Below are 57,671 nucleotides of genomic sequence, written 5' to 3'. Positions count from 1 at the left end.
AATTGTGCCGTATCATTGAACAAAGCACAGGTGTACCCACCTATTATTTTCTAATGAATTACCGTGATTGGACACAGGCAGAAGATATGGAACAAAAATGTCCACTGACAGGGCAGGATTGGCTATTGCCTGCCAATACCTATCACTATATTGATTTTAAATGCGATGAGAGTCGTTTGGTGAGTGAGTTGAGTCAAAATTGGTCGGATGAAAGCGAGGACTGACCGAATGAAAAATTATTTGTGGTAAGCTCATAAAGCCTATCAAGCATAGAGATAAAAATAACACCCAAACTATCTGTAACCAACCGTGAATCGTCTCGATATTTTCGGAGAGTGTCGGTCTTGCAGGAAATCTGTGATCAACGCATAACTCAATCCCAAGCTGCTCAGCTACTTCATATTTCAGAACGTCAGATCAGACGCTTACCTTTCAAATAGAAAGGGCTTTTTTGCTTAAATATCCAACTTCGGTAAACTTCTCACAATATTCATTGTTTCTAAACTTACCGTTATCACACGTAAAAACAAATTCAATGGATATTTAGCATCACCCATCGTTTCAATCGCCCAATCATTCGCATCATTCACAATGCCACTGTCTTTGTGCGTAGAAACGCCTTGACGCTCCATAACCCATTCAAGTGCAGACTTACCATTCACCACGTAGTCATAAGCCTCTAACGGTATTTCACGGATAGTAATGGCATTGTTATAAATCACCGTATCCTTTTGGTCTTTTTTAGGGAATTTCATTTTGGTCACATAGAAGTCTTTATCTTCTAATTGCTTTAATGATTTACCGCCTAAATCCAATTTAGCTTTATACGGCTCTACCGTTTCATAGTTCAAATGCCAATGAGCCAAGTCACGACCCGCTTTTGAGAACTCCCAGAAATCTTCGGCTTTTTTCACGCATGGGATACGTGGTAACTCTTTAGTCAAGTTGTCTGCATAACGAGTACGATAGTCTTCACTATGTAATAAGCCATACACATAATAGAAAATATCTTCCTTGCTAATTATTTCAGTCGGGTAAGCATCTTGGAAATGCTTTAAACCTGCATCACTAATTGCATCTTTACGAGTATATTTTCCATCTGCTGTGTTGGTTTCAGCATGGCTAAATAGGTCATCAGCCTTATTTTCTGTTGATGTTTCTTCATAAAGGTAAAGTGGGAAACATTGAGCATCACCAATTAAATGTAAATCAGGAACTAGATCGCTGATTAATACAGAAAAACCTTTTGTACCTGATAGTGTTAAGCAAATTGTTAAATTTTCTGCTTCTGCTGTAGGAAAGATTTGGGGCATCTGACCAACACGGTGTGTTAATCCTCCGCCAAAATATAAGTTTTGTTTTTGAAAAGGTCGATATATAGACTGTCTAATATTTACTGGATCAAATTCTAATTTTCTTTTTCCTTCAAATCTTGAAACAAGACTACTTGACCAACCAATTTGAGTAACATCAATTTTTGGTTGCTCACTTTCAATTAAATTTATATTGTAAAATTTAATCGTTTTTTTAATGTTTGAAATTAATTTTTTCTTATTTCCTTGATACACCCAAGCATCACGATTAGTTCCTACACCTAATGAATAATTAGAAAATAGTACGAGACTATTTTTTTCTTTCTTATTACCAATACAAATAAACTCACCAAAACTGTCGTCACGCTGATTTAACCAATCGTTATGAGCATCAGGTGTAATTGTCGTCCAACCATCAATTGCGGTAATAGCATCGATACTGACTAGATCAGAAATTTTCTCTAATTTTTCTTCACGACTTAGGTAGTCACCGATGTCATGGAAATAGATTTGACCATTTTGTTTAGCATCTGGATTTTTGACCAATACTGCAATCACAATTGGCGCACGACTACCGCCACCAAAGATTTTGCCACCTTCTTGTCGTGATCGTTCTCCTGATGTTCGTTGATTTCCTCGCAAATGGAAAAAATACAATGAGCTAAATTCATCAGCCAAACATTTGCGTAGACCATCAGCAGAGTTTGAATCAATATATCCCGCATTCGTCGCGAAGCCAATCACACCACAGTCTTTGATACGATCACTCGCCCAACGAATTGCACGAATGTATGAATCCATTAAATTTTTTGTTGAAGTAGCTTTTGAGTTTACGGCATAGGTTGTTCTAATGCGTTCATCTAAATGCGGATAAGCAACATTGGCATTATTATCATTTGCTGATTCTTGCCCTGCTGAATACGGTGGATTTCCAATAATTACCCGAATATCAAGGTTCTTTTGGCGTTTACGTCTTGCGCTGTTATCAATTAAAACTTTGCTGACTAAATCCTCTTTTTCGTACATTTCAAAGGTGTCAGTTAAACAAATACCTTCAAATGGTGCATATTCAAGATCGGGATTAACTGTTTTCATCTGATCGTGATATACGGTTTCAATGTTGATTGAGGCAATGTAATACGCCAATAAAACGATCTCATTGGCGTGGATTTCATTTTTGTATTTGTAGGTCAAACGATCCGCAGGAATTAAACCTGATTGAAGCAAACGGTTGATGAATGTACCTGTGCCCGTAAATGGATCAAGTACATGGACGTTATCATCCGCAAAGGTTTTACCAAATTCGCTTTTGAGTACGTCATTTACACTATGAATAATAAAATCTACGACTTCAACAGGGGTATAAACAATCCCATCTTGACTTTATTGCATGATAAAAAAGCCAATCTTCATACTATAGATTGGCTTTTTTTTATTTAAACGGATTCCAGTATAAAGCGGTCAAATACCAATGGTGCTCTACAAACTAAATTTAGAAAAAGTTTGAATAACCTCTATTTTTATAACCCCGTTGAGATTTTTCAGGCAAGATGGTTTGTTCTAAATCCAAAAGTAATGCTAAAAATTGCTGCACCGTCTTTTCGTCCAAACGATGTGGTAGAAAAACATCAAAGCCGAGCTTTTTAAATAAACTCGAAATTTGACTATGTTTATGCACATATTTCATAGACCATTCTGAAAAAAGGATATGCTCAAGTATTTGGTCAGGGAAGCGAAATACATCACGATGGCGCGGGTCTTGTTGAATACGCTCAAATAATTTCTCGACCTGCTGTTGTTCACCTTCTAAACACTGAAAAAAATGACCTTCAGCATAATAAAGTACCCCATAAATGTGTTGTGCAGCATTAAATTGGCGAGCTGTTGTCAAAATATCACTGAAGTCTTGGAGCAAATCATTTTGATATTCTATTCGGGTACTCGCATAACACAACCTGATTAACATATCACACTCAATAAATGTAAACTGGTCACAAAATTAAGATAAAAGACTCAAATAATCACTCATTATTTTATAGTTTTGATTATTTTTTAATCAATTGTAATTTATGGCTGACAATTCAACCCTACTTTTACCACTATGGTGTAGGTGTAGCATCTTTTAACATACATTCAATTTAAAGTGCGGTTTTGGTTTAGTTTTTGGAGAAAGTCATGCTCAAAGATGTGCTTACCACATCATTTTTATTAATCGCTTATTTGTGCATGCTGATTGGCTTTCACCGTCTAGGTCTGAATGAAGAAATAAATATACTAATTTCCTCATTTGTATTAGGGCTAAGTTTAAAGCAGTGGGTGAGCTTATTTTTTTTCCACTGGTTTTGTATTGCGCTTATCAGTGGTTTATGTATTGCACTGAATGATTGGGTGATGATGAAATTTTTCTTATTCAGCATGCTGATTGGGATGTATGTCATACCTTACCTTTTGATCTACTTAAAAAAAAATGTATGTAGAAAAACAGGTCAGCTCAACAATACTGATTAAAAAATAATGTTTTTAAGCCACGACATCGGCATATTGTGTATCCGTTTCAAAAACCGTCTCAACATAAGAGCAAACAGGCACAATTTTTAGCTGCTTTTCACGTGCAAAGGCGACCAAAATATCTAATAGTTGACGGGCAACCCCTTGGCCACGTAATGTCAAATCGACCCAAGTATGATCTGCTAAAATAGTGTGATCATCTTGATATTGATAAGTAATTTCAGCAATAGCAACACTTATTGAACGAAATACACGGCTCTGTATCTTGGCAACATTACCTGATGCAAAGGCAGAATCAGTGCGCAAGGCTTTAACTGAAGCTCTGAAATATTTACCTGCAGAACTGCGTAAAACGTTGACCTATGACCGTGGACGTGAGATGTCAGAACATAAAATACTCGAAGAAGATTTAGGCATAGATGTATATTTCTGTGACCCACATTCACCCTGGCAAAAAGGCACATGCGAAAATATGAATGGTTTAATTAGGCAATATTTACCTAAAGGGATTGATTTAAATCAGGCAGATCAGCATTATTTAAATCAAGTTGCCATGTCACTGAACACTCGTCCTAGAAAAGCGTTAGATTGGCTTACACCATTAGAGAAGTTTGCTCAGCTTGTTGATTATCATAAGGCTTTTGAAACTGTCGCACCTCATGTTTGAATTCGCCCTCTATTTACGTTCTCTGATATTAAGATATTCTAAAATTAACATAATACACCTTATACGCAATACTTTTTAAATTGTGTTATAATTCAATGTGTTGATTTCAGTTTTATAGCCCACTCACCCTCGAATGGGCTTTTTTTATGATTGTTCACGTTCCACGCCTATTCTTTGATCAATGTTCCACGGTTTTATTTAATGTTGCTGAACAATCAATGGATACCAGTAAAGCCCTTTAGGTCTTCTGTTGCTTCAAATATAAAGTCTATCGATGACATTTTCATTTTTCAAATAGCGATAGACAGCCTGTCTGCTAATACCAAAAGCTTTAGCTAAATCGACTTTCGATGGATATTTCCCTTCTTTCCAGGCGTGTCGTAAAGCTTCAGCCTGCTCTTGATTTAACTTATGGACTCGACCTTTATATTTACCTTGAGCCGCTGCAATCTTAATCCCTTCTTTTTGGCGCTCTAAAATAATCTCTCGTTCAAATTGGGCAAAAGCCCCCATAAGTTGCTGAGTATTCTTATGTAAACCTACCAGTTATTCTTATTCAAATCCTGCCACTCATTTTGGATAGTAGTAGGCCATTGATTTTCTATTCAAATAATTCAAAACAAAATATCCAAATTTGAATCTTGAAGCACAATCTTAATCTGCTATAATTTGTACATCAAATTGATGTACTTGTTGGGTGGGATATGACTAACTTAGCAACGGAACGAATTAATATTCGTTCAACAGTAGATGCAAAAAATGTAATTGAACAAGCTGCGAATTTATTGGGACTCAGTGTAAGTTCCTTTATGCTTCAATCCTCATTTGAAAGAGCAAAAGAATTACTTAAATCTAATTATGAGTTAAAAGTAAATAATGCTGATCGAGATATGTTAATGAACATACTTGAGAACCCACGCCCTGCAAATGATGAGATGAAAAAATTAATGAGTTTATTAGATGAAAATTGAGGTTTTACAAGCCCATCATCAGAAAAAATCATTTAATTGCGGGCAAGATGATTTAAATAAATTCATAAAACAGTATGCATCCCAACATCAGAAATCAGGAACAAGTAAAACGTATGTTGCTATTGATGATGATCTACAAGTGAGAGGGTTTTATTGTTTATCCAGCACATCCATAGGATTTGATGTAGTTGATACTGTGCTTACTAAACGATTACCTCGTTATCCGCTCCCTTGTGTAGTTGTAGGTCGCTTTGCCGTTGATCAAACCGTTCAGGGGCGAGGAATTGGGAAAGTGCTTTTAGCCCATGCTCTTAAACAAGTTTCAACAGTTGCTCAAATTATTGGTGTTAATTTTGTTGTAATACATGCTAAAGATAAAAAAGCGATGGAGTTTTATCAGCGTTTCGGCTTTATTTCATTAACATCAAATCCATTAACATTAATATACCCAGTGAGTGAAATACCTAGTTTCAATTGAAAGTGGTCTACTAGCAATAGGAGTGACTGGTAAACTGCTTACAGGAATTAGTGGCTGATTTATCCAATAATCTGCAAGTTGCAACATCAAATTATCCATCGGGGTGGCCTGAGCCGTAAATGTAATATTCTCTTTCACAAACTGAATAGCCACTCCCCTTTTTACAAGCTGATCAACCTCAGTCACTAAATCTTTAAGACTCCTAGCGAAGCGATCCATAGAGTGCACAACAATCATGTCACCTTCACGGACATAGCTGAGCATTTCCTGAAATTTAGGACGGGCTGTATTTTTTCCTGAAGCTTTATCGACAAATAATCGGTCTACTTCAATTCCCTCAAGTTGGCGTCCAATATTTTGGTCAATAGAGCTGACTCTGACATATCCAACTTTATGACCTTTCATATTGTTATCTACTAGATGACTATTTCTGCTTATTGTAACTAATGAATCTTAATCTTAAAAGTTACATGTAACGTATGTATGAATTTCATTTAAATGAGACATGTATTTTACAGCTTTCACAGTGTAACTTTAGGGTGTACTTTAAAGTTACACAAAACATCTATATGAAGACTAAAGTCCAAATTAGTGTTTATGTTGGTTCAATGTATTACATTTCGTATTTTCTATTTGTAACGTAATTTCAGTAATATTATGATTATGTTTTAGAACTTCTAAGGCCTTTTGATAGAGTTGATCTGTATTGCTATTCGGAGCAACCAAATGAGCAGTTAAATGAATATTTCTTGAGGATATAGCCCAGACTTTCAACTGATGAATCCCTTCAACGCCCTCTAGCTTCAATAAATCATTTCTTAACGACTCAATATCAATCTCATCAGGAACTCCTTCAAGCAGAATATGAATACTTTGTTTTAATAAAATCCAAGTTCGAGGTAAGACCCAGAAGCCAATTAACACAGCGATTACGGTATCAACCCACATCCACTGGGTAAAATAAATAACTATTCCTCCGATAATCACGCCTATCGATCCTAGAGCATCACTAAGAACTTCTAAATATGCACCTTTTATATTTAGACTTCCTTCAGCACTAGCAGAAAGGATTTTCATTGAAATCAAATTTATGACCAAACCAATGACCGCGACAATCATCATTCCAACACTTTGAATTTCAGCAGGATTCGTAAAACGTTGATAAGCTTCATATACAATATATATTGCTACCACAAAAAGCATCACCGCATTAAACAGAGCCGCTAAAATTTCAAATCGCTGATAGCCAAAAGTTCTTTTATCATCTGCGGCTTTTTTACCAATTTTGATAGCGGCAAGAGCAATAGCTAAAGCGGCTACATCAGTAAACATATGAGCTGCATCAGATAACAAAGCCAAACTTTGGGTAATAAAAGCAGCGACAACTTCTACTATTAAAAAAGTAGTCGTTAAACCTAAGGCAACCATTAACTTCTTACTATTTTCTTCAGTAACAACCGCATGGCTATGATCATGATGTTCTGACATAAAATATTTTCCTTATTCTATTTATGATGAGCAGAGATATTGGATAACAGCCAATATCTCTGCTGTAAATCGACTAATCTATTGGATTAAGAAACTTTCTTTTCATTTATCCAACGATAAAGCACGGGTAACAGCACCAAAGTTAGTAATGTTGAAGAGATAATCCCGCCAATCACTACGGTTGCCAGTGGCCGTTGAACCTCAGCCCCTGTTCCGGTTGCCAGCGCCATTGGTACAAAACCCAGTGAAGCCACACAAGCTGTCATCAACACTGGTCTTAAGCGCAAAATAGCCCCTTGCCACACGGCTTTATGCACTGGATATTTGTCCCTTAATTCCTTAATAAAGGTCAGCATTACCAGTCCATTGAGGACTGCAACACCAGATAAGGCAATAAAGCCAATTCCAGCTGACATCGATAATGGAATATCCCTTAGCCAAAGGAACAGCACACCACCGGTCAAGGCAAAGGGTACCCCGGTAAAGACCAATAGACTTTCTTTGACATTGTGAAAGACCGCCATCAGTAAAATAAAGATAGTGATTAAAGCCAGTGGAATCACGATTTGCATCCGTGCTTTGGCTGAAGCCAAATTTTCAAACTGACCGCCATATTCTATCCAATAACCACTTGGCAAAGTGTATGCTTTGAGCTGTGTCTGTACATCAGAAACAAAAGACCCTAAATCACGCCCTTCAACATTCGTTGTAACCACAACTCGGCGTTTACCATTTTCTCGACTGACTTGGTTGATTCCTTCAATGGTCGAGACTTGCGCGACATCCGACAATAAAATACTGCCACCATTTGGAAGCTGAATAGGTAACTGGGAAACAGATGCGACACTACGGTCTTGCTCTCCAAGACGGATAACAAAATCAAAACGACGATCGCCTTCTAAAATCTCTCCCACGCTTTGTCCACCAATACTGGTTGCCACAAGGTCTTGAATTGAACGCACACTCAAACCATATTGTGCAGCCAAAGTTTTATTTACCTCGACATTCAGTAATGGCAAACCTGAGGTCTGCTCAACTTTCACGGCACTGCTACCCGATATTTGCTGAATGATTTTGGAGATTTTAGTCGCCTCAGTATTGAGGACATTCATATCATCACCGAAGATTTTCACACCAACATCACTACGCACACCTGAGATCAATTCATTAAATCGGAGTTCAATCGGTTGTGAAAATTCACTATTATTGCCTGGAATCGTGGCTAAATACGTCACCATACGGCCACGTAATTCATCTAAACTTTCTTTAGGATTTGGCCATTCTGAACGAGGCTTTAACATGATATAGCCATCTGAAATATTGGGTGGCATGACATCTGTTGCAACCTCGGCTGTACCCGTTCTGGCAAATACTGCCTTAATTTCAGGGAAACTCTTTAAAAGAAGTTTTTCAGTATTCTCCTGAATACGTAAAGACTCTTCTAAGCCTGTACTTGGTGAACGTAACTGTTGTACCGCAAAGTCTCCTTCACTGAGCTGTGGTGCAAATTCACTGCCGAGTTTGGTACTGATAAATCCCGTAATCACTAATACACACAGTGCAAAAGTCAGCACAACTGCTTTGTATTGATACGAAATATCAAGAGTTTGCTGATATTTAGCTTTTAGCCATAACATCCAACGACTTTCTTTTTCTTGAATATCGCCTTTGACCCACAATGCCACAGCAGCAGGCACAAAGGTGATCGATAAAATAATGGCTGCAACAAGGGCGAGTACCACTGTCAATGCCATCGGATGGAACATTTTTGCTTCCACACCACTTAAAGCAAAAATCGGCAAATACACCACCAAAATAATAAGCTGACCAAAAATAAGAGGACGACGTGCTTGGCGGGCAGCCAGAAAAACTTCCTTAAAGCGTTCACTTTGTGTGAGAGGTCGTTTTAACAGTTGCTGTGTATGGGCTAAACGCCGGATACAGTTTTCGACAATCACCACAGCACCATCGACAATGATGCCGAAATCGAGTGCACCTAAACTCATCAGATTGGCACTGATATTTTTCTGTGCCATCCCGGTTAAGGTAAACAGCATAGAGAGTGGAATGACACAGGCAGTAATCAAGGCAGCACGGATATTCCCTAAAAACAGGAACAGAATGATGATGACCAGGATTGCTCCCTCTACCAAGTTTTTCTGAACGGTTTTAATCGCCTTCTCAACCAAGGTAGTACGGTCGTACACCGTTTCAATCACTACCCCTTTAGGCAAACTATTCTGAATATCTTGAAGCTTGGCATCCACAGCTTTAGAAACAGTCCGGCTATTTCCACCCATCGCCATCATGGCAACCCCTAAAACGGTTTCTTTGCCGTTATAGGTTGCCCCACCGGTTCTTAAATCATGCCCAATAGAGACTTGCGCAATATCACCAACCCGAATTGGGCTGCCATTTGGGCTACCCAGCATGGTGTTCTCAATATCAGAAAGCCCATTGAATGCACCCGGTACACGTACCGTCAGTTGCTGACCATTGTCTTCAATATAACCTGCACCTCGGTTCTCATTATTTTGCGCTAAAGCCTGTTGCAGTTGTTCTAATGAGATATTCAGTTGCTGCATCCGGTTTAAATCGGGAGAGACCACATAGGTTTTTTCAAAACCACCAATACTGTTGACCTCTGCAACTCCCTTAACACGTTGCAGTTGAGGACGCACAATCCAGTCCTGAATCTCACGCAAATCCATCGGCGTGTATGCAGTTCCATCCGGCTTTTTCGCATTCGGATCTGCCTTCAGTACCCATTGATAAATCTCACCGAGACCCGTAGAAACGGGGGACATCGTCGGTGCGATTTGTGCAGGCAACTCAGATTGCGCCTCCTGTATCCGTTGGTTAATCTGCTGACGGGCCCAATAAATATCAGTCCCATCTTTAAAGACAATGGTGACTTGAGAGAGTCCATAACGGGATATGGAACGGGTAAGCTCCAGATCCGGAATGCCAGCCATGGCATTTTCAATGGGATAGGTAATCCGCTGTTCGACTTCAAGCGCAGTAAAACCCTTGGCTTGAGTATTAATCTGGACTTGGGTATTGGTAATATCGGGTACAGCATCAATCGGGAGTTTCTGATAGCTATACACCCCGACCGCAATCCAGGTACAGACAAAGAGCAACACCCAAATCGCATTTTGTATGGAAAACTGAATGATTCGTTCGAATAAACCTTCTGGTTTTGGCAGATCAGAATTAATGTTCATGGCCTGCCTCGTCTTTTTCTAATTCAGATTTCAACAAGAAACTGCCTTGAGCGATATACTTCTGCCCTTCAGTCAGCCCAGAAATCACTTCAAGCCATTGTCCATCACTTGAAGCCTGCCCCAATTGCACTTTCTGTGCTTTTAAGTGGACTTGACCTTTTTGTTCTGAATCTACGATGAAAATACTGTCTTCACCTTCAATACTTTGCAGCGCAGACTTTTGAATCCGAAGGGCTGATTTTGCTGTAGCTTCCGGAATCAACACTCTCACTAACACATTAGAACGCAACTCAGTAGCTTGCGCATCGAGTTTTGCGCGCACCACCAGACGCCCTGTTTGTACATCTGCATGAGAGGTTAAGCTTTGTACAGTAGCTTTATAGATTTGATCTGAATCATTCACTTTAAAGTCAATTTTTTGCCCGGCTTGCAGTTGACCTGAGAATTGATTCGGCAAATTAAACTCAAGCCATAAATCTTTCAGCTGTTCAATGACAAAGAGCTGATTAGCCAGTTGCACATTTTCACCGACCACAATATCTTTTTGACTGATCACCCCAGAGATCGGTGCTTTAATCAGAAAACGCCCATTGTTATTGCCACTTGCACCTAATGCATTTAAACGTGCTTGTGAGGACTGGACAGTAATCTGCGCTTGACGGTAGGCATTTTCGGCACGCTGGTAATCCTGTTTGGCAGAAATCCCCTGTGACCAGAGTTGCTGTTCGCGCTGGTAATCTTTACGGGCCAAATCCAGATTCACCTGTGCCATACGCAGATTTGCCTGTTGGTCGATCAGTTCAGGCACGATTAGTACAGCCAGCGTTTGTCCTTTTTGCACGCTCTGTCCTAAAGCCACATTGACCTGCTCGACATGACCACTAAAATTAGGCGATATATGCGCTTGTTGATCGGTATTCACCACCAATTTACCTGGCAGGGTTGTCAGCTTTTCAACCAATCCTGTGGATGCAACAGCAACTTTTAAACCTTGTTCAACCATTTGTTGGCTGGTCAGTTGTATTTCGCCTTCTTCAGCATGTCCTTCTTCAGAACTATCTTCATCAGAATGTTCGGCATTTCCCTCATCATGACCATGCCCCTCAGATTCAGTTTTTTTTGAACTTAACCAAATAACCAGACTGACCAAGACCGTAATCAGAATCAAAATTGCAATCATGAGAGACTGGGATATTTTTCCGTTTTGCTTGGCGTTCATTTTATCGTGCTCCCCCATTGATTAAATTTTGCGATGCTTCGACTGCCTTTTTATTCAGTTGTGTATAGGCATCCGAACGGCTAATTTCTTCATAACTTGTGCCAATACTGAGTGCCTCAGCTGCGAGGGCAGTTTGCCAAGCTTGACGTAGAATTTGTAATTGACCCAATCGAAGATTCTGCAGTTGGGTGGTTGCTTGTTGAACGTCGGTAATGGACAGTTTCCCTGCCTGAAACCCTTGTAAAGTACGGCTCTGAACTTTGGTCGCCAAAGTAACTTGTGCTGTTGTGGCATCGAACTGGCTACGTAAACCTTTGAGCTGATGCATGCTGTTGGCAATATTGAGTATTTGTTGCTTCAGCTCACGCTGCTGCTGTTGGTTCAGCAATATTTGCTGTTGCTGGACCATCGGGATCGCATATTGCTGGCGGTTGAAAATATTCAGTGGAATAGCCACGCCGATTGCCAAAGTCGTATCGTTGCTTTCATTAGGGGTTTTGCTACGTTTCATGCCTACATTTAAAGTCGGATTGGGACGTGCCTGAATTCTTAAATTTTCAATTTGATGATCCGATTGCTGAATGTTCAAGGCATAGAATTTTTCTAGCCACCCTTCAGCAATATACCGTTGCACAGTTTGGAGACTTTGCTCTGGCCAAGGGATAGCGGTTTTATTCAATTGAAGATGTGAAGATGTTTCTCCCCCCCACAAATTAGACAGCTGACGACCGGCAGCTTGTTTATTCAGCATCGCTTGCTGATAAAGTCGTTGGATTTCTAGCGCTTCAATTTGGGTACGCTCAAAATCAACCAGGGCAATACTGCCTGCCTGATAGCGTTTCTGGGCACTGTCCAGATTGGCTTTACTTGTTTTTAACTGTACTGAATAAGCAGACTGCTCAACCTCAGCAAGTGCAAATTGCGACCATGCAAATTTAACAATCAGTTGGCTTTGTGCCTTCCATAATTGCTGTTGCAATTGGATTTGTTGATTCGAGGTATTGGCAATCACCCGGTTCAGCTTACGCTGACCAAATAGATCTAGAGGTTGACTAACGCCAACATTGAATTCCTGTTCTTGACCTGAGCCAAAGCCAGACTGTTCTAAACTTATACTTGGATTCTGCCATAACCGACTTTGCTGAATATTCAATTCAGATATTTGCTGAACTTGTTGCCACAGCTTGTCTTGAGTCTGGTAACTTTGTACTTTTGCTAAAGCGGATTCAAAGCTGGTAACGTTTTCAGCATAGCTATATTGCATAGCCGCTGCACATATACAAGCAACCAAGCTATGACGCAAGAGTATAATTGATTGTGAAGACATGATTTTTCCCACTTATTTAAATAATAAAAGTGGTGGGAATGTTTTAGGCTACCCCACCATGAGCGGGGAAAATTCGGGAGGTGGGCTTTGTTGAAACAGGTCAGGAGCCTGATAGCTGTTTTTCCAATGAAATTGTGGATTCACTTTAACTTCAGAGCTTGGATGAAACACATCTACTTTTTCATTTTGTACAATCAAATGCGTCATCGATGGTAGATGATCTTGATGATCTTCACCGATTTCTAAATCGCTACTGAATGTTTTTATGTTTTCTGACTGTCCATTATGATCGTGTTGACGACTATCGCTGGCACACAAGGTATTTTGGTGATGACCAAAATGATAACTCTGCTGTGATTGAGGCTGTTGTTCATGGACACAAAAGGCCGCCGCCACATTCCAAAAGCTTTGGAACATGAACAATCCAACCAAGACTGTAATCCATGTAGTAGAACGCATCATCATAACAATCGAAAAATTTGTACCAAGTATAAGGCTTAGAGCCACTCCAAGGTCAAGCTTAATAAATTAAATTAAACATTCAATGAACACTGAATAGCCGGCACTTTTGCAAATTTACCTTGTCTCTATAAGCTCACATCAATTTCAGGTAAGAATAACAATAGATAGTGAACCGTACCGGGTTTGTCGGAGACTTTTTATTTAAGTTAGGCCACCGGTAATCCTCCCATAAATAACCGAAGTTAAAAGTAGAGGTACACATAAGTTAAAATTTTATAGAATTGCTTGAGTTCAAAATCTCTAATTAGCATGTATTGAAAACATGAATATTTATCTAAAAAGAGAACTATTTAACATCATGGCTGTTATACGCAATAAAAAAACCTGGGCACCAACCCAGGTCTAAAATTTAAAAAACAGATAAATATCAGTGCAATAAACTCATTTTTCTAATTTCGCATAACGTGTATTATGTTAATTTTAGAGAAACTACTAAATTATATTGGGTTGTAAATATTTGAAATTCCGTTAAGATATTTTGGATTAAATTCTATTCCTAGATAGCATTCGTGTTGACTCATCTCTCCAAAAAACTTTGGTTTTGTTTTCTTATGGTTTTTGCCATAGGATGGAGTAGTGTGTCTGTTGCATCAGTAAAGATAATGCATATCAATATGCAAACTGAAATGAGCCAAGATCATTGTTTAGATCAAGCACAGCAAGTCACTCAACATGGTATTAATCACGAAGTACAGACGAATACCGATTGCCATAATCATTTAGCTCTTAATCAGAATATAGATCACAAAAAGTGTCAGGAATGTTCTAGCTTATCCTGCCAGACACAGATCTCATGTCTTCATTCTTTGCAAAGCTCGCTAGATCCCCTAGATACCTTCTATTCTATAGATCAGCCTAATTTTTATTACCCCAACCAATATCTAAATGGGTATTGGCAAGAAATTTCACGTCCTCCTAAAACTTAACCATTTTTTTTAAAATTTATTTATTTTTCAAAAATTAAGGTTAAGTTATGTCTCATAAAATTAGTTCGTACCTATTAGCAGGTATTTGTTTTGCATCGTCGCCTTTGGTTTTTGCCGAAGTGCGTGAATATCAGCTTGTTATTGATGAAGCAGTGGTCAGCCCAACTGGAAAGCCTGTAAAGCGCATTACCGTAAATGGTCAATTTCCTGCGCCTTTGCTTGAGTTTGAAGAGGGTGATGAAGCCATCATTCGCGTGAAAAATAATTTAAAAAACCAAGATTCTTCTATTCATTGGCACGGACTGTTGTTGCCGGGCATTATGGATGGTGTACCGGGATTTAATGGTTTTAACGGTATTAAGCCTCAAAGCGAGTATGTTTATAAATTCAAGATTCGCCAAAGCGGGACTTATTGGTATCACGCTCATTCTAAAGGACAGGAACAGGACGGCTTATATGGTTCTTTTGTGATTTATCCAAAAGGTAAAACACCATTGGCAGCACATGAAAAAGCTGAACGTGACTATGTGGTGATGTTGTCAGATTTTCATGAAAAAACCAGTGATCAAATTCAGAAAGATCTTAAAATTTCAGCTGAATATTATCAAGATCAGCGTGAAACCTTGGGTGATGTTTGGAAGCAGGTTAAACGTGATGGCATAAAAGCGACATGGTCTGACCGCAAAATGTGGAATCAGATGCGTATGCTAAAAACCGACATGTCGGATGTTACAGGTTATACCTTCCTCATTAATGGCAAAACACCTGAACAAAATTGGACAGGAATGTTTAAACCGAATGAAAAAATTCGCCTACGTTTTGTGAATGCATCTGCGATGTCTTTCTACGATGTCCGTATTCCTAACTTGAAAATGACTGTGGTCAGTGCTGATGGTCAGCCTGTAAAACCTGTTGCTGTGGATGAGTTTCGTATTGGCACAGCTGAAACTTATGATGTGATTGTGGAGCCAAAAGGCGGACATTATCAAATTGAAGCTGAGTCAATTGACCGTTCAGGCTATGCGATTGGTACACTGCACAATGAACTAAATCCTATGACACATGGCATTCATATGCCTGCACCACGTCCACGCTCACTTTTGACCATGGAAGATATGGGACATGGTGGTGGTGATCATGCAGGAATGGATCATTCGAAAATGAACCACGGCAATATGCAAGGCATGGATCACTCGAAAATGGATCATTCAAAAATGAACCATGGCGATATGCAAGGCATGGATCACTCGAAAATGGATCATTCAAAAATGAACCATGGCGATATGCAAGGCATGGATCACTCGAAAATGGATCATTCACAGCATGGCACAGCAAAACCACAAGAAAATGATCAAGTGGTTTATGGTTGGGCAAATGCATCTACACCTGCGGGCAATAAAGCCTTGCAATATAGTGATTTAAAATCTTTAGAACCGCAAAAAGATACTCGTGAAGCTAGCAGTGAATTAGTAGTGCGTTTGGGCGGTACTATGGAGCGTTATATTTGGACGATTAACGGTAAAAAATTCAGCGATGCTGAGCCATTAAAAGTGAAGTATGGCGAGCGTATCCGTATCAAATTTATTAATGACAGTATGATGGCGCACCCCATGCATTTACATGGCATGTTTATGCAGTTGGAGAATGGTCAAGAGTCGGTAGATATGCCGAATAAACACACATTGATTGTACCACCGGGTAAAACAGTCACTGCTTTATTAACTGCGGATGAGTTGGGCGAATGGGCAATCCATTGTCATTTGTTGTATCACATGAGTGCAGGAATGATGAACAAGTTGATCGTGGCAAATGTTAGCGATGAACAAGTGTCTACAACGCCAATTCAAGGTACAAATTCGACTCAAACTCACCAAGTAACTGAGCAAAAAGGAGCTGGACATGCACATCACTAATTTTGTATTTAAAGCGTTTTTTTCTGTTGCGGTATTGAGTTTAACAAGCTTAAGTTTGGCGCACGAAGGGCATCATTCAACTGCTCAGACTGATGGAAAAAATGTACCATCAATGAATCATCAAGCGATGTCTGAGATGGATCATTCACAGCATTCTCCACAAGAGCATGCACAACACATGCAGATGATGGGGAAAATGAATCATGCTGCACATTCAGCACCGATGAACCATCAACATGCAGGTCATCAGCCAATGCATCACAAATCAACAGAGAAACAGCAAGATCAAAAAGTACAGAAAGGAGATCAACATGCGCACCATTAATCTTTTTTCTAAAACTGTTTTAGCAAGCTCTTTGTTGATGGTCAGTGCAGTGAGTTTGGCACATAATGGTGAAGATCATAGTGCGCCTGAAAAAATGACAGTTGCTACATCTTCTAGTCAAAATCAGCCGATGCAAATGGATCGCTCTCAAATGAACCATAGCCAAATGAATCAGGCACAACATCAGGCAACATCTACGGTTAATCATTTACATCATGTACCAGATGCGAATGCTCAGCAGAGTTCGCATTATGATCATCGCTCAGAACACGGTGCGCAAATTTATGCGATTACGACAGTGGACAATAAGTGGCTTGTCAATGAAGATGGCACAGGTGATTTAAAGTCAGAGTTTGAAACCCGTATTGGCACAGATGAAAATAAGCTTTTTATTAAAATTCATGCCGATAAAGAAGAATCGCATGATGCACATTATGATGCCAAACTTTTATATAGCCGTATGATTTCAGACTTTTGGGATGCACAGATTGGTGCACGTTATCGTAGTGAAAAAGTTGAACTCAATGATCATCGCAAAGACACCGAAGAAAATGTTGATGCGGTGATTGGCTTACATGGTATGGCGCCATATTTCTTTGAAACTGATGCTTATCTCTATGCGGGAGAAGACAATTATGCGGGCTTTAGCCTAGAAACGGAACGTGATTTTCTGATTACGCAAAAGTTGATTATTCAACCTTATTTAGAGTTGGATGCTATCTTTAGTGATGACTCTAAATATGCGAAAAAAACTGGTTTAAGCAGTGCAACCGCAGGGTTTGAAACTCGCTATGAAATCAGTAAAAAGATCATGCCTTATATCGACATTGCCTATGAGTATTCAAAAGGTAATGATGAAACGTCGTGGCAAATAGAATCAAACTCTGAGAAAGGTTGGTTATATGGAGCTGGTGTTAGATTTAGATTTTAATTAATTTAATGATTACTAAATAGCTTTATTTAAATAAAACTCTAGCTTAATGTGGCCGGAAGCAAAATGTTAACTTATTTTGCTTCCTTCCATTTAACATAATGGCTGTTATGCGAAGTCGACTTGTAATGCAATTTGCATTACAATATTCCTAGTACATTAAATACTTGGGAAATATGATGGCTACTGTTAACTTCAGGATCGATGAAGCCCTTAAAGAAAAATCTTATTCAATCCTTAAAGAGCAAGGTATTGCACCTACTGATTTCTTCACTAGTATTCTTGAGTATGTTGCTACGACTGGGAAACTGCCTGTCAAAAAAGCTTTGCTTTCGGAAGAAGATGAAGAATTATTAGCTCTTGTCCGTAAGCGCATTAATGATCCTAAAGAGATGTTTGAGGAAGTCACATTAGATGACTTATAAGCTTTTACGTCACAAGGACTTTACAGCAGAATGGGAAAACTCCCTGTTGCTATACGAGATCAATTTAAAAAGAAACTAGCCAAAGTCATAGAGCAGCCACATATTCCAAAGAATATGCTTAGAGGCGATCTTGCAGGTTGCTATAAAATCAAATTATTAAAAGCTGGTGTCCGACTTGTCTATCAAGTTAAAGATGATCAGGTAGTTATCCTGCTCATTACCGTCGGAAAACGAGCTGATAGCATAGTTTATGACGAAGCGAAAAAGCGAATTAAAGACTAAAAATGGGAGCTTAAAGCTCCCATTTTTGGCTTCGTATAAGGTGTATTATGTTAATTTTAGGAAAGGCTCTAGACTAGCAGAATGATTATGTTAGTCTAGAGCCATATAATTAACATTATTGAAGTATTTTACATGGCAATTTTTCGACATTCTTCTGCACACTGACGGCAAGCCTCAGCACATTTTTTACAATGATCATGTGAATGTTTTTCACACTCTTCCGCACAATATTCACAGATCTTAGCACAAAGCTCACAAATCTCTTTGAGGAAAGGTGAGTTATGTTGTTGCATACGCACACATAACTGACAAATATCTGCACATTCTAGACAACGTTGAATACATTCACGCATCATCTCTAAATCTTTTTCTTTTAAACAAGAAGTTGCACATTCAGTACAAATAAGTGAACAGTTTGTACATGCAGAAATACACTTTGAAAATTCCGTATTAATCATTTTTTACTCTCAACTTATATAATCAGAGAAATAATTAAAACATAATTTTTTTCTACTAATTATTTTAAATTATTAGTAAATGTAATACATAATGTTAATTTATATGAATAATGTTAATTTTAACTAAATCTTATTTATATTCCAAATTATTAAAAAACAGTTTTTAATTAGGATAGATGATCAAGTATCAAAAGCAGCTATTCTTAAAATAACTGCAATAATTTTATCACTTTAAAAATAGATTTTCCCTCTATTTAACATAATGGATATTATACAAAGTACACTTGTATATTAATATAAATATCAACAACTTATTAATATCAGAAAAATCCCAAAATGCAAAAAAAGCCGACTTTGAAACAAGTCGGCTTTTTTATGAGCAGTTTTGGAATGTTTTGCCAATAATTTTGACTAAAAATTACACCAATTATGTTGAGTGATACAATTTTGTGATACATTATTGTATATACAAATTTGAATGTTTTTTATGGAACAGTATTTCGAATGGGATGAGGCAAAGAATCGAAAGAATCAGAAAAAGCACGATGTTTCTTTCGAAACGGCAAGCCTTGTTTTTGATGATCCATTAAGGATCTCAATCCAGGACAGACATACCGATGGTGAAGAACGTTGGCAAACCATTGGAAAAGTAAAAGGCGTACTAATGATGTTAGTAGCTCACACCATCTTTGATGAAGATGACTGTGAAATCATACGAATCATTAGTGCAAGACAAGTCACTAAGGCGGAGCGAGATAGATATGAGCATGGTTAGATACTCACGCAAAGAACTGAATGAAAAATTCAGCGACAAGCAAGATGCTGAAATTCAACGCTTGCTTGCTAAGGGAACGGTTCCTGACGATCAGCTAGATCTCTCAGATATGCCTGAAATTACCGACTGGAGCAATGCTGTACGCCATAATCGATTCTATCGCCCAGTGAAGCAACAGACTTCCATTCGTTTAGATGCTGATGTACTTGCATGGTTTAAAGCTCAAGGCAAAGGCTATCAAACTAGGATGAATGAAATTCTGCGAGATGCTATGCTGAAAGAATTAAAAAATCATCAATAAAAATGGGAGCTTACGCTCCCATTTTTGACTTCGTATAACATGTACTATGTTAATTTTAGCGAAACTCAATAATAAATTATTTCTTCTTTGGCTTCATACATGACTTGGAATTAATAGGTTGAAGACACTATTTGGCTATAGCTGTAATCTCTATCTGAATATTTTCATCATAGAGATTTTCTAGAATTTCCTTATATATTTCATAATTATCTTTCTCATAACATACAAAAAACACTTCATCTACGGCTTCACATGAGGGTAATGTCATCATGATAGATCCAATTGCAAATTCAGCTGCCTGCTGTAATGGATACTTATAAATCCCTGTTCCTAAATTTGGAAATGACACTGTTTTTGCTTGAACCTGATTAGCTTTCAAAAGTGCATTGCTATAAGCATTACATAAGAGTTGAGGTTCATTTTTTTCACCGCCTAACCATCTAGGTGGAACAGCATGAATCAGATATTTTGCAGGTAAATTTCCAGCTGTCGTTACTTCCGCATTTCCAACAGCACATCCACCTTTTTCTTGATTAATCTGAATGCACTCTGATTTCATTAAAGATCCTGCTTTTTTATGGATCTTTCCATCTAGTCCACCACCACCAAGTAATGATTTATTAGCTGGATTCACAATAGCATCTACAGATAAGGTAGTAATATCCCCATGTACTAATGTAATCCGATTCATATAAAATAGGTTCCAATTATTAATAAATTTTTGCAAATATTTTAATAAGTTAAATAACAAGGGGAAAGTATGCAATCAAAAGTTTTACTTAATTTATTAGATGAGGTTGTTCAAGAAAAAAAAGTAAATTCTTTATTTTTAAATCGATATAAAAATCTTCTAGCTCCAAAGTTTTCCATCTTTAGCTATTTTCGCACAGATGAATTAATACTAAGTAATATCCTAGCTGACCTACTAGATCCTCAAGGTAGTCACGGACAAGATTATCTTTTTATCAAAAAATGGATTGAACTTAGAAAAAATGGATTAGATGAATCTTGGCAAAAAATTAACTTAGACCAGTCTAAAATCACCGTTAAGTTGGAAGAAAAAAATTGGCGTTTAGATACTTTAAGAAGGATGGATATCCTAATTGAGATTTTTTGTCATGGTGAAAAATACGCATTATGTATTGAGAATAAGCCTTTTGCATCTGATCAAAAGAATCAACTTAAAGATTATGCTGACGAGTTGGAGCAACGCTACCCCAACCAATGGCAACTGATTTATTTATCTGGTTCTGGAAAAGAGCCTAGCGAATACAGTATATCGAAAGAAGATTCCGAACTTCTACAATCGCAGAGCAAGTTAGCTGTATTGGGCTACGCAGATTTAATTAAATGGTTAACTGAGTGTATTCTTTATACGAAAAATGATCGAGTAAAAGTCTTTCTAGAAGAATTGAAATTATATATCTCTCAAAACTTTATTACGCAACTTAGCAACGAAGAACAAACTGTTATGTTAAAAAATATCTTAGATCATGATGACTACATTAAAGCACTAATTGAAGTCGAAACATTGAAACTACAAGTACAAGAAAACTTACTGGTAAAGTTTAAGGAAGACCTAAATCAATTATGTGAAGGTTTTACTCTTGAGGGTGAGCTCACATCTAAAGCCTATTCAGGAATTAGTATTTTCAAAAAAGATGAATCTAAAAAAATTAGATTTAGAGTTGAGTTCGATCGCTCACGATTTGGATTATTCTTTTTAGGTATAGTTTTATCAGATTTTACAGATGTAATTGTGACTGTAGAAGAACGAGAAAAGTTATTAAATCTTGTTCAAGAACAATTTCCATCTATTAAATTAGGTCAGTCACCTAATTGGCCTATCTATATTGATATTCCAGAGTTAGCTCACTGGGATAGCAATGGTGATATTTGGGTCAATATAAAAAATGGTACTCTAGCTCAACGTATTTACAATGATTACTTCATAAAACTAAATGAAATCATAAGTACAAGTGGTATTTAACCACTTAAATTATAAATTAAGACCTTCTAACTAAAATATTCAAAGCCCTCAATCGAGGGCTATTTAACATAAAATCTCTTATGCGAAATGGGTTTGTAACTCCAAAATATAAATATCAAAAACTTAACAAACTAAGATGAATGCAAAAATGCAAAAAAAGCCGATTTTGAAACAAGTTGGCTTTTTTATGAGCAGTTTTTATAGTTTTTGCCAATAATTTCGTTTAAAAAGTAGTCGATTTTGCGATTTTCCCTGATAACTCAATACCTGAACTTCGCAAATTATTCGCAATTTCTGCGGATAAACCTTGGGGTAAGTTTTGAGCAATGTTGTAAGCTCAGGCTGACATGAATTAGGGAGCATTGCGTCTATGTCACCGCAGGGATTTTTCATATGATGGGGACATAGAGAACAGGATGTTCCAACACATAAAACAATAATGATAAGTGCAACACCAGGACGTGAGGTACGACAGGAGTTATACCTAAACACCCAATACGAAAAAGCCCGACAGGATGTCGGGCTTTTTTTATATTTAGTATTTAAAGAAAGCCTTTTTCCTTTAAATAGGATACTGCTGCAAGAATATATGATGAATTGAATGTTACATCTGTATAAGTTGATGGGGAATGACTCCCAGTTTCCCTAAAAATTTTATAAAAATTATCAACTTCATCGAAACTTATCGGTCGAATATTATCTTTATTGTTATGAACAAATAATTTTCCATCTTCACTAAATATGCAAAATTTTGACTTTCTTGACTCAGTCTCTAAATTAACAGGTGTAGAAAAATTTCTAACTAAAATTTCATATAAATTAATGTTCATATCATTTATCTCATTGTTTTGATGGTTATATTTTTTTTCTAACGTATCCAGACTCAATAAAATTGCTTCTCTAGCTAAAAATGATTTAGTTCGCTGAGTTTTTTCTGCTACTTCATCTAATCGCTTTTCTAATTCTACTGGTAATCTGAGCATTAGCATTTCAATAACCTTTATCTAATTGTATATCAATTAGAGTACATCATTAGGATTGACTTTGCAATTCCTGTTTTTTAGATAGTTATTCAATAAAAAACTCCTATTTAGGAGTCTTTCATATAAGAGATTTTATGTTAAATCATAATCCTCATGTATTATTGTAATAAAATCTTGTAGTTAATAATTATCTAATAAATCAATTAGATGTGCTTTTATGTTAGTCCATTCACTTTTAATAATACTGTACATTACGGTATCTCGAGTTGTACCATCTTTACGTAAAGCATGCCCTCTAATTATCCCATCCTTTTTTGCACCCAATCTTTCAATTGCTCGCTGACTTTTAATATTAAAAATATCAGTGCGAAGTCCAACCGTCTCAGTGTTTAACTGTTCAAAAGCAAATTGTAGTAATAGCAACTTACATGTCGTATTAACATGCGTACGCTGCACTGATTTTGCATACCAGGTATAACCTATTTCTAAGCGTTTCACGTTCAAAAGAACATCATGATAACTAGTTGTACCTAGAATTTTCCCAGAGCTTTCTTCGATGACAACAAATGGATAACGTGTACCTTCCTGTTTTTGTATTAGAGCTGTTTCAATATAGTGATGAACCTCAGAATAATGCGGTGTTGATGTAACTCTTAATTTCCACAGTTGACCATCTTTACATGCTTCCATAAGCCCACTTTCATGTTCAAAAGATAAGGGAATTAAACGGATATTATTTTTATTCAAAAAAACATGATCAAATAATTTTAATTCTTTCAGCATACTTTCCCTTTACTATCTTTGAGCTGGATACAAGTGATTCTATTAATTTAATAATTTCTAAAATTAACATAATACACGTTATACGAATTCCCAAGGCATGGCTTTTAGTCATGCTTTTTTTATCAAAAGACTATACCTGAATGATAGCGAGCCAAATCGCATACAATATCTATCATTAGACTTAATGCAATAATTAAATGATAGTATTATCATTAATCTAATAGAATTAAGATTAAATGATAGAAATGAATACACGTATTTATCTACGAGCTTCAACTAAAGATCAAGATGCAGAAAGGGCTTTGCAGATTCTTCAGGATCTAAACCAAAACTTGAATTTGGGTGAAACCATTGTGTACGTGGAAAACTATAGTGGTACGAAGTTAGACCGACCTGAATTGAATAAGCTACTGTCAGAAGCAAATCAAGGTGACACATTGTTAGTTGAAAGTATTGACCGCTTATCACGCCTAACCCAACGAGATTTTCAAGAGCTGAAGCGCAGGATCCAGGAGAAGGGACTTCGTTTAGTCGTAGCAGATCTTCCTACTACCTACCAAATGATTCAAACCAGTGACAGCATTACTCATTCAATCTTGGAACTCATCAACAATATGTTGATTGATCTTCTGGCAACAATGGCCCGCCTAGACAATGAGAAACGTATAGAACGTATTAAGCAGGGCCTGGCACGTTCGGGTTACAAACCAACAGGCAAGAAGGCAAATGAGGCTAAACATAAACGAATAAAAGAATTGCTAGTAGTTGGCAATATGACTAAGGAAGAAATTGCCAAAGCAGTGAATTGTGGAGTTGCAACTGTCTATCGAGTTGCTAAAGTTATCTAAAAGAGGCTTATCTCAACGCGCCCCCAATGGGGCACCGCTGCATTCAGGTTACTTCACATAAGAAATTTTATGTTAAATGATTGTTAGAAATGCCCCTTGATCGAGGCATTTTCTATAAAGAATACTAAAAACTAATTAAAGCCAACCAAGTTTCAAAACAAGGCAGTTCTCAGCAATCATATTTTTAAATTATATAACTCCCAACTGAGCTTTTGCTCCAACGATAAGGCTTTCATTTTGAGTTTCTAAGGCAAATAAACCATACATCAAAGGAGAGGCCGCTGCTCTTTCTAAAGTCTGTTCATATAGTTTATTCCAAACTTTACCCCCTAGTTTTTCATACTCGATGATTAGAGTTTTGAGGCTTTCTTCTCCAAACAAAGTTACATGCCCAGCAAAATCAATCGCTGGGTCATCTATATGGGCTGTTGACCAATCAATAACGCCTGAAACAGCTCCATCCTTTGAAGCTAGTACATGCCCAGCATATAAATCGCCATGTATAAATTGGGTGAAATCTGCCCATAGAACATCATTATCCAACCATTTTCTGTAGCGGGTTTCCAATTGCTCACTTATACCAATTTCAGATTTTACTAACTGCAAATTGTTTGCTATTTCAGGTCTTAAATCTGAAGGTTTCATAATTTTCAAATCATTTTCCCGAACTTCTTTTTCAGGAATACTATGGATTTCAAATAAGGTTTTTGCCAAAGATGTTATGTATTTCGGGCTATCTTTGTCCATATTCCAAATTATTTCATAGGTTTCAGCATCCAAATTTAAAACAGGATTATCTTTAAGTATGGGATAAGCCACTAATTCTGTAGATGAAATTCTCCAATCAGGAACCTCTACAGAAAGATGTTTTTTTACCAATTCTAAAATGCGTTTTTCTTTCTTGATTTGTTCCCTCATGCCATCACGACGAGGAATACGCAGCAACCATTGTTGCCCCTTTGTATCAAGAGCAAAAACGACCTTAAAATCAATGCCCATTTCATTGAAATTCATTTTGTCCGTAAGCAACAAGCCGTGTGCTTCAGCAAGTGATTGAATATCTTGAATTGTCATTTTTAATTTCCTTTAAAGAGTTCAATAATTAATGTTCGGATTAGATTGGCTATCATTAACAATCTCTCTCAAAAGTCTTGATGATTTTGTGGTCTTTGATCTCGTAGATAATGTCAGCAATATTATCGACCAATTGCTTGTCATGAGATACGAAGATAATAGTTCCTGCATAGGACTTCATCATTGTTTCTAATGCGGCAATACTTTTTAGGTCAAGATAGTTTCCTGGTTCATCCATAAGCAAAATATTATATTTTCCTAAAAGCATTTTGGATAAAAGCAGTTTGATGATTTCACCTCCCGATAAGTCGGATAAGTTTTTTTGAATATCATTCGCTCCGATCCCCATTGAAGCCAATACTGCACGAATTTCCGCAACTGTGTACTCGCACTCTTCCTGCATAAAGGAGAGCACAGATTTATGCGTGTTAAATTTATATCCTGTTTGTGTAAAGTAGCCAATTTCAGCTTTTGGAGATATGGTTAATCCATCAGCACGTTCTGATATCATTTTTAACAAGGACGTTTTCCCTGTTCCATTCGATCCAGTTATAGCGACTTTAGCGCCAAGCGGTATTATAAAGTTAGCGTCATCAAAGATAGTACGGCTACCAAATTTTAAGCTCAGACCATCTGCCGTAATCGGGAACTTATTGTGCAGTTCTAGGGCTGAACTTTGACGAAAACGAATAGAACGCAAATGCTCTGGTGCTTGAATATCTTCTAATGCAGCCAAACGCTTTTCCATACTCTTAGCTGCCTGATACAGTTTTCTTTGCTTGGTGCCAGTCATTTTTGCATGCCCAAGTCGTCCAGCACTTTCGGTAGAGTTTTTGGATTTTTCTCCTTTTTTCTTATTGTCTAATCGATTAGCTTGCTGGCGTTTTTCTTGCACAGCAGATTCTAATCGCTCCCGTTCCTTCATCATCAGCTCATATTCTACGGCTTGGTGTTGTCGCTCTTCTTCTTTTTGACGCAAGTAATCCGAGTAACCACCCCAATATTCCGTAATTTTACCGTCTTTTAACTCCCATATCTTGTCTACAACCATATCAAGAAAATATCGGTCATGACTGATAACAAGTAATGCTCCATCAAATGCTTTAAGTTGACCAATAAGTAGATCTATTCCATTGAGATCAAGGTGGCTGGTTGGTTCATCCGCTAGAATGCCATGTACTTGTTGGGAAAATGCGGCAGCAATTTTTGCACGAGTTTCCTCTCCGCCACTCATTGTGTCGTTTTGTACATTGGAAACACCAAGGCGAGATAACATTGCCCGGTCTTCGACCGTTTCTATTTCGATTCCGCCCAGTTGGCTGATATGTGCAAAATCACCAAAACGCTGTAATGTCGCTTCGGCTAAAACAATTTCGCCATTAAGTACTTTGAGTAAACTACTCTTTCCTGCTCCGTTATCACCCACAAGACCAATACGGTCATAAGAGTGAATTTCCAATTCATCAATATCCAAAACATCACGCCCAGCATAATCCAAGCGTATGTTTCTCGCTTTAATAATTAAACTCATTTTTATTTACTCCTGTTTAGCTCTTGAAATTTTTTATGCAGCAAACAGGATTTAGGTGAAAACAAAAGCTAGCATCACAGTGTCCTCCCAAAAAAAAAGCTATTCATCCACAGGGTGGACAAATAGCTAGTCAATTAAGTTATAACTGGAAACTATGCACTAAAAGCATACTTATAAATTAAGCATACTTTTACTTTATATATCCGCATATATTCTTAAAGACACAACAAAAGCCCACCATTATAAAATAGTGTCACTATGCAAATAGTTGTGTCTTAACGAATGCGGATAGAATGCATAAACTTACCTAAAAAATAAAATTCAGTTTTATGATAACTTTACTGTTAAAAGAAGTCTAGACAACCTTGTTTTATGCTTGGATATAAGGCTTATTTTAATATAAAATATTCTCAAAACTTTTTAACGAGTGAAAAAGTACTCAACCAAATAATAAAACAATTGAATTTAAAAGAAACCGATACCGTTTACGAAATTGGAACAGGTAAAGGGCATTTAACGACGAAACTGGCTAAAATAAGTAAACAGGTAACGTCTATTGAATTAGACAGTCATCTATTCAACTTATCGTCAGAAAAATTAAAACTGAATACTCGTGTCACTTTAATTCACCAAGATATTCTACAGTTTCAATTCCCTAACAAACAGAGGTATAAAATTGTTGGGAATATTCCTTACCATTTAAGCACACAAATTATTAAAAAAGTGGTTTTTGAAAGCCATGCGTCTGACATCTATCTGATTGTTGAAGAAGGATTCTACAAGCGTACCTTGGATATTCACCGAACACTAGGGTTGCTCTTGCACACTCAAGTCTCGATTCAGCAATTGCTTAAGCTGCCAGCGGAATGCTTTCATCCTAAACCAAGAGTAAACAGTGTCTTAATAAAACTTACCCGCCATACCACAGATGTTCCAGATAAATATTGGAAGCTATATACGTACTTTGTTTCAAAATGGGTCAATCGAGAATATCGTCAACTGTTTACTAAAAATCAGTTTCATCAAGCAATGAAACACGCCAAAGTAAACAATTTAAGTACCGTTACTTATGAGCAAGTATTGTCTATTTTTAATAGTTATCTATTATTTAACGGGAGGAAATAATTCTATGAGTCGCTTTTGTAAATTTGGAAAGTTACACGTTACTAAAGGGAATGTAGATAAATTATTAGGTATACTACTGACAGCTTCCAAGGAGCTAAAGAGGTCCCTAGACTAGCAAGAAGTACACAAGAAGCCTTAAAGATTATAGAAAAGCTTTTCCATGAAATGCTTAACATTATTTAATGTTAACATGTGGCTTTGTGGTAACTACCACGAGTGGTAACTTGTAACATGAAAAAAGTTACAAGTTACAAGTGGTTTATTTACGAACATAAAGGCTAGGAAAGCACTTGATAAGTATATCAAGTGCTTTTTTTCCGTTCGATTTTACTATCCAAGATACCGCTTGACGTACCTAATATTTTAGTGTGCTAAGGGCTTTGCTTTTTCTGGTTATAGTTCGTTCAAAAAAGACCGCAAGGGTAAATGCACGATCATAGATCGCCCTTGCAGCTTTTTAATCTCTCCACTTTTTTATAACCAAGCAAGTTTTCTAATAAAAGATCTAAATACGTATCTTTCATCAATTGAGATTCATTGTTATTCAATATATTGTAGGTTGAAAGTATCAAATGTGAAAGTTGAGGATCAGAACGTAGGGTTGATTCGATAGCAAGTTCGATAGGCTCATTAAATATTCCTTCATAGCTTTTTTTTAACCATGCTGGATCTAAATGCATCATTTTATAAGTGAAGCCGAGAGGATCTGGTGCATTACCATCATGAACTTCTTCAGGTTCAAGCATGAAAGTTTGACCTTGATAGCTATCAATAATTTTTTTTCTACAATTGAATTGTTGATGTCCTAACTCTGTTACCCCTATAAGATAACTTGAGTGTAGATGAGGATCGTATGCAAAGCCTTTGAAGTGGGCATGAATTAGTTCTATACCTGTAGACTTATCCTGTGTGACATTGACCCAATTGCTCATATTTACTTAATTAGTCCTAATGGATTTAGCTTATCAAAAATTATCTAATGAAGAAATTCTAAAATTAACATAATACACCTTATACAAAATGCCCTTGTAAGCCCTTAATCAAGGGCATTTTTAGTCTCTACTTAACATAAAATTTTGGTGGTGCTTCAAAAAGTATGCTGCCTTTAAATGAAGCCATTATTGATGTAAAAGAAAAGAAGGCTAAATCAAAAGCTTTAAAATGGTTTTCAAGCTTTTTTGAAAAATTACAGCTTCTTCTGAAGCTACGCCTAATTCTATGCCTTATTTTGCAATTATTGCCTTCAATACCTACAGTAAAAAATTTACCAATACTTTGCTTACCATTTTTAAAAGCAGTGATGAAACTGTCCCAATGATCACTTGCAATTCGGGTGTAGTGAATATCTAATTGTTTAAGCTTTGTCTTCAATTGTTAGACTGTAGCTAAATCTCGTTTACCCCAAACATAAGCAACAATTTCACCTGTTTCTCGATGATAGGCGTAAATAAGCCATTGTTTATTCTTTTTATTTCCAACAAAATTCCAGAACTCATCTACTTCGAGAGATTCATAATGACTTTGCTGAGGCTGAATTTCATAGGTTGATTCAGTTAAAGTACGTAAAACTTTACCGATACTGATGCGCTCAACTTCAGCAATATCTCGTATACCGCTGCCTCTGACCATCAACTGTAATATTTTACGAGTAATACCTGACTTACATCCTAGATAGCTCAGTGCATGATCACCAATAAACTGACGTTTACAGTCTTTGCACTGATAGTTTTGTTTCCCATCTACTTTGATACCATTTTTCTTTATACTATCACTGAGGCAGGTTGGACATTTGATTGCTAGAGTTATTTGCATTTCTCTATTTTATCAAAATCCAATCGGCTTTTTCTTCAGCATACTTTTTGAAACACTACCAAAAATAGATTAACCTCAAACTTCTAATTCTTATAAATAATGAAAAACACCCAACTTATCTAGCACATCTAAAGACAATTGTTTACGTAGAGCAATATCATCACCAGCTTTCATTTGCATATTTAAAGCAAATGCCACCACTTGCCCATCTGCCTTTTCAACAAAACCCACATACCAACCCACTTGCGGGTCTACAGCCATTCCCCAGCCACTTTTAGCATATAGACGATTCTCCCCTCTGCGCTCTACATACAACATCTCTTTCACTTGTTGCTGAACTTCAGGTTTAAAAGGCAATTGCCCTTGGGCTAAATCATACACAAACTTTACTTCTTGTATAGGTGTAATTGTCAAAGGCCCTTTCAACCAAAATTGATCAACTTCCGTGCCTATTTGCATATTGCCATAACCAATACGTTGCAATTCACTTTGCATTAAGCTTGGACCAATACGACGTGCCAATTCTTGATATACAGGCACTGTAGATGCTTGCATGGCTTCGCCCAAAGTAAAATCTTTGTCCCATGCTTTAAAAAAACGTGGCTTTCCATCCCACTTAAATATTTCTGTAGATGTTGCTTTATGATTTTCTAAACCAATTAGTGCATTGGCAATTTTAAATGTAGATGCAGGAATATAAGCTGTTTTTGCTCGGTCTAAATGCGTGCCATATTTTTTAATATTTTGACCATCATATGTGACAAACACAGCATCAGCTGAGATTTCATTAAAAAGCGCTTGAACATTCTGATCGATGATTGAGTTATTCACTTGTGGAATTGTACTTGTTTTTGCTCGACTCATACTATGCTCAGCACAAGCCCCAATACTTATGCTTAAGCAAACTAAACTCAATATTTTTAATAATTTCATGATATACAACTTTAAAATTTGGTAGTGTTTCAAAAAGTATGCTGAAGAAAAAGCCGATTGGATTTTGATAAAATAGAGAAATGCAAATAACTCTAGCAATCAAATGTCCAACCTGCCTCAGTGATAGTATAAAGAAAAATGGTATCAAAGTAGATGGGAAACAAAACTATCAGTGCAAAGACTGTAAACGTCAGTTTATTGGTGATCATGCACTGAGCTATCTAGGATGTAAGTCAGGTATTACTCGTAAAATATTACAGTTGATGGTCAGAGGCAGCGGTATACGAGATATTGCTGAAGTTGAGCGCATCAGTATCGGTAAAGTTTTACGTACTTTAACTGAATCAACCTATGAAATTCAGCCTCAGCAAAGTCATTATGAATCTCTCGAAGTAGATGAGTTCTGGAATTTTGTTGGAAATAAAAAGAATAAACAATGGCTTATTTTTGTTCAAAAGTCATATTTTACCTCGGAGAAACCGGACATTTTTATTGGTGAGAATATAGACACTTTAAATGGGTTCTAACACTCTCTCTGTTTCGTATAACAGCCATTATGTTAAATGAATGATAATTGACATTTTGTTCATTAATACTGATATGCAACGAATTTTATTATATGTCACCCCTCAATTACAAATATAAATGACTGCTCGTCTAATCATCTCCATTACACAATTAAATGTTAAAATGCATAGCTACTTCATCTAAGATAAAATATATGTATCCAAATCTACAGCACAGCTTCGAAAACAGCGTCATTCTCGTTGTAGAAGATGATTATGATATTGGTGACATTCTTGAAAAATACATAAAAAATGAAAACATGCAGGTCATCCGTGCATTGGATGGACAACAAGCTTTAGAGTGCCTAAAAGCCAACTCTATCGACCTGATTCTCCTTGATATTAAATTACCCAAACTAAATGGCTGGGAAATTCTACAAATCATCCGTCAAACAAGTCATTTACCTGTCATTATGCTGACTGCCTTAGATGATCAAGTGAATAAGATCATGGGGCTAAAAATGGGTGCTGATGACTTTATTATTAAGCCATTTAACCCAAACGAAGTGATTGCACGAATACAAGCCGTACTTAGACGAAGTACAAGCCAAAATATGGAAATAACTAATATTATTCGTTATAGAAATATTGAAATTAATCCAGATCATCATCAAGTTTACATTTCAAATGGTCAAAGAAATCAGTTGCTCAACCTTACGTTAACTGAGTATAAGATACTGTTTTTGATGGCAAAAACACCGAATAAAGTCTTTACACGTAATGAATTGATCCAAAACTGTATGCCTGAAAGTGATGCTTTAGATCGCACTGTAGATAGCCATATCAGCAAATTACGCAAAAAACTTGAAGAAAATGATGTAAATGGCTTATTAATCAATGTCCGTGGCGTGGGGTATCGCTTAGATCAAAATCATGAAATTTAACTTTTTTAAAAATTCTGTTGGAATTAACTTCCAGTTTATTATCATGATGAGCCTATTCAATTTAGGCATTACGCTGTTATCTTTCATGATTGGCTATTTTGTTTATAGCTGGGCGATAAAAATAGGTTTTCTAAATACACAAGTTATTAATTCAAATGAATTTTCAGTTACCTCCGTTGACTTTATCTGGCTGTTTTTAGTGCTATTAACAGGCTTTTTTCTTTCTACTATCCTCGCCTTTAAATATGGAAAACGCTATACACAGCCAATTAGTGATTTAGCAGATGTTATTCAACAAATTCAACAAGGCAATTTAGCACTCAGAATTAAACAGCCACATCATGATATTCCACATGAAATCAAGTCTCTTATTGAGAACTTCAATGAAATGGCAAACCAACTTGAAGTATCAGTTAAGAATTCAACTGTTTGGAATGCTGCAATTGCACATGAATTACGAACACCTGTGACAATATTACAAGGTCGCTTGCAAGGTATTGTCGATGGTATATTTATTGCCGATAAAGCTTTACACCTAAGCTTATTGAACCAAGTCGAAGGCTTATCTTACCTTGTGGAAGATTTACGGACACTGACACTTATTGAAAATAAACAATTACGATTAGAACTAGAAAAGACCAATTTAAAAAATAGTATTGAAAAATGTCTGCAGATGTTTAATGAACGGTTTCATGTTAAAGGTTTAACTATTGTTTTAAATTTGACGGATAAATTGGTTTGCGTTGATATAAGAAGGATGGAACAGGTCTTTATTGCATTGTTCTCTAACTTTCTAAGATATTCGAATGCTGGAAAAATAAATATTACATCTGTAACCACAGCAGAACATTGGGTATTGACGTTTGAAGATGAAGGTCCTGGTATTGATGAATCGCATCTTAAACACCTGTTCAAACCCTTCTATCGACTGGAAGACTCTAGATCATGTCTAGATGGCGGTACTGGATTAGGCTTGGCAGTGATTGATGCAATTATTGAAGCACACCAAGGTCATATTTATTATTCTAAATCCAAAAACTTAGGTGGCAGCTGTTTTACTATTCAACTAAATCGTAAGACATCAACTCATTTATAATGTGTTAAGTTCAGATTAATACGGCTTAATTTAAACCATAAATTTAAGATAAATTGATGTCTGAACTTAACCATTCTGTTTGATGATCCTCAAATAAATTTCATCACAATGAATTCTCATCTCGATATTTAGCTAGCATAAAAAATACCACAATGGAGAGTATCCCGATGATAATCCCTGCTGTTAATAATAAATTAACATGAGCTGAACTGAAGGCAATTTTACCTGCGTTAATCAATGCTGTACCTTGTTCAACGGGTAACTGGCTCGCCACTAAATAGGTATCACCAATCGAAAGTCTGGCTTTTTCTGCTAAAACAGCAGTTAAATCTGACGGCACTTGAAGATGACTGCCAAATATATAGGCCATGAAAACACCAAATAAAGTAATACCTAGTCCTGTACCCAGTTCATAACCTGTACTTTCAAGTGAACCTGCCGCACCGCCCTTTTCTGCAGGTACTGAGCCCATGATCGCAATGGATGAAGCTGTTAAACCAATACTCAGTGTTAATCCAATCGAAGCTAAAATAAAGGGAACGATGATTCCCGGATGATGAAAATCTGAATAACTCAAACTGACCAACGCAATTGCTGCCAATATTAATGACATGGTCGCAACCAGACGGAGTCCAAATTTATTGGATAAAAAACCAGCAATAGGCCCGCCAATAGCGGCCGCAACCATAATCGGAACCATAAAAAGACCGGCTTGCAGCGGTGTTAAACGAATGACATATTGCAGCTCCATTGCCAAAGTTAACTCAACCCCTGCCAAAGCGCCTGCAGCAACCATTGCCATAATAATGCCGGCTAAAATAGCAGGACGTGAAAATAGCGAAAGATCTAGCATCGGCTGAGGAGAATTCAGCTGTTTGCGTACAAATATGGTTAATAAGCCGATAGATAAAACGACCAAAGGCAAGACAATCAACAACGACTGTTTACCGCCTAAGCCTGCTTTTAGTGCATATACAAACGAAATCAAACCGACAATCAGCAATAGCGCTTGACCAAATGCCCAATGTCCAGGGGTTATAGCTTCTTTTCGGGACAATAAGAAATAGCACATTGGTGCGACAACCAGCATGATTGGGACGTTAATCAGGAAAACTGAACCCCACCAGAAATATTCTAACAATCCCCCACCAATGAGCGGTCCAATGGCGGCACCGGCTGATCCGATTGTGCCCCAAATACCCAGCGCAATGGCACGTTCGCGACTGTCTTCGAAGGTTCTGCGAATAATACCCAATACACAGGGCATAATCATGGCACCGCCTAATGCTAATAAAGCACGTGCGGCAATCAGCATAGAAGCCGTTTGGGAAAATGCCGCAAGGACTGAGGCAATTCCAAATATAACCAAGCCAATCAGCAGAATCTTACGATTGCCGACACGATCAGCCAAAGTTCCCATCGGAACTAAAAGTCCAGCCATAAGTAATGGATAAATATCAATAATCCATAAGACTTGGTTACTTGTGGCACTCAGCGATTGGGTTAATGAGGGAACCGCAACATGCAGTACAGTCATATCAATCACAATCGGCAGAAATGCAAGCACGACAGCGAGCAATATCCACCAGCGTTTCGGATCAAGATTGGTAGCTTTCATGATTAAACCTATATTGATGGTTTATTAAATCAATTCTGAAATAAAGATGTAAATGAAAGATTTGTTGTGGGCTAAACTCGTTAACCCACAGCTTTTATTCTCAGTTTTGATGCTTAATGTGCCGCTTTACGTTTCGAGAATTTCTCAACCATGCTCATGACGACAATAAAGAAAATCGGTACAAAAATAACAGCTAGAATTGTTGCGCTGATCATGCCGCCAAAGACGCCTGTACCAATCGCTTTTTGAGTTTCAGAACTAGCGCCACTGGCAATGACTAAAGGAATAACGCCACAGGTAAATGCCAAAGATGTCATTAGGATTGGACGTAAGCGCAATTTAGCGGCTGCAACGGTTGCCTCCACTAAACCCATTCCTTCTTCTCTTAGTGCTTTTGCAAACTCAACAATCAAAATAGCATTCTTTGCAGATAGACCAATAATCGTGATCATGCCGACCTTAAAGAAAATATCATTTGGCATACCACGTAACATTACTGCTAAAAAGGCGCCAATCAACCCTAGAGGGACAACTAGCATCACAGAGAATGGAATTGACCAGCTTTCATAAAGCGCTGCCAAGACAAGGAAAACGACTAACATCGACAACAGTAATAAAAACAAGGTTTGTGATTCCGACTGTTTTTCTTCTAGAGAAATCCCAGTCCACTCATAACCCACACCTTTCGGAAGTTGTTCAATCAAATTTTCCATCTCAGTCATGGCTTGTCCTGAAGATATACCTGCTGCTGGACTGCCAGAAATACTCAATGATGGACGACCGTTGTAACGATTGTATTGTTGTGGGGAATGTTGCCAAATTGGAGTAATTATTTCAGACATTGAAACCAATTTACCGCTTTGACTGTTCACCTTAATCTGAAGAATATCTTCAATACTCATGCGTGATTTGGCATCAAGTTGCACAATGACTTGCTGCATACGGTCATGATTTGGAAAATCATTGATATACATCGAACCCATTGAGGTTGAAATAATATCGGTCACATCACTGAAATTAACACCTAATGCCTGCAATTTATCTCTATCAATTTTAAGCTGTACAGAACTGCCATCTGGCAAACCTTCAGGATAGACCTCCGCCACGATTTTACTTTGTGCTGCTAATGCTAAAAGCTGATCTTGTGCTTCTCTTAAAGCAGGCATGCCAATATTGCCACGATCTAATAATCTCAGTGAAAAACCAGATGAGTTACCCAATTCATCAATTGCTGGTGGTAACACAGACATGGTTTGACCTTCTGAACTTTCAGCCATCGCTATATTGGCATTATTCACGACTTCTTGTGCCGTAATAGTACGCTCTTCGAATGGCAATAGATTGGTAAAATACATCGCTGTATTCTGACCAGATCCACTAAAACCAAAACCTAAGACCGCCATATTGTCTTTAATCCCCGTTTCTTGGTCTAAATAATTTTGAAACTCAGCAACGACTTTACGGGTACGTTCTTGAGTTGCATCCGCAGGAAGTTGAATCGAAGTCATAAACCACCCCTGATCTTCTTCTGGCATAAACGCAGTCGGAACGTGTTTAAAACTAAAAATCAGCACAATGACAATGCCTAAGAAACATAACATTGCGAGGGTTTTATGTTTAATTACTTTAAATAAACTGCGTTCATAGCGATTGTTCAGCTTCTCAAAACTGCGATCAAACGATGCAAAAACACCCTTTTTCTGATGGTCTTGATCAATCGGTTTTAACATCGTTGCACATAACGCAGGGGTTAATGTCAGTGCAAGGAAAGCTGAGAATAAAATTGAAACCGACATGGTAATGGTGAACTGACGATAGATAATCCCCACTGAGCCTGACGCCAATGCCATCGGCAAGAATACAGCGGCTAACACTAAGGTGATGCCAATAATCGGATTGGTAATTTCCTTCATGGCTTTAGATGTGGCTTCAACTGGAGATAAGCCTTCTGTCGCCATAATGCGTTCAACATTCTCAATGACCACAATCGCATCATCGACAATAATCCCGATCGCAAGCACCATACCGAACATGGTCAGCACATTAATCGAAAAACCAGCAAGCAGCATGACTGAGAATGTGCCAAGCAATGCAATCGGTGCAACAATCGCCGGAATTAAGGTGTATCGAACATTGTGTAAAAAGATAAACATGACAATAAAAACTAATGCCATAGCTTCAAGCAATGTCATGATTACTTTTTCAATCGAGATTTTTACAAAAGGTGCAGTGTCGTAAGGTATAGAGAATTTCATACCATCAGGCAGTGCTGAACCTAACTGTTCAATTTTCGCTTTAACACCTTCTGCAGTCTTGACAGCGTTGGCACCAGGACTCATTTGTATCGCCACAGCTGTAGAGGCTTTGCCATTTTCTAAAATCGCAAAGTTATACATCTGTGCCCCGATTTCGACACGAGCGACATCCGACAGTCGAACATTGGCGCCATTTTGTTGAGCACGTAAACTAATTTTCTTGAATTGCTCTACAGTTTCTAATTGACCTTGAGCAGTTAAAGGAATAGTAATTTGTTGCCCCGTCAAAGCAGGAACATCACCAATACGACCTGGTGATATCGGCAAGTTTTGGTTTTGGATGGCTGTATTCACATCTTGAATACTCAATCCATAAGAAACCAAACGATCTGGATCGACCCAAATCCGCATGGCTTTTTCAGCACCAAAATTTTGGACTTTACCAACACCGTCAACCCGCTTTAATTCTTCAATCACATAGCGAGTCATATAGTCACTGACATCAATTTCACTATATTTGCCATTCGGTGAACTTAAGCCCACCATCATTAAAAAACCAGACGACGCAGCATCGACCATCAGCCCTTGTTGTCGCACTGTTTGAGGTAAGCGTGACTCAATGGCTTTAATTTTGTTTTGCACATCAATTTGTGCAAGTTCTACATCTGTACCTGGTTTAAATGTTGCGGTGATTGTTGCTGTTCCAGAACTATCTGAACTTGAACTGTAATAAAGTAAGTTTTTGACACCTGACATTTCCCGCTCAATCAAGGTCACAACACTATCATTCAATGTTTTTGGCGTAGCACCTGGATAGATTGCCGTAATACTAATCTGTGGTGGCGCAACACTTGGGAATCGTGCAATAGGTAACTTGGGGATGCTTAGTACACCCAACAGAATAATAAATAAAGCAATCACCCATGCAAAAATAGGACGCCTAATGAAAAATTGGGACATTATTGCTGTCCTCCATTTTCCTTAATATTTGTAGGTTGCCACTGCTTAATTTTTAATTTTTGCTCAGGCTGTATACGATCAGCCCCTTCAACAATGACTTTCTCACCTGCTTGTAACCCTTGTTTGATCACATAGTTATTTTGATAACGTTGACCAAGCTGAACAGGCTTGCTTTGCGCTAAACCTTTTTGATTAACAATCGTAACATTGGCTTTACCACTAATATCATGTTGAATCGCTTGTTCTGGAACTAGGAGCGCATTTTCAACTTGAGCTCGGCTCATATTGACTCGAACATACATGCCTGGCAAAAGTTTTTGATTTTCATTATTGGCTAAAATACGGATTGTGACATCACCCGTATCAGGATCAACTTTAGTATCCGAAAATAGGATTTCACCTGTAACGTTATAAGGTTTACCCTGACTATTTAGGATTTCAACCGTATGTTTGGTATTTGACACGTCACCTTGCTGTAAAGCTTCCTGTAGTTTTTCATAATCACTAATTGATTGCTTTACATCAACATAGACTTTATTAATCTGTTGTATTACGGCCATTGCATTAGTATCACCTTGACCAACTAATGCACCCTCAGTCACTAAGATTTCACCAATCGTTCCCGAGATAGGGGCTGTAACAGTCGCATATTTAAGATTAAGTTGTTGTCTGCTTAACATGGCTTGCATTTGCGCCACATCGGCTTTTGCTTTTTGATAATCTGCTTCGGTATTGTTGTATTCCTGCTGACTAACCGCATTTACTTTTACTAATTCAGTGTAGCGTTTTAACAGCACCTGCAAACGTGTCACCTCAGCTTGTGCACGGTTTAAAGTGGCTTGATTGCTTTTTACATCTGCCTGAAATATTTCAGAATTCAATTTAAAAAGCGGTTGACCTGCTTGCACATAAGAGCCTTGCTTAAAAAGTACTTTATCAACAATTCCACCTACTTGCGGGCGAATTTCAGCAATACGGTAAGCGACAACACGGCCTGGAAGATTTTCAATTAAATTCATGGAATGCGGTAATACCGTGATGGTACTGACAACCGCTGGTGGCATTTCTGTTGGGGACTGTTCAGCATCTTTGGCTTGTGTACAGCCGATTAAAAGTACAGTTGTAATAAGTATTGAACCTATTAAATGATAATGTGTTGACATGCTTTTTCAGAGGGGGGGTTTTAGATACTACTATTTTGAAATAGCAGTGTTTATGAATTGCTGATGTTGTGTGGAGATTGTGTGGAGATTGTGTGGAGAGATTAAAAGATTTATTTTTTAATGACACGCTTAAACAGCGTGGCTTGTAAATTAGTATAAATAATTTTGTTGTTCTACAATTTTGATCGTATCTTAGTTTTTTCTCATAGTTCATGAACTTTAAAATTCTAAACCAAGACTAATATTTATATAAGCAATTGAAAATACAATACATAGTTTCTTTATACACTTATGAAGTGAACTTTAGGTGAACATAAGTTAAATAGAAATTTTTAATTAGTTCAGCACAAACGTACAATCTTTAAGGCCTATAACTCGATACCGTTCTCTCTTTGATGTTTATTGCTATCTAATTGAGTGAACTCTGTGGAAATATTTCTTTATACATTAAGCGTTATGTATAGCCCAGGCCCTGTAAATTTTATGGGGCTAAATTCTGGCCTTACAGGTCAATTAAAAAAGACTATAGGATTTTACCTAGGCATTGGTTTCGCCATGTTGATCTTATTCGTATTGTTTGGCTATATAGGTGAAGCTGTTATTCCACATGGATTGATTCATTATATTGCTTTAGCGGGTGCAATTTATACATTCTACTTGGCTATAAAAATGATTAGGGCGAATGTAGAAACAACTCAACAGCAAGAAAGCCATCTAACATTCTTAAATGGCTTATTTATTCAGTTATTAAATCCAAAAGCCATTCTCGTCATTCTACCTGTTACGACAATTATGTACCCTGCAGCCAAAATCACAGGAATCATGATCTTGATAGTTTCTTTACTGATTTCACTTGGTGCTGTTGGCGCACCATTCACCTATGCTCTGGTTGGAAAAGTATTAGGCAACAAAATTGCTAATCCTATCTGGTTTAATCGGCTAAATAAGCTGATGGGTATACTCTTGATTTTATCAGGGCTTTTTATGTTCAAAGATTTTCTTAATGGAATAAATCTGCTGTAGGACAAATTAGCCGTTCAAATCGAACGGCTATCTTTTAATATTTATCATTTTCCATTGAGTGGGAGTTAAACCAAATGTTTTTATAAAATGTCTGGTCATATGACTCTGATCAAAAAAGCCTGCATTTAAAGCAGCATTAACAATAGACTCCCCTTGAGCAAGGTAGAACTTAACTGTTTCTAAGCGACGCATGATCATATAACGGTGTGGGCTAGTTCCAAATAATAATCGGAAATCACGAGAAAGGCTCCAGCGGTCACGATCAGCATGTTTCTCTAAATCTGACAAACTTAAGTTTTCATGTGGATACGCCAAAATACACTCACGCGCTCTCTCTGCTGCCTTGTAGTCAAATTTTTTGTTTTGGTTAGATGAAGTATCTGAAATTTCACACAGTGTAGTTGCCAAATCAAATAGAGCATCTTCCTCTTCTAGGGTATCCATATAATTATTTATATTATTTAGAAAGCTATCCATTGCCCTAAACAGGCGAATATCATTACTTAAGCCATGTCTGATAAAAGGCAAAGGTTTACCCTTTAAAATGGTTTGGATCATCGCTGGTTCGATGTAAATCATTCTATAGCGATAGCCATCTAATGTTCCTGATTCACCATCATGCTTTTCATCCGGGTGTAGAACCATAGTCATGCCTGGCAAGCTATGTTGCAATGTACCTTTGTAATGAAAGTTTTGAACTCCGGAAAGAGTCCTGCCAATAGCATAAGTATCATGTCGGTGAGGTTTATAAGCATAATTGGAAAGAAATGCTTCAATTCTTTCTAATTTATGATTTTGAGTGGGGGATCTCACAATCCAATTATTTCCACTGGAGAAATCAGGCATAATTGATGGCCAATTTTTCGTAGATTCTATTGTAGATTATTTTTCACTTTTCCTAAAATTAACATAATACACGTTATACGAAGTTGAAATGAAAAATGGAGCTTAAAGCTCCCTTTTTTACTAGTTTTTTTTAAATTGCTAAGCGTAAATTCAGTGCTTTTACGACTTTAATAACAGTATCAAAGCTTGGATTTACATCGCCAGAAAGTGCTTTATAAAGACTTTCTCGACCTAAACCAGTGTCTCTTGATAATTGAGCCATTCCTTTAGCTTTAGCAATATTACCTAAAGCTTTTGCAATGAATGCCGCATCACCATTAGATTCATCGATACAGGCTTGTAGGTAAGCTTGCATATCTTCTTCTGTTTTAAGATGTTCAGCACTGTCCCATTTGCGAAGTTTGATAGCCATTTACAGCTCCTCCTCTAAATCTTGTGCTAATTGTAGGGCAAGTTTTATATCTTTACTTTGCGTAGACTTGTCTCCGCCTGCTAAAAGAATAACGACCCTTTGCCCTTGCTTACAGTAATAGATCCTGTAGCCAGGTCCAAAGAAGAAACGTAATTCAGAAACACCTTCACCTACTGGTTCAGTATCTCCAAAGTTTCCATCTTCAACCCGATCAATTCGGACTTGTATACGTCTTTTTGCCTGCAGGTCTTTTAACTTAGTAAACCAGTCATCAAAGACTTCAGTGGTATATATTGAGTACATAAGAGTAATGTATCCTATAGGATACATTCATGCAAGAAATAAACTTGAATGTATGGGGCTACAACAGAATTTCGTATAACCACCATTATGTTAAATAGATAGCAGTTGGGAGATTATTTATTCTTTCAATAGACAAAAACTTGCGGAATTTTTCTTAATTTGTAATCCTTGCGGCCAAGGGTGTCTAGCGTAGCTAAGACAGGTATTCGTTATAGTCGGGCCGCTATAATACGGATGACGAGTGCCTGTATGTTTAACCTAAATATCTTTAACAAGATCTCTAGCGAAGTATTGACCATCAAAAATGATCTTGAGCTGAATTCTGAAAATCAACTGATAACTAAGTATAAGACTTCTACTTCTGAAGATTATAAACAGGCTATTGTTTTGATTTTTAAAGAACGTGGCTATACACGTTTGGAAATAGGTCAATTACTTGGGGAGCCAAAAGCTTCATAAAATACCGATTAAACAAAGCTTGGATATAACATCCAGGCTTTATAAAAAAGTACCTAGCTGTTACCCTTGTCCTGATTTTTTTACTCTAAAACGTTCTTTCATCTTATGACACTTACGCCACCTTAAGTTTATTTATCGTCTTAAATCTGTAAATAACTCATCACTGTCTAGTGATGTGGTGTAGTCGTTTGTGTGTTGTATATATCACATCACTAGCCTATCTGAAAAATTAAAAAACAGGCTATGTTTATGTTATCTAATGTCCGAGAACAGTGGTTCTCTAACATCCGTGGGGATGTACTTGCCGGATTAGTCGTCGGTCTTGCACTCATCCCTGAAGCCATCGCATTTTCAATTATTGCAGGTGTAGATCCTAAAGTTGGTCTATACGCATCCTTCTGTATTGCCGTCGTGATTTCTTTCGTAGGTGGTCGTCCTGCCATGATTTCAGCAGCCACTGGTGCAATGGCGCTGCTTATGGTCACATTGGTCAAAGAGCATGGGCTTGAATATCTGCTGGCAGCAACAATTTTGACAGGCGTGATTCAAATATTGGCAGGCTATTTAAAGCTCGCCAAGTTAATGCGGTTTGTATCTAAATCTGTGGTTATTGGATTCGTAAATGCGTTAGCGATCTTAATTTTCATGGCTCAATTGCCTGAACTGATTAATGTGACCTGGCATGTATATGCTTTTGTTGCTTTAGGTTTAGCAATTATTTATCTATTCCCTCTGGTTCCCAAATTAGGAAAATTACTCCCTTCTCCACTAGTCTGCATCATTGCAATCACATTATTGGCAATCGCTTTAGGAATTGATGTACGGACCGTGGGCGATATGGGGTCTTTACCTGACACACTTCCAATGTTCTTGATTCCAGATATTCCTTTGAATATTGAAACATTGATGATTATTTTGCCTTATTCAGTCGCACTGGCGGCTGTAGGTTTACTTGAATCGATGATGACAGCAACTATCGTGGATGAAATGACTGATACGCCAAGTGATAAATATCAGGAATGTAAGGGACAAGGGATTGCGAATATTGCTTCTGGCTTTATGGGTGGCATGGCCGGTTGTGCAATGATTGGTCAATCTATGATTAACGTAAAATCAGGTGGCCTTACACGCTTATCAACATTCTCTGCGGGCATTTTTCTTCTTATTCTGGTTGTATTTATCAGCGACTGGCTCAAAGTGATTCCAATGGCTGCATTGGTAGCGGTAATGATAATGGTCTCTATCAGTACCTTTGAATGGAGTTCTGTCACTCAGTTAAAAGATAATCCTAAGAGTAGTAATATCGTCATGATTGCGACGGTGATTGTAGTTGTTGCTACGCATAACCTGGCTTTGGGTGTGTTAACAGGCGTATTACTTTCAGCCTTGTTCCTGGCGAATAAACTTGAAAATGATATCCAGGTGACAGCATCTTTTGAAGGAATGGCCCGTTTATATGAGTTGAGAGGTCAGATCTTCTTTAGTTCTTCTGAAAAATTCATGCAAGGTTTTGACTTTAAAGAGGATGTAAAGGAGGTGATTATTGATTTGACCCATTCTCACATTTGGGATGTAACATCAGTCGCCATGCTTGATTCTGTTGTAAATAAATTTCAAAAGAATGGTGCGAATGTCACAGTACGTGGTCTAAATGAAGCCAGTTCGATCATGATTGATAAGTATGGGACACATGCCAGAATTTAAGTTTTAAAAATTCTATATTTATATAGAATTTCTAAAATTAACATAATACACCTTATACGAATCTAAAAATGGGAGCCTTTAGCTCCCATTTTTACTATATTTTTAAAGTTTTAAGCGTGTTGTACTGTGAGTTTTAAGCCTAAAGCATTTACTACACGATTAATCGTATCAAAACGTGGTGCTGAATCCTGACGTAGGGCTTTGTAGAGTGCTTCACGCCCAATCCCTGCTTCTTTAGCGATTTGAGTCATGCCACGAGCTTTAGCAATAACACCAAGTGCATGGGCTAATTCAGCTGGATCATTTTCTTCAAGAACCATATTGAGATACATCACAATGTCTTCTTCAGTTTTGAGCGACTCAGCCATATCAAAACTTGGTAAATCAGCGACTTTAACCATTTTAATCCTCCAATGTTTTCGATAGTTTGACTGCCCGATCGATGTCTTGTTGTTGAGTTGATTTATCTCCACCACCAAGCATTACAATCACAACGTCACCATGTTGGATGTAATACATCCTCCATCCAGAACCGAAGAATTCTCTCATTTCCCAAACGCCATCTTGGAGAGGTTTAATGTCTCCCCAGTTTCCACGTTGAACCTTATCTAATCGACGATTCAGGCGGATACGGGTCATATTGTCTTTAATGCCATCCAACCATTCATCAAATTCTGGAAGACGTTTAATTTCAATCATGAGGATTCCTTATCTTCTCACTATATTGTATTCGATCGAATACAATATGCAAGTAATTTATACGAACATCCATTAATTTCGTATAACACCATTATGTTAAATACATAATTTTTTTGGTTAAAATTTAAACTTTTTTACTGTTTTTCAGGCAAGATGCATATTTTTTTGAAGCCATACTTTCCTTGTCAGATGTTCAAACATTTTAAGGAGAAAGCAATGACACAAACAGCGAATGATCAACGTGCTACAGTAAAAAATCCTAATAATATTCAACATGCGCAGAATCAGGACAACCGTAGCCGACAATTGAATCCTAATCATAAACCTACGAAATCTAAATAAGGATGAAAACTATGAGCACAGCAGGTTGGCCTAGTACTACTGGAAATCCATCAGGTGGTGGCCGAGACAATAATCCACCTCGTAAATAAAAATTTATTTATCTTGTAATATCAATTCAGAAGGCCAAAGATATTGGCCTTCTGAAGGATATTTCTTCAGGAAGGCTTCCCATATCACGATAAAATCTTCTGATGTAGCTAACGTAGAAACGCTGGCTGTTTTTTGAAAATGTTTATAATAAAAGTCTTGCCAAAAATATATTAACCATAGGCCAGCTATGGCATTAATACTTTCAAACCACTTATCTTCTGGAAGTTCATTTTTCAGGAATAAATAATTCTCTTCTGAGACTTGTTCATAAATTTCATCATTTTTAAACTCACCATAAGGTAGACCTAGGAACTCATAGACTTCATTCAAGTAGCATAGTCTTCTGTTTTCTCTAACTTTTTTAATTAGTTGTATAAATTCTTTAATTTGTTCATCTTCGAGAGAAGGATCTAACCATTGCTCAAAACCATTAGTTGGAGGAATAGTCTTCAGAATCTCGACTTTATGTCCTTTTGTTGCTTCAAACTTTGCATTTATCTTTAAGATAAATAAAAGAAAATCTGTAAAAGTTTTTGATGGGAAGTATGGTCGTTTATTTTTAAACTTAAACTTTAATGCTTGGTTTAGTGAGATTGATTGGAATCCCCACTTCTTAGAAATTAAATGATCTAAGTGAATTAAAATTAGCAGTATATTGACGCCAGAATTTCTAAGCATCTCATGACTAATAATATTCTTTAAATCACCGTTAAAGCTAAAGTTATTTACCAGAAAATCATGTAGTTTGCAGACATCTTCATATAAAAAATTATTTTTTTCTAATTCTGAAAATAGCTTTATATGCTCATTCCAATAAAAAAAATCGTTATTCTTAATTGGAGAAACCTTTGCACGAATAAACACACAAAAGTTCATTAAATTGGTATAATACAATAAAATCAATCACCTAGCAAAAAACACGACTATGGCATGGAAACAAACAGGGCAACTCTCCCTAGCAGACAGTCTCATTAACGCTCACAAAGCCATCGAAGAATTAGATGAACTACACAACCTAATTGACTGGCAAACTATCGAGCAAACCTTACGCCACGTTCATAGCAGTGAGCGTGGGGAATCTGCCTTTCACCCTGTCATCATGTTTAAAGTATTACTCTTACAAAAACTCTATAACCTATCGGATCCAGCCATGGAAAAACAACTGGCACGAGACTTACTATTTCGTCGCTTTGTTGGCCTATCATTAACGGATGATGTACCCGACCATAGCACCATTTGGCGATACCACAAACACCTAGGTGAGCTTAGACTGATTGAACCATTGTTCAACCAAATCAATGAGCAACTAGCCCAACAAAACATTTTTATCAAAGCGGGCAGTGTCAGCATCATCGATGCCAGTATCGTTGAAGCTAAAAACAAACGACCTAAGAAAGGCAAACACACCGACAATACCCAAGATAACGAAGCCGCCTATGTCAGTAAAAAAGACAGTACAGGTAAAGTAAAAACCACCTACGGCTTTAAAATTCATCTCAACTGTGATGAAGACAGCTTTGTCAAAAAGGTTGAAACTACCCCTGCCAATGTCCATGATTCCCAATGTTTTACCACGCTGTTAACAGATGATGAATCAGCCGTGTATGCTGACAGTGCGTATAAAAGCCAAGCCCATGATGACTACCTTGCCGAGCATGAACCACCGATAAAAAATCATATTCATGATAGAGCATGGCGCAATACACCCTTAACCGAACAGCAAAAACGCAATAATACCCAAAAGAGCCAAACTAGAAACACCGTTGAGCGGGTCTTTGGACATTTTAAACTGCATTATGGGATGAGCAAAGCTCGTCATTTAGGGTTAATGCAATTTCATACCAGCACTTTGCTTGCAAGCATGGTGCATAATTTAAAAACTGCCCTAAGCTTGAAACGAAAATACGGACTCGCCTAGGGTTATTGTGTCTGTTGGTTAGTAAGCTCAGCCAATAGACACAAATTTAACAACCATTTGGAGATTTTATCCATGATTTAGCCATTGTTTTGCTTATTTCATTGCCATTCTTTGTTTTTTTTCGGTTTGGTGGTATGCCTCGAGCAAAGGGGCTGTTTCGTGCAAAGGTCTCTTGGATATAGTTCTAAGATTTTTAAGCAGTATGCAAAATTATAGTTTTCTTCATCTACAGCTAAAGAAGTTGCTGAATTAAGTACGAAAAACCCCATTTCTGAAGCAAATTCGGATTTAATTTTAACTTTAGCTATTTCATCATTTTTAAATGGAACATTAGTATATTTTTTCTCAATTTTACCTAGTTTCTTAGCCAGGTTTTTATCCATATTTTTCAATATTAAACAGTAGAATTCTAAAGGATTCATGGATGCCCTAATTTTTTAAAAAATCTAAAATTAACATAATACACCTTATACGAAATGCGTTTGTAACTCCAAAATAGAAATGTCCGGTTTCTCCAAAGTAAAAATGTCCGCTTTTAGAATATGCGCTTTTGCGATTATCGAAGCGGACGGTTTGATATGTTGGTGTCTATGTCGGATAAAGAACTTAAACGATTGTCGGTCGTGCAGGAAATCTGCGATCAACGCATAACTCAATCCCAGGCTGCTCAGCTACTTCATATTTCAGAACGTCAGATCAGGCGTTTACTGCAAAAATACAAAGCTCAAGGCCCAGCTGCATTAGCCCATGCCGGTCGTGGTCAAACCAGCAATTCCAGGCTTCCTGAAGAACTCAGGCTCAAGTGCCTCAATATGGTTGCTGAGCAATTCCATGGTTTCGGACCCACTTTAGCGCATGAAAAGCTGACTACCATTCATGGATTCGATATTTCAGTGGAAACCCTGCGTTCCTGGATGATTGCAGCCGATTTATGGATTCCTCGCTCCAAACGCCTGAAACGCCCATATCAGCCTCGTTATAACCGGGACTGTTATGGTGAACTGATCCAAATTGATGGCTCACATCATGACTGGTTTGAAGGAAGAGCCCCTAAATGCTGTCTATTGGTGTTTATCGATGACGCCACAGGAAAATTGCAGCACTTACGCTTCTGTGAGTCAGAATCAGCCTTTGACTATATGATTTCAACACGTTTGTATGTTGAGCAGCATGGTAAGCCTTTAGCCTTCTACAGCGATAAACATTCAGTCTTCAGGGTGAATCAAAGCAGCAAGAAAGACACCAAGATTACGCAATTTGGGCGCGTACTCAGCACCCTGAATATCGATATTATCTTCGCTAATTCACCACAGGCCAAAGGCCGTGTAGAACGAGCCAATAGAACGCTTCAGGACCGTCTGATCAAAGAAATGCGCCTGGAAGGCATCTGTTCGATTGAACAAGCGAATGCCTGGCTACCCTGCTTCATTGAGCAATTCAATCAGAAGTTTGCCAAGATGGCCTTTAATCCCAAGGATCTACACCGGACTGTCACTGAAACAGCCGAAGAATTAGATGATATTTTTACCTGGCGTGAACCCCGCAGAGTCACGAATAGCCTGACGATTACTTATGATAAATGCGTATATCTCCTGGAAAACACGGAAGAAAACCAAAGATTGATTAGTAAGTATCTTGAGTTCCTGGAATACCCGGATGGTACAGTCGCGATTGAATATCAGGGAAGAAAAATCAATTACAGCATCTTCGATAAATTAAGTCAGCTTAACCAGCGAGAGATTGTTGAGAATAAACGTTTAGGTGCAGTTCTCAATCATATTCAACAACAGCATGAAGAATTGGAACAGCAAAACAAACGTAATCGTTCTCAATCTATGCCAAGCAGACGTGCACAGAAGACAGTAATCAAAGAACGAAATCTGAATCCTGTGCTTGACTTGGAAATGTCTGTATAGGACATTTCTATTTGGTTTTAAGGTAGGACATTACTACTTAGGAATAACAGCGTTATAATTCTCTATAGAAATCAATGCTGTAGTTTCTAGTTGATAGCCCATCTTCCCCAAGGTGGGCTTTTTTTATGATTTTTCACGTTCCACGCTTATTATTTAATCAAAAGACCTCTTGCGAAAGTATAGTTTATCTAATTTTTGAATTGGCTAAAACCTCATAAAATATAGCTTTTGGCTGCTTAAAATTTGACTAACGCAAGAATTCTAAAGTTTCTCAACTTTGATTAGCTCAAATAAATACCATTTCTCTTTTTCTAGGTCTCTTTAAATCACGAATTATGTAACTATAGAGTATAGCCTAACGGAACAAAATAAAGTCTTAAAAAGCAACTCAAAAACCGTATTTATAGACTTAATATTTAATTTCGGTACAATATGTATTTAATTATCTAAACTCTAACGGTACAGAATGCCTAATCAGGTCGGATATATTCGAGTCAGTTCAACTGAACAAAATACTGAACGTCAATTAGATGGAATCAGCCTGGATAAGACCTTTACTGAAAAGGCAAGCGGTGGTAGCCGTGAACGTCCTCAGTTAAATGCAATGCTCGACTATCTGCGTGAAGGTGATACGGTGCATGTTCATAGTATTGATCGTCTGGCACGTAATACAAATGATCTGAACGAAATTGTGAATAGTCTGAATGATCGTGGTATAACCATTATTTTTCATAAAGAGAATTTGACCTTCAGTCATGATGTAGCACAATCGGCAATAAATAAACTCATGTTTCAGATGCTTGCTGCATTTGCAGAGTTTGAACGCTCCATGATCCGTGAGCGTCAAAAGGAAGGAATTGCAAAAGCCAAAGCGAAGGGCTTATATAAGGGAAGAAAGCGGAAGGTTGACTATGTTGAAATACGAAAAGCAATGGCTGAAGAAAATTCAACATTTAGAGGTGTTGCAGAAAAGTTTAAAGTAGGGATAGCAACAGTACAAAGAGCTTTAAAAGAAGAAACTAATAATCAATAAGGTTGATTAATGAAGACGCTTAGATATTCAAATTTAGAAAAGATCATGACCATTTATACTGAAATTTCTACTTATATTACATTTCATAATGCGACTGGTTTAACAGATATAAATAAATCAATGGAAGATTTTTGAACCGTACCGGGTTTGTCGGAGACCAAGCTTTCTGAGAGAATGTCCCGATGAAAAAAGTAAAATATACCCCTGAAATCAGAGAAAGAGCGGTTCAATTATTGATTGAATCCGAGAAAGATTATCCATCGAATTGGGCTGCGATCACCGCTATTGCTCCCTGAGCAGTATACTGCGCAAGGGTTGTACTCCTGAAACACTACGTGTTTGGTATCAAAAATATTTAGATAAACAAAATCCAGTTAAAGTACAGCAGCTTTCAGACCAAGAACGTATCAAACAACTCGAACGCGAAAATAAAGAACTGCAACGCGCCAATGAAATTCTACATAAAGCAGCCGCTTTTTTCGCCCAGGCGGAGCTCGACCGCCCACACAAATAATGGTGGATTTTATCCATAATAATAAAGAGCTGTACGGAGTCGAGGCGATTTGTAGAATTTTACCGATCGCACCTTCAACCTATTACCGGACTCTAGATCTCTGTGAAAATCCAGAACATCGAGCAAAGCGAGATTTACATGACTTGCATCATGCTGAGGAGATTAAACGAATTTGGAAGGAAAGTTCAGGTCGGTATGGTGTACGTAAAGTCTGGCAAAAACTGAAACGTGAAGGCTATATTATTGCGCGCTGTACTGTTGCTCGATTAATGCAAAAGCTAGGTATAAAAGGTGTTTGGCGTGGTAAGAACAAACAAACCACCCGTAGCCGAGATGATCAAAAACGAGCGGATGACTTGGTAAAACGTAATTTTACTGCTGATCATCCTGACCAACTGTGGGTGAGTGACTTTACGTATATTCAAACAAATTCAGGCTGGGTTTATACTGCATTTATTATTGATGTGTTCTCACGAGCAATTGTTGGATGGAAAGTATCGACACGGATGAATACAGATATGGTGCTCGATGCATTGGAGCAAGCATTTAGGGCGGCAGAGGGGGCTGGAACGCTGAGTGCGCCCATGCCGCATTGCAAAGCAAAAGATAATCGGATAAAATGTAGCAATTCATATTCGTAAGCGTGGAGTAATCAGATGGGAAATTCCAAGTCAGCAGACAAGTAAGCCGCAACAACCAGTATTGTTGTTGCGGCGCTCTGTAAGGCTAGTCTCATCTGATTGCTGACGAGCAGACGTCGCCCGGTATTCCTTAATCGAGGGTTGATTCGTCATGACCACCACACGCCCCGCGTGGGCCTATACGCTGCCGGCAGCACTGCTGCTGATGGCTCCTTTCGACATCCTCGCTTCACTGGCGATGGATATTTATCTCCCTGTCGTTCCAGCGATGCCCGGCATCCTGAACACGACGCCCGCTATGATCCAACTCACGTTGAGCCTCTATATGGTGATGCTCGGCGTGGGCCAGGTGATTTTTGGTCCGCTCTCAGACAGAATCGGGCGACGGCCAATTCTACTTGCGGGCGCAACGGCTTTCGTCATTGCGTCTCTGGGAGCAGCTTGGTCTTCAACTGCACCGGCCTTTGTCGCTTTCCGTCTACTTCAAGCAGTGGGCGCGTCGGCCATGCTGGTGGCGACGTTCGCGACGGTTCGCGACGTTTATGCCAACCGTCCTGAGGGTGTCGTCATCTACGGCCTTTTCAGTTCGATGCTGGCGTTCGTGCCTGCGCTCGGCCCTATCGCCGGAGTATTGATCGGCGAGTTCTTGGGATGGCAGGCGATATTCATTACTTTGGCTATACTGGCGATGCTCGCACTCCTAAATGCGGGTTTCAGGTGGCACGAAACCCGCCCTCTGGATCAAGTCAAGACGCGCCGATCTGTCTTGCCGATCTTCGCGAGTCCGGCTTTTTGGGTTTACACTGTCGGCTTTAGCGCCGGTATGGGCACCTACTTCGTCTTCTTCTCGACGGCTCCCCGTGTGCTCATAGGCCAAGCGGAATATTCCGAGATCGGATTCAGCTTTGCCTTCGCCACTGTCGCGCTTGTAATGATCGTGACAACCCGTTTCGCGAAGTCCTTTGTCGCCAGATGGGGCATCGCAGGATGCGTGGCGCGTGGGATGGCGTTGCTTGTTTGCGGAGCGGTCCTGTTGGGGATCGGCGAACTTTACGGCTCGCCGTCATTCCTCACCTTCATCCTACCGATGTGGGTTGTCGCGGTCGGTATTGTCTTCACGGTGTCCGTTACCGCGAACGGCGCTTTGGCAGAGTTCGACGACATCGCGGGATCAGCGGTCGCGTTCTACTTCTGCGTTCAAAGCCTGATAGTCAGCATTGTCGGGACATTGGCGGTGGCACTTTTAAACGGTGACACAGCGTGGCCCGTGATCTGTTACGCCACGGCGATGGCGGTACTGGTTTCGTTGGGGCTGGTGCTCCTTCGGCTCCGTGGGGCTGCCACCGAGAAGTCGCCAGTCGTCTAACCGACGACTGGTAGCAGGCCCGCTCCGATGCGGCGCACTAACCATCGAAACCTCGTGAATGTCGGTATCCTGTCTGGCAGGATACCGCTCATTTCCCTTGTTCAGTTCATCGCCGTCGCCGAGCATCTGAATTTTCGGCATGCGGCCAAGGCACTTGGTATCAGCCAGTCGAGCGTCAGCGCGCGTGTGAAAGCGCTGGAGGATAACCTTGGTGTCCTGCTATTTGAGCGCCATGCGCGGGGCGTTCGGCTAACAGACGCAGGCAGGCACTTCATGGAGCGTGTCACGGCGGGTGTCGATCAACTCGATCACGCAGTGAAGACCGCAGGCATGACAGCTCAAGGAGAATACGGCCGGCTTCGCATCGGCATCCATGCCTTAATCCCACGCAGCTTTCTCACGGAGCTGATCCGTCATTATCGGGAAGAACATACGGGCATTGAGGTTGAGATCACCGAAGGCACAGCCCGCGATGCGGTGATGCAGCTTCGTGCTGACCAGCTCGACGTGGTGTTCGTCGCGGGCAAGCCCGAGATGCCCGACTGCCATACCCGACCGATCTGGACCGAACCGCTGGTGGCCGTGCTATCGGATGGGCATCGCCTCGCCGGGCAGTCCGCAATCACTTGGTCCGATCTGGTCGGCGAGACTTTCATTGTTCGCTATGGTGGCACCGGCCCGCAGGTCCATGACCATATCGTGCTGCGCCTTGCCGGGCGTTGGCCCGCACCGTCGATCCGGCGCTTTGATGTGGGGCGCGACACGCTGCTATCTATGGTCGGACAAGGCTTCGGCATCACTATCGTCGGCGAGGCAACGTCATTGTTGCCGACGACCGGCATCGTCTTCCTGCCCTTCCTCGATGAACCGGAGCCGGTTGCCTTTACAGCCGTCTGGTCGCCGTTCAATCGCAACTCCGCACTGAAAAATCTACTCAACCTCGCAGGCAAAATGAAGCGTGACGGCGATTCGCCCAATCGTTTCCTGGATGGCACTCGACCGGCACGATAACGGCACAGGCGATCCATCCTATTTGCCGCCGATAGTATCCGGCAGCCCTCCGGCATCCTCTTTCCTGTTGCCCGTCCCGATTTTGCCTACTCTCTGATCGGCTCCGTCTCTTTTGCCGACTGGAGCCTGCATTGCGCGGAGGCCGAATCCTTTGGGGTCAGATCGCCGTAGTCATCACCATCGTTCTGGTGATGACACTGAGAAATTTGACGATAATCAAAATACTGACCTGCAAAGAAGCGCTGCATACGTCGATAAAATGATTGTGGTAAACACTTGATGGGCAAGGCTTTAGATGCAGAAGAAAGATTACATGTTTGCTTTAAAATAATCACAAGCATGATGAGCGCAAAGCACTTTAAATGTGACTTGTTCCATTTTAGAGATTTGTTTAAGATAAGATATAACTCATTGAGATGTGTCATAGTATTCGTCGTTAGAAAACAATTATTGTGACATTATTTCAATGAGTTATCTATTTTTGTCGTGTACAGAGATTATTATAGAAGCCCCCATGAATAAATCGCTCATCATTTTCGGCATCGTCAACATAACCTCGGACAGTTTCTCCGATGGAGGCCGGTATCTGGCGCCAGACGCAGCCATTGCGCAGGCGCGTAAGCTGATGGCCGAGGGGGCAGATGTGATCGACCTCGGTCCGGCATCCAGCAATCCCGACGCCGCGCCTGTTTCGTCCGACACAGAAATCGCGCGTATCGCGCCGGTGCTGGACGCGCTCAAGGCAGATGGCATTCCCGTCTCGCTCGACAGTTATCAACCCGCGACGCAAGCCTATGCCTTGTCGCGTGGTGTGGCCTATCTCAATGATATTCGCGGTTTTCCAGACGCTGCGTTCTATCCGCAATTGGCGAAATCATCTGCCAAACTCGTCGTTATGCATTCGGTGCAAGACGGGCAGGCAGATCGGCGCGAGGCACCCGCTGGCGACATCATGGATCACATTGCGGCGTTCTTTGACGCGCGCATCGCGGCGCTGACGGGTGCCGGTATCAAACGCAACCGCCTTGTCCTTGATCCCGGCATGGGGTTTTTTCTGGGGGCTGCTCCCGAAACCTCGCTCTCGGTGCTGGCGCGGTTCGATGAATTGCGGCTGCGCTTCGATTTGCCGGTGCTTCTGTCTGTTTCGCGCAAATCCTTTCTGCGCGCGCTCACAGGCCGTGGTCCGGGGGATGTCGGGGCCGCGACACTCGCTGCAGAGCTTGCCGCCGCCGCAGGTGGAGCTGACTTCATCCGCACACACGAGCCGCGCCCCTTGCGCGACGGGCTGGCGGTATTGGCGGCGCTGAAAGAAACCGCAAGAATTCGTTAACTGCACATTCGGGATATTTCTCTATATTCGCGGTTCAGCAGGCATGTCCCCTTTGAGGGCGACCCGACGACAGGATAATCGACCTTATGGTGCGCAAATATTTCGGCACAGACGGTATTCGTGGCAAAGCCAACGAAGGCGCGATGACGGCGGAAACCGCCTTGCGCGTCGGCATGGCGGCTGGCCGTGTCTTTCGTCGCGGTGACCACCGCCATCGTGTCGTGATCGGCAAGGATACGCGCCTGTCGGGCTATATGCTTGAACCCGCGCTCACAGCCGGTTTCACCTCGATGGGCATGGACGTATTCCTTTTTGGCCCGCTGCCGACAACGTAATAGGAAGAATAAACGCCCTTTTCACCCAAGTCCAAATTAATTTGCCGATTCCATAATCAGGGTGTATTACAATTCCATAGAGTTTTTCAATCCAGGTGGTTTAGCTGATAACTTAACGATTGATCAGCTTCTTCGTGAAGATTACTCGCCATGGGCGCGCAATAAAAGGATATCTGCCACGTTCAAAGAAGCGCATTTTATTGAAAAATATGGGTCAGGCATCAAACGAATCCAAGAAGGCTTCGCATCCTATGGTCTGCGTCCCCCTGTCTTTGAAAATTTCCAGCACGGTTTTCGAGTTATTGTCTCATCAAAGCTACTTTTCGAATCTAATGAGGGAGTAAGTGAGGGAGTAAATCTACTATTTAATCAGATAAGAACTAATCCAGGAAAGCGTGCACCATTTTTAGTAAACGAGCTATTAGTTCCTGTCAAGATAGTAGAGCGGTGGCTCAAAATCTTAAGAGATGATCATAAAATCGAGTTTCGAGGAGCTCCTAAAAGTGGAGGATACTGGCTAAAATAGAAATCAATGATACTCTTAAGTGGCACCAATCGAACTCCTATTTTAGCATTTAAAAAAGTATCCTCACATCATTTTATTGAACAATACCTAAGGCTGCTCTGGCGGCATTGATATGATTATCGTCGTTGCACTCTACCGCAAAAGCGCCATATGCTAATGGAGCTGCAGCAGCCCTCTCTATAGATTGTTCGTAGAGCCTATCCCATATCGTTCCGCCTTGTTTAGCATACTCCGTTATCAAACTCTTCAGGCTATCCTCTCCAAAAACCGATACGTGACCAGAAAAGTCCAGTGCAGGATCACCCATATGCGCAGTAGACCAATCTATGATACCAGAGGTCTTACCTTCCTTCGAGGTTAAGACATGCCCTGCATAGAGATCGCCATGGATGAAACAAGTGAATTCAGGCCACAAAGGGTCATTGTCCAACCATCTACGGTATCTGTTTTCCAACGGCTCGCTGATACCTATCTCAGATTTCACCAAGTGGATACGGTCAGCTATTTCGGTCCTCAATTCACTTGGAGTCATTATTTTCAAGTTGCTCTTTCTCACATCGTCAGCTGTAATACGATGTAATTCGGCCAATGATTTTGCCAGAGACTCCACATAAGCTATGCTATCGCGATCTATGTTCCAAGAAACCTCATGTGTTATCGCATCGAATGTCAGAGCAGGCGCATCCTCCAGTAAAGGGTAGGCTATTAGGCGCTCCGATACAATTTTCCAATCAGGGACATTGATCGACAGGTTTCTTTTGGCTAAATCCAATATTCTACTTTCATTTTCGATTTGTTCAAGCATATCGCTTCTTCGAGGTATACGGAGTACCCAGTTCTCACCGTTTACTTCCTTTACAAAGGCAACTCTAAAGTCGATGCCCATCTCATTGACGCTCATCTCTTCCGAAATTCTCAGCCCATGCTCTAGGGCTAATGTTTGCATATCTTCGATTGTCATTTCTATACTGTTTTCTTTTATTAAATTGGTACCAGTTCCCCCGACAGGACATTCTGAATGTCATATACAGGTGTAACACTTTACCCATATTCTTTTCGTATGGATAACACTTCCCATCAGGGAACAAAAATCTGATACATGAATTAATTGTGAGACAGTAGACCTACTGTCGCATTGAAGCCATCTCGGCGACTATTTGATTAGGAAAACCAAGGCTTTGCCATCATAGCCTTATCATAGAAGTATAACATAGTTGTAAAGATAGAAAATTATTTTTTATTCATCCATGATGTTATTATTTTATAATAACATCATCTAAACATGTCCTGTCGCTCTTTTGTGCTGTGATATTTCATACCTATTAACTGCTTTCGTTTGAATTATACGACGTTCTACTCACAATAGGGCAAGGGTTACTCATTCCGTAGGATGCGGTTCACGTATAGGAAGAATAAACGCCCTTTTCACCCAAGTCCAACAGCTTTGGACCGCAGTTGACTCTTTCGACACCCCTGCGATGCAACCCAATCCGGCTGACGGGGAGCCAGCAACGCTGAAAATTTAC

General features: G+C 39.0%; 54 protein-coding genes, 9 pseudogenes and 1 other annotated feature (1 of these 64 running past the window's edge). Of the genes and pseudogenes, 32 read left to right on the top strand and 31 right to left on the bottom strand.

Annotated features, from left to right (window positions below):
* Positions 1-224: the final stretch of a DUF2310 family Zn-ribbon-containing protein gene (locus FTU70_RS03000; protein ID WP_114237944.1), read on the top strand. The gene continues 577 nt to the left of window position 1, outside the view; only the last 224 of its 801 coding nucleotides appear in the window; its start codon lies beyond the left edge, outside the window; its stop codon occupies positions 222-224.
* A 231-nt stretch (positions 225-455) separates the two neighbouring features.
* On the opposite strand, the gene FTU70_RS02995 is transcribed toward FTU70_RS03000, so the two are convergent.
* Together FTU70_RS02995 and FTU70_RS02990 are read right to left on the bottom strand one after the other, a co-directional pair.
* Positions 456-2,540: a type ISP restriction/modification enzyme gene (locus FTU70_RS02995; protein ID WP_257222533.1), complete on the bottom strand. Its 2,085-nt coding sequence runs from the start codon at positions 2,538-2,540 to the stop codon at positions 456-458.
* Positions 2,541-2,805: 265 nt separating this feature from the next.
* Entirely contained in the window at positions 2,806-3,279 is a 474-nt protein-coding gene (locus tag FTU70_RS02990) for a BLUF domain-containing protein (RefSeq protein WP_168419509.1), read from the bottom strand.
* A gap of 209 nt (positions 3,280-3,488) precedes the next feature.
* Between FTU70_RS02990 and FTU70_RS02985 the strand changes: the two genes are divergently transcribed.
* Complete coding sequence (locus FTU70_RS02985; protein ID WP_168419510.1) at positions 3,489-3,821, top strand: hypothetical protein; 333 nt, start codon at positions 3,489-3,491, stop codon at positions 3,819-3,821.
* A 12-nt stretch (positions 3,822-3,833) separates the two neighbouring features.
* Here FTU70_RS02985 and FTU70_RS02980 read toward each other — a convergent pair whose 3' ends face one another.
* Positions 3,834-4,085 carry a GNAT family N-acetyltransferase gene (locus tag FTU70_RS02980; RefSeq protein ID WP_286385493.1) on the bottom strand — a complete coding sequence of 84 codons (252 nt, stop codon included), beginning with the start codon at positions 4,083-4,085 and terminating at the stop codon, positions 3,834-3,836.
* Between FTU70_RS02980 and FTU70_RS02975 the strand changes: the two are divergent.
* Positions 4,042-4,488, top strand: a pseudogene (locus tag FTU70_RS02975) (IS30-like element ISAba125 family transposase); the annotation flags it as partial. The gene FTU70_RS02980 and the pseudogene FTU70_RS02975 sit on opposite strands and share 44 nt — an antisense overlap.
* A gap of 255 nt (positions 4,489-4,743) precedes the next feature.
* On the opposite strand, the pseudogene FTU70_RS02970 reads toward FTU70_RS02975, so the two are convergent.
* Positions 4,744-5,007, bottom strand: a pseudogene (locus FTU70_RS02970) (helix-turn-helix domain-containing protein); the annotation flags it as partial.
* 185 nt (positions 5,008-5,192) lie between these two features.
* On the opposite strand from FTU70_RS02970, the gene FTU70_RS02965 reads away from it, so the two are divergent.
* Both FTU70_RS02965 and FTU70_RS02960 read left to right on the top strand, forming a co-directional pair.
* On the top strand, positions 5,193-5,459 hold the full coding sequence (locus FTU70_RS02965) for a DUF1778 domain-containing protein (protein ID WP_004733309.1): 267 nt from the start codon (positions 5,193-5,195) through the stop codon (positions 5,457-5,459).
* Complete coding sequence (locus FTU70_RS02960; RefSeq protein WP_004733307.1) at positions 5,449-5,937, top strand: GNAT family N-acetyltransferase; 489 nt, start codon at positions 5,449-5,451, stop codon at positions 5,935-5,937. Before FTU70_RS02965 ends, FTU70_RS02960 begins: the two co-directional genes overlap by 11 nt.
* Positions 5,938-6,012: 75 nt before the next feature.
* On the opposite strand, the pseudogene FTU70_RS02955 reads toward FTU70_RS02960, so the two are convergent.
* From FTU70_RS02955 to FTU70_RS02930, 6 genes and pseudogenes are all read right to left on the bottom strand, one after another.
* Positions 6,013-6,342: pseudogene (locus FTU70_RS02955) on the bottom strand (recombinase family protein); the annotation flags it as partial.
* A 183-nt stretch (positions 6,343-6,525) separates the two neighbouring features.
* Positions 6,526-7,425 carry a cation diffusion facilitator family transporter gene (locus FTU70_RS02950; protein WP_005028603.1) on the bottom strand — a complete coding sequence of 300 codons (900 nt, stop codon included), beginning with the start codon at positions 7,423-7,425 and terminating at the stop codon, positions 6,526-6,528.
* An 86-nt stretch (positions 7,426-7,511) separates the two neighbouring features.
* Positions 7,512-10,652: an efflux RND transporter permease subunit gene (locus FTU70_RS02945; protein WP_016658776.1), complete on the bottom strand. Its 3,141-nt coding sequence runs from the start codon at positions 10,650-10,652 to the stop codon at positions 7,512-7,514.
* Positions 10,642-11,871: an efflux RND transporter periplasmic adaptor subunit gene (locus FTU70_RS02940; RefSeq protein ID WP_104472702.1), complete on the bottom strand. Its 1,230-nt coding sequence runs from the start codon at positions 11,869-11,871 to the stop codon at positions 10,642-10,644. Before FTU70_RS02940 ends, FTU70_RS02945 begins: the two co-directional genes overlap by 11 nt.
* A 1-nt stretch (position 11,872) precedes the next feature.
* Positions 11,873-13,198, bottom strand: coding sequence for a TolC family protein (locus FTU70_RS02935; protein ID WP_035269736.1), 1,326 nt, complete (start codon positions 13,196-13,198; stop codon positions 11,873-11,875).
* A gap of 48 nt (positions 13,199-13,246) precedes the next feature.
* Positions 13,247-13,660, bottom strand: a complete 414-nt coding sequence (locus FTU70_RS02930; protein WP_225530251.1) for a cation efflux protein, CzcI-like — start codon at positions 13,658-13,660, stop codon at positions 13,247-13,249.
* A 1,033-nt stretch (positions 13,661-14,693) separates the two neighbouring features.
* Here FTU70_RS02930 and FTU70_RS02925 point away from each other — a divergent pair.
* The 5 genes and pseudogenes from FTU70_RS02925 (at position 14,694) to FTU70_RS02905 (ending at position 18,522) form a co-directional block, all read left to right on the top strand.
* Positions 14,694-16,559, top strand: coding sequence for a copper resistance system multicopper oxidase (locus FTU70_RS02925; protein ID WP_104988058.1), 1,866 nt, complete (start codon positions 14,694-14,696; stop codon positions 16,557-16,559).
* On the top strand, positions 16,546-16,884 hold the full coding sequence (locus tag FTU70_RS02920) for a hypothetical protein (protein WP_004897649.1): 339 nt from the start codon (positions 16,546-16,548) through the stop codon (positions 16,882-16,884). The genes FTU70_RS02925 and FTU70_RS02920 overlap by 14 nt, the downstream gene beginning before the upstream one ends.
* Positions 16,871-17,815 (top strand): copper resistance protein B, encoded by a 945-nt coding sequence (locus tag FTU70_RS02915; RefSeq protein ID WP_154320112.1) that lies wholly within the window; start codon positions 16,871-16,873, stop codon positions 17,813-17,815. Before FTU70_RS02920 ends, FTU70_RS02915 begins: the two co-directional genes overlap by 14 nt.
* Before the next feature lie 179 nt (positions 17,816-17,994).
* Entirely contained in the window at positions 17,995-18,240 is a 246-nt protein-coding gene (locus FTU70_RS02910; RefSeq protein WP_000246755.1) for a type II toxin-antitoxin system RelB/DinJ family antitoxin, read from the top strand.
* Positions 18,230-18,522: pseudogene (locus FTU70_RS02905) on the top strand (type II toxin-antitoxin system RelE/ParE family toxin). Before FTU70_RS02910 ends, FTU70_RS02905 begins: the two are co-directional and overlap by 11 nt.
* A gap of 128 nt (positions 18,523-18,650) precedes the next feature.
* Here FTU70_RS02905 and FTU70_RS02900 read toward each other — a convergent pair.
* Positions 18,651-18,980, bottom strand: a complete 330-nt coding sequence (locus FTU70_RS02900) for a four-helix bundle copper-binding protein (protein WP_016658833.1) — start codon at positions 18,978-18,980, stop codon at positions 18,651-18,653.
* 487 nt (positions 18,981-19,467) lie between these two features.
* Here FTU70_RS02900 and FTU70_RS02895 point away from each other — a divergent pair, with 487 nt between their 5' ends.
* Together FTU70_RS02895 and FTU70_RS02890 are read left to right on the top strand one after the other, a co-directional pair.
* The gene (locus FTU70_RS02895) at positions 19,468-19,755 is read left to right on the top strand and encodes a BrnT family toxin (RefSeq protein ID WP_086384391.1); all 288 of its coding nucleotides are present in this window, start codon (positions 19,468-19,470) and stop codon (positions 19,753-19,755) included.
* Entirely contained in the window at positions 19,742-20,056 is a 315-nt protein-coding gene (locus tag FTU70_RS02890; protein ID WP_023274838.1) for a BrnA antitoxin family protein, read from the top strand. The genes FTU70_RS02895 and FTU70_RS02890 overlap by 14 nt, the downstream gene beginning before the upstream one ends.
* A 127-nt stretch (positions 20,057-20,183) precedes the next feature.
* On the opposite strand, the gene FTU70_RS02885 is transcribed toward FTU70_RS02890, so the two are convergent.
* Entirely contained in the window at positions 20,184-20,747 is a 564-nt protein-coding gene (locus FTU70_RS02885; RefSeq protein WP_086384392.1) for a macro domain-containing protein, read from the bottom strand.
* Between the two features lie 69 nt (positions 20,748-20,816).
* Between FTU70_RS02885 and FTU70_RS02880 the strand changes: the two genes are divergently transcribed.
* Positions 20,817-22,046, top strand: a complete 1,230-nt coding sequence (locus FTU70_RS02880) for a PD-(D/E)XK nuclease family protein (protein ID WP_086384393.1) — start codon at positions 20,817-20,819, stop codon at positions 22,044-22,046.
* 542 nt (positions 22,047-22,588) lie between these two features.
* Here FTU70_RS02880 and FTU70_RS02875 read toward each other — a convergent pair.
* Positions 22,589-23,029 (bottom strand): ribbon-helix-helix domain-containing protein, encoded by a 441-nt coding sequence (locus tag FTU70_RS02875; protein WP_039048291.1) that lies wholly within the window; start codon positions 23,027-23,029, stop codon positions 22,589-22,591.
* 180 nt (positions 23,030-23,209) lie between these two features.
* Positions 23,210-23,812, bottom strand: a complete 603-nt coding sequence (locus FTU70_RS02870; RefSeq protein ID WP_019838175.1) for a GNAT family N-acetyltransferase — start codon at positions 23,810-23,812, stop codon at positions 23,210-23,212.
* A gap of 236 nt (positions 23,813-24,048) precedes the next feature.
* Between FTU70_RS02870 and FTU70_RS02865 the strand changes: the two genes are divergently transcribed.
* The gene (locus tag FTU70_RS02865) at positions 24,049-24,660 is read left to right on the top strand and encodes a recombinase family protein (RefSeq protein WP_015060246.1); all 612 of its coding nucleotides are present in this window, start codon (positions 24,049-24,051) and stop codon (positions 24,658-24,660) included.
* A 189-nt stretch (positions 24,661-24,849) separates the two neighbouring features.
* Here the strand turns inward: FTU70_RS02865 and FTU70_RS02860 are convergent, their stop codons facing one another.
* Together FTU70_RS02860 and msr(E) are read right to left on the bottom strand one after the other, a co-directional pair.
* Positions 24,850-25,734: an Mph(E) family macrolide 2'-phosphotransferase gene (locus FTU70_RS02860; protein WP_000155092.1), complete on the bottom strand. Its 885-nt coding sequence runs from the start codon at positions 25,732-25,734 to the stop codon at positions 24,850-24,852.
* Positions 25,735-25,789: 55 nt separating this feature from the next.
* A complete protein-coding gene (msr(E), locus tag FTU70_RS02855) occupies positions 25,790-27,265 on the bottom strand; it encodes an ABC-F type ribosomal protection protein Msr(E) (RefSeq protein ID WP_000052512.1) in 1,476 nt (491 codons plus the stop codon).
* Between the two features lie 372 nt (positions 27,266-27,637).
* Between msr(E) and erm(B) the strand changes: the two genes are divergently transcribed.
* Positions 27,638-28,390, top strand: a complete 753-nt coding sequence (gene erm(B) / locus FTU70_RS02850; RefSeq protein WP_154320141.1) for a 23S rRNA (adenine(2058)-N(6))-methyltransferase Erm(B) — start codon at positions 27,638-27,640, stop codon at positions 28,388-28,390.
* 434 nt (positions 28,391-28,824) lie between these two features.
* Here the strand turns inward: erm(B) and FTU70_RS02840 are convergent, their stop codons facing one another.
* From FTU70_RS02840 to FTU70_RS02830, 3 genes and pseudogenes are all read right to left on the bottom strand, one after another.
* Positions 28,825-29,322 (bottom strand): AraC family ligand binding domain-containing protein, encoded by a 498-nt coding sequence (locus FTU70_RS02840; RefSeq protein WP_257222532.1) that lies wholly within the window; start codon positions 29,320-29,322, stop codon positions 28,825-28,827.
* Positions 29,323-29,495: 173 nt separating this feature from the next.
* Positions 29,496-30,202 (bottom strand): annotated as a pseudogene (locus tag FTU70_RS02835) (IS1 family transposase).
* 90 nt (positions 30,203-30,292) lie between these two features.
* Positions 30,293-31,135, bottom strand: a complete 843-nt coding sequence (locus FTU70_RS02830; RefSeq protein WP_002002480.1) for a carbapenem-hydrolyzing class D beta-lactamase OXA-58 — start codon at positions 31,133-31,135, stop codon at positions 30,293-30,295.
* Positions 31,136-31,215: 80 nt separating this feature from the next.
* Here FTU70_RS02830 and FTU70_RS02825 point away from each other — a divergent pair.
* The 3 genes and pseudogenes from FTU70_RS02825 to adeS form a co-directional block, all read left to right on the top strand.
* Positions 31,216-31,584, top strand: a pseudogene (locus tag FTU70_RS02825) (IS1-like element ISAba3 family transposase); the annotation flags it as partial.
* A 272-nt stretch (positions 31,585-31,856) separates the two neighbouring features.
* A complete protein-coding gene (gene adeR, locus FTU70_RS02820) occupies positions 31,857-32,585 on the top strand; it encodes an efflux system response regulator transcription factor AdeR (RefSeq protein WP_032073130.1) in 729 nt (242 codons plus the stop codon).
* Entirely contained in the window at positions 32,575-33,681 is a 1,107-nt protein-coding gene (gene adeS, locus FTU70_RS02815) for a two-component sensor histidine kinase AdeS (protein ID WP_032073131.1), read from the top strand. Before adeR ends, adeS begins: the two co-directional genes overlap by 11 nt.
* Before the next feature lie 103 nt (positions 33,682-33,784).
* Here the strand turns inward: adeS and FTU70_RS02810 are convergent, their stop codons facing one another.
* From FTU70_RS02810 to FTU70_RS02800, 3 genes are all read right to left on the bottom strand, one after another.
* On the bottom strand, positions 33,785-35,299 hold the full coding sequence (locus FTU70_RS02810) for an MFS transporter (RefSeq protein WP_032073148.1): 1,515 nt from the start codon (positions 35,297-35,299) through the stop codon (positions 33,785-33,787).
* Positions 35,300-35,412: 113 nt separating this feature from the next.
* The gene (locus tag FTU70_RS02805; RefSeq protein ID WP_270915313.1) at positions 35,413-38,517 is read right to left on the bottom strand and encodes a multidrug efflux RND transporter permease subunit; all 3,105 of its coding nucleotides are present in this window, start codon (positions 38,515-38,517) and stop codon (positions 35,413-35,415) included.
* The gene (locus FTU70_RS02800; RefSeq protein WP_032073150.1) at positions 38,514-39,677 is read right to left on the bottom strand and encodes an efflux RND transporter periplasmic adaptor subunit; all 1,164 of its coding nucleotides are present in this window, start codon (positions 39,675-39,677) and stop codon (positions 38,514-38,516) included. The genes FTU70_RS02805 and FTU70_RS02800 overlap by 4 nt, the downstream gene beginning before the upstream one ends.
* A gap of 426 nt (positions 39,678-40,103) precedes the next feature.
* Here FTU70_RS02800 and FTU70_RS02795 point away from each other — a divergent pair, with 426 nt between their 5' ends.
* On the top strand, positions 40,104-40,700 hold the full coding sequence (locus tag FTU70_RS02795; protein ID WP_074163998.1) for a LysE family translocator: 597 nt from the start codon (positions 40,104-40,106) through the stop codon (positions 40,698-40,700).
* A 27-nt stretch (positions 40,701-40,727) separates the two neighbouring features.
* On the opposite strand, the gene FTU70_RS02790 is transcribed toward FTU70_RS02795, so the two are convergent.
* The 3 genes from FTU70_RS02790 to FTU70_RS02780 all read right to left on the bottom strand — a co-directional run bounded on the left by FTU70_RS02790 (position 40,728) and on the right by FTU70_RS02780 (position 42,261).
* Positions 40,728-41,546 (bottom strand): AraC family transcriptional regulator, encoded by an 819-nt coding sequence (locus tag FTU70_RS02790; protein WP_032073151.1) that lies wholly within the window; start codon positions 41,544-41,546, stop codon positions 40,728-40,730.
* 130 nt (positions 41,547-41,676) lie between these two features.
* Positions 41,677-41,958: an addiction module antidote protein gene (locus tag FTU70_RS02785; protein WP_000985610.1), complete on the bottom strand. Its 282-nt coding sequence runs from the start codon at positions 41,956-41,958 to the stop codon at positions 41,677-41,679.
* Positions 41,959-42,261 (bottom strand): type II toxin-antitoxin system RelE/ParE family toxin, encoded by a 303-nt coding sequence (locus FTU70_RS02780; RefSeq protein WP_154320144.1) that lies wholly within the window; start codon positions 42,259-42,261, stop codon positions 41,959-41,961.
* Between the two features lie 249 nt (positions 42,262-42,510).
* Between FTU70_RS02780 and FTU70_RS02775 the strand changes: the two genes are divergently transcribed.
* On the top strand, positions 42,511-42,720 hold the full coding sequence (locus tag FTU70_RS02775) for a hypothetical protein (protein ID WP_004976362.1): 210 nt from the start codon (positions 42,511-42,513) through the stop codon (positions 42,718-42,720).
* Positions 42,721-42,969: 249 nt separating this feature from the next.
* Positions 42,970-44,424 carry a SulP family inorganic anion transporter gene (locus FTU70_RS02770; RefSeq protein WP_026438532.1) on the top strand — a complete coding sequence of 485 codons (1,455 nt, stop codon included), beginning with the start codon at positions 42,970-42,972 and terminating at the stop codon, positions 44,422-44,424.
* 110 nt (positions 44,425-44,534) lie between these two features.
* Here FTU70_RS02770 and FTU70_RS02765 read toward each other — a convergent pair whose 3' ends face one another.
* Both FTU70_RS02765 and FTU70_RS02760 read right to left on the bottom strand, forming a co-directional pair.
* Positions 44,535-44,825: an addiction module antidote protein gene (locus FTU70_RS02765; protein WP_004969304.1), complete on the bottom strand. Its 291-nt coding sequence runs from the start codon at positions 44,823-44,825 to the stop codon at positions 44,535-44,537.
* Position 44,826: 1 nt separating this feature from the next.
* On the bottom strand, positions 44,827-45,123 hold the full coding sequence (locus FTU70_RS02760; protein ID WP_004647749.1) for a type II toxin-antitoxin system RelE/ParE family toxin: 297 nt from the start codon (positions 45,121-45,123) through the stop codon (positions 44,827-44,829).
* A gap of 216 nt (positions 45,124-45,339) precedes the next feature.
* On the opposite strand from FTU70_RS02760, the gene FTU70_RS14295 reads away from it, so the two are divergent.
* Positions 45,340-45,465, top strand: a complete 126-nt coding sequence (locus tag FTU70_RS14295) for a hypothetical protein (RefSeq protein WP_004969301.1) — start codon at positions 45,340-45,342, stop codon at positions 45,463-45,465.
* A gap of 93 nt (positions 45,466-45,558) precedes the next feature.
* Here the strand turns inward: FTU70_RS14295 and FTU70_RS02755 are convergent, their stop codons facing one another.
* Positions 45,559-46,419: a hypothetical protein gene (locus tag FTU70_RS02755; protein ID WP_180059985.1), complete on the bottom strand. Its 861-nt coding sequence runs from the start codon at positions 46,417-46,419 to the stop codon at positions 45,559-45,561.
* A gap of 61 nt (positions 46,420-46,480) precedes the next feature.
* On the opposite strand from FTU70_RS02755, the gene FTU70_RS02750 reads away from it, so the two are divergent.
* Positions 46,481-47,473, top strand: a complete 993-nt coding sequence (locus FTU70_RS02750; RefSeq protein ID WP_005028482.1) for an IS5-like element ISAba23 family transposase — start codon at positions 46,481-46,483, stop codon at positions 47,471-47,473.
* A gap of 98 nt (positions 47,474-47,571) precedes the next feature.
* On the opposite strand, the gene FTU70_RS02745 is transcribed toward FTU70_RS02750, so the two are convergent.
* Entirely contained in the window at positions 47,572-47,895 is a 324-nt protein-coding gene (locus FTU70_RS02745) for a hypothetical protein (RefSeq protein ID WP_180059983.1), read from the bottom strand.
* 168 nt (positions 47,896-48,063) lie between these two features.
* Between FTU70_RS02745 and FTU70_RS02740 the strand changes: the two genes are divergently transcribed.
* From FTU70_RS02740 to FTU70_RS02720, 6 genes and pseudogenes are all read left to right on the top strand, one after another.
* Positions 48,064-49,389: an ISNCY family transposase gene (locus FTU70_RS02740; RefSeq protein WP_179989167.1), complete on the top strand. Its 1,326-nt coding sequence runs from the start codon at positions 48,064-48,066 to the stop codon at positions 49,387-49,389.
* Between the two features lie 466 nt (positions 49,390-49,855).
* Positions 49,856-50,422 (top strand): recombinase family protein, encoded by a 567-nt coding sequence (locus FTU70_RS02735; protein ID WP_006581699.1) that lies wholly within the window; start codon positions 49,856-49,858, stop codon positions 50,420-50,422.
* Between the two features lie 182 nt (positions 50,423-50,604).
* Positions 50,605-51,577 (top strand): annotated as a pseudogene (locus FTU70_RS02730) (IS3 family transposase).
* Positions 50,894-51,010: a sequence feature (AL1L pseudoknot), on the top strand. It overlaps the preceding pseudogene by 117 nt.
* Before the next feature lie 151 nt (positions 51,578-51,728).
* The gene (gene floR, locus FTU70_RS02725) at positions 51,729-52,943 is read left to right on the top strand and encodes a chloramphenicol/florfenicol efflux MFS transporter FloR (protein ID WP_000214122.1); all 1,215 of its coding nucleotides are present in this window, start codon (positions 51,729-51,731) and stop codon (positions 52,941-52,943) included.
* Between the two features lie 27 nt (positions 52,944-52,970).
* Positions 52,971-53,270 (top strand): annotated as a pseudogene (locus FTU70_RS14405) (LysR family transcriptional regulator); the annotation flags it as partial.
* A 3-nt stretch (positions 53,271-53,273) separates the two neighbouring features.
* Complete coding sequence (locus tag FTU70_RS02720) at positions 53,274-53,954, top strand: LysR family substrate-binding domain-containing protein (RefSeq protein WP_109354582.1); 681 nt, start codon at positions 53,274-53,276, stop codon at positions 53,952-53,954.
* A gap of 197 nt (positions 53,955-54,151) precedes the next feature.
* Here FTU70_RS02720 and FTU70_RS02715 read toward each other — a convergent pair.
* Positions 54,152-54,379 (bottom strand): annotated as a pseudogene (locus FTU70_RS02715) (IS4 family transposase); the annotation flags it as partial.
* 89 nt (positions 54,380-54,468) lie between these two features.
* Here FTU70_RS02715 and sul2 point away from each other — a divergent pair.
* The 3 genes from sul2 to FTU70_RS02700 all read left to right on the top strand — a co-directional run bounded on the left by sul2 (position 54,469) and on the right by FTU70_RS02700 (position 56,145).
* Positions 54,469-55,284 carry a sulfonamide-resistant dihydropteroate synthase Sul2 gene (gene sul2 / locus FTU70_RS02710; RefSeq protein WP_001043260.1) on the top strand — a complete coding sequence of 272 codons (816 nt, stop codon included), beginning with the start codon at positions 54,469-54,471 and terminating at the stop codon, positions 55,282-55,284.
* Between the two features lie 86 nt (positions 55,285-55,370).
* The gene (locus FTU70_RS02705) at positions 55,371-55,619 is read left to right on the top strand and encodes a phosphoglucosamine mutase (RefSeq protein ID WP_071830581.1); all 249 of its coding nucleotides are present in this window, start codon (positions 55,371-55,373) and stop codon (positions 55,617-55,619) included.
* Between the two features lie 61 nt (positions 55,620-55,680).
* The gene (locus FTU70_RS02700) at positions 55,681-56,145 is read left to right on the top strand and encodes an ATP-binding protein (RefSeq protein ID WP_071830580.1); all 465 of its coding nucleotides are present in this window, start codon (positions 55,681-55,683) and stop codon (positions 56,143-56,145) included.
* A 73-nt stretch (positions 56,146-56,218) separates the two neighbouring features.
* Here FTU70_RS02700 and mph read toward each other — a convergent pair whose 3' ends face one another.
* Entirely contained in the window at positions 56,219-57,106 is an 888-nt protein-coding gene (mph, locus tag FTU70_RS02695) for an Mph(E)/Mph(G) family macrolide 2'-phosphotransferase (RefSeq protein WP_071830579.1), read from the bottom strand.
* Positions 57,107-57,671 lie beyond the last annotated feature (565 nt).

The sequence above is a fragment of the Acinetobacter sp. YH12135 genome (assembly GCF_013418565.1).
Classification (GTDB): Bacteria; Pseudomonadota; Gammaproteobacteria; order Pseudomonadales; family Moraxellaceae; genus Acinetobacter; species Acinetobacter towneri.
Note: the sequence above shows the minus strand (reverse complement) of the source record. Positions and strands in the feature narration are given on the sequence as shown.

Bases quoted from the DNA above. Each gene is read 5' to 3' on its own strand.
- FTU70_RS02990 (WP_168419509.1), bottom strand. From the start codon at position 3,279: ATGTTAATCAGGTTGTGTTATGCGAGTACCCGAATAGAATATCAAAAT.
- FTU70_RS02985 (WP_168419510.1), top strand. From the start codon at position 3,489: ATGCTCAAAGATGTGCTTACCACATCATTTTTATTAATCGCTTATTTG.
- FTU70_RS02965 (WP_004733309.1), top strand. From the start codon at position 5,193: ATGACTAACTTAGCAACGGAACGAATTAATATTCGTTCAACAGTAGAT.
- FTU70_RS02960 (WP_004733307.1), top strand. From the start codon at position 5,449: ATGAAAATTGAGGTTTTACAAGCCCATCATCAGAAAAAATCATTTAAT.
- FTU70_RS02950 (WP_005028603.1), bottom strand. From the start codon at position 7,425: ATGTCAGAACATCATGATCATAGCCATGCGGTTGTTACTGAAGAAAAT.
- FTU70_RS02945 (WP_016658776.1), bottom strand. From the start codon at position 10,652: ATGAACATTAATTCTGATCTGCCAAAACCAGAAGGTTTATTCGAACGA.
- FTU70_RS02940 (WP_104472702.1), bottom strand. From the start codon at position 11,871: ATGAACGCCAAGCAAAACGGAAAAATATCCCAGTCTCTCATGATTGCA.
- FTU70_RS02935 (WP_035269736.1), bottom strand. From the start codon at position 13,198: ATGTCTTCACAATCAATTATACTCTTGCGTCATAGCTTGGTTGCTTGT.
- FTU70_RS02930 (WP_225530251.1), bottom strand. From the start codon at position 13,660: ATGATGCGTTCTACTACATGGATTACAGTCTTGGTTGGATTGTTCATG.
- FTU70_RS02925 (WP_104988058.1), top strand. From the start codon at position 14,694: ATGTCTCATAAAATTAGTTCGTACCTATTAGCAGGTATTTGTTTTGCA.
- FTU70_RS02920 (WP_004897649.1), top strand. From the start codon at position 16,546: ATGCACATCACTAATTTTGTATTTAAAGCGTTTTTTTCTGTTGCGGTA.
- FTU70_RS02915 (WP_154320112.1), top strand. From the start codon at position 16,871: ATGCGCACCATTAATCTTTTTTCTAAAACTGTTTTAGCAAGCTCTTTG.
- FTU70_RS02910 (WP_000246755.1), top strand. From the start codon at position 17,995: ATGGCTACTGTTAACTTCAGGATCGATGAAGCCCTTAAAGAAAAATCT.
- FTU70_RS02900 (WP_016658833.1), bottom strand. From the start codon at position 18,980: ATGATTAATACGGAATTTTCAAAGTGTATTTCTGCATGTACAAACTGT.
- FTU70_RS02895 (WP_086384391.1), top strand. From the start codon at position 19,468: ATGGAACAGTATTTCGAATGGGATGAGGCAAAGAATCGAAAGAATCAG.
- FTU70_RS02890 (WP_023274838.1), top strand. From the start codon at position 19,742: ATGAGCATGGTTAGATACTCACGCAAAGAACTGAATGAAAAATTCAGC.
- FTU70_RS02885 (WP_086384392.1), bottom strand. From the start codon at position 20,747: ATGAATCGGATTACATTAGTACATGGGGATATTACTACCTTATCTGTA.
- FTU70_RS02880 (WP_086384393.1), top strand. From the start codon at position 20,817: ATGCAATCAAAAGTTTTACTTAATTTATTAGATGAGGTTGTTCAAGAA.
- FTU70_RS02875 (WP_039048291.1), bottom strand. From the start codon at position 23,029: ATGCTCAGATTACCAGTAGAATTAGAAAAGCGATTAGATGAAGTAGCA.
- FTU70_RS02870 (WP_019838175.1), bottom strand. From the start codon at position 23,812: ATGCTGAAAGAATTAAAATTATTTGATCATGTTTTTTTGAATAAAAAT.
- FTU70_RS02865 (WP_015060246.1), top strand. From the start codon at position 24,049: ATGATAGAAATGAATACACGTATTTATCTACGAGCTTCAACTAAAGAT.
- FTU70_RS02860 (WP_000155092.1), bottom strand. From the start codon at position 25,734: ATGACAATTCAAGATATTCAATCACTTGCTGAAGCACACGGCTTGTTG.
- FTU70_RS02840 (WP_257222532.1), bottom strand. From the start codon at position 29,322: ATGAGCAATTGGGTCAATGTCACACAGGATAAGTCTACAGGTATAGAA.
- FTU70_RS02830 (WP_002002480.1), bottom strand. From the start codon at position 31,135: ATGAAATTATTAAAAATATTGAGTTTAGTTTGCTTAAGCATAAGTATT.
- adeR (WP_032073130.1), top strand. From the start codon at position 31,857: ATGTATCCAAATCTACAGCACAGCTTCGAAAACAGCGTCATTCTCGTT.
- adeS (WP_032073131.1), top strand. From the start codon at position 32,575: ATGAAATTTAACTTTTTTAAAAATTCTGTTGGAATTAACTTCCAGTTT.
- FTU70_RS02810 (WP_032073148.1), bottom strand. From the start codon at position 35,299: ATGAAAGCTACCAATCTTGATCCGAAACGCTGGTGGATATTGCTCGCT.
- FTU70_RS02800 (WP_032073150.1), bottom strand. From the start codon at position 39,677: ATGTCAACACATTATCATTTAATAGGTTCAATACTTATTACAACTGTA.
- FTU70_RS02790 (WP_032073151.1), bottom strand. From the start codon at position 41,546: ATGCCTGATTTCTCCAGTGGAAATAATTGGATTGTGAGATCCCCCACT.
- FTU70_RS02785 (WP_000985610.1), bottom strand. From the start codon at position 41,958: ATGGCTATCAAACTTCGCAAATGGGACAGTGCTGAACATCTTAAAACA.
- FTU70_RS02780 (WP_154320144.1), bottom strand. From the start codon at position 42,261: ATGTACTCAATATATACCACTGAAGTCTTTGATGACTGGTTTACTAAG.
- FTU70_RS02775 (WP_004976362.1), top strand. From the start codon at position 42,511: ATGTTTAACCTAAATATCTTTAACAAGATCTCTAGCGAAGTATTGACC.
- FTU70_RS02770 (WP_026438532.1), top strand. From the start codon at position 42,970: ATGTTATCTAATGTCCGAGAACAGTGGTTCTCTAACATCCGTGGGGAT.
- FTU70_RS02765 (WP_004969304.1), bottom strand. From the start codon at position 44,825: ATGGTTAAAGTCGCTGATTTACCAAGTTTTGATATGGCTGAGTCGCTC.
- FTU70_RS02760 (WP_004647749.1), bottom strand. From the start codon at position 45,123: ATGATTGAAATTAAACGTCTTCCAGAATTTGATGAATGGTTGGATGGC.
- FTU70_RS14295 (WP_004969301.1), top strand. From the start codon at position 45,340: ATGACACAAACAGCGAATGATCAACGTGCTACAGTAAAAAATCCTAAT.
- FTU70_RS02750 (WP_005028482.1), top strand. From the start codon at position 46,481: ATGGCATGGAAACAAACAGGGCAACTCTCCCTAGCAGACAGTCTCATT.
- FTU70_RS02745 (WP_180059983.1), bottom strand. From the start codon at position 47,895: ATGAATCCTTTAGAATTCTACTGTTTAATATTGAAAAATATGGATAAA.
- FTU70_RS02740 (WP_179989167.1), top strand. From the start codon at position 48,064: ATGTCGGATAAAGAACTTAAACGATTGTCGGTCGTGCAGGAAATCTGC.
- FTU70_RS02735 (WP_006581699.1), top strand. From the start codon at position 49,856: ATGCCTAATCAGGTCGGATATATTCGAGTCAGTTCAACTGAACAAAAT.
- floR (WP_000214122.1), top strand. From the start codon at position 51,729: ATGACCACCACACGCCCCGCGTGGGCCTATACGCTGCCGGCAGCACTG.
- FTU70_RS02720 (WP_109354582.1), top strand. From the start codon at position 53,274: ATGACAGCTCAAGGAGAATACGGCCGGCTTCGCATCGGCATCCATGCC.
- sul2 (WP_001043260.1), top strand. From the start codon at position 54,469: ATGAATAAATCGCTCATCATTTTCGGCATCGTCAACATAACCTCGGAC.
- FTU70_RS02705 (WP_071830581.1), top strand. From the start codon at position 55,371: ATGGTGCGCAAATATTTCGGCACAGACGGTATTCGTGGCAAAGCCAAC.
- mph (WP_071830579.1), bottom strand. From the start codon at position 57,106: ATGACAATCGAAGATATGCAAACATTAGCCCTAGAGCATGGGCTGAGA.